Below are 57,671 nucleotides of genomic sequence, written 5' to 3'. Positions count from 1 at the left end.
CCCGTAGTTCCCATTGAACTCACAAAATGGGTAATCTTTCCGCCTGTTTGTTTCCAAATTTCAGGACCTGTAGTCAGATAATGAGCTTCTACATTGTCTGGATTACCAAACTGATTGAGCACATATCCTTTGCCTTCTGCTTGCATTTGCATGGCAAGGTCACGCGCACCTTCCATACCTTGTTGCTGCGTCACTTCTATTAATTCTGCGCCATAAGCCAACATTGCGTCTTTACGCTCTTGACTCATATTATTTGGCATAATCAATTTCATTTTATAGCCACGCATCGCTGCAACCATAGCGAGCGCAATGCCTGTATTACCACTGGTTGCTTCAATCAAGGTATCGCCCGGCTGAATTTGACCACGCTTTTCGGCTTGAATAATCATGTTATACGCTGGACGATCTTTCACTGAACCAGCAGGATTATTGCCTTCTAATTTTGCTAATACCGTTGCGCTTGTATGACTTGCTAAACGCTGTAAACGCACCAGTGGGCTTTTACCAACATAATAGTCGAGTAAAAATTCGTCTGCTAGAAAATCAGTTTGCGTATTCGTCATGATCGACACCGATATTAAGGTGGCGTCTATTGTATGAAAAAAACGGAAATACTGCACCTTTTCAATATGCTTTTTATTGGCTGCTAAATGCCTCGCTGTTATTAAAGCGTGCTAAGATGTTTTGCAGAATGATAAATCTGACCGCACTATGTCCAATTTCAATAAAACTTTATCGAAACGATTACGGCTCAATCATGCTTACGGACAACTGATTGCACTTATTTTAGTGCCGATTGCTATTTTGACCAGCGTGGGGACACTTTGGGTTTTATCTGAAACAACAAATGCAGCAAAACAACAGCAACGTTCTGATGCTTCAGCAATTTTAGCGCGCTATCACCAAACGGCAATTGATTTACTCCGACTCGTGCAAGAACGCCCGGATCAATATGATCGTGCGCAAAACATTCTGCAAAAAATGTTTGATGAAAAGAATCTGCAACGTGCGGTTTTAATCGACAACAAAGGTCAAACTTATCTCAGTGTTGGTTATCAAAATAACCGCTTCTGGCCAAGCTTTCCAAACAACAGTAATTTCTTTGGGCCAATCAAACACAATCACAACAGTATCTATGGCTCAAAACTAGATATTGGCAATCCAAACTCTGTTTGGCTCATGATCGAGTTAGATAACCAGCCGCTTGAGCTGGCACGCTATAAAATTTTACTTTCTTTAGTTGTGACAGGCTTAATCACACTTCTTATTTTATTGTTTTGTTTAAATGTATTCTCACGTCGCTGGTTAGCACCGCTCTACGAAATTCGTATGCAAATGCAACGCCTTAATGCTGATACTTTAGATCAACACATTGTCGTTAACAGCACAGGTGAGTTACGGCTATTGCAAAGAGATATTGCCAATGTCGTGAAGCGTCTGCACTTTAGTTTTTTAGAATTAAAAGAACATACAGAACAAACGGAAGAAGATTTACGCCGTACTTTAGATACTTTAGAAGTCCAGAACATCACTTATCGTCAAGCACGCGACCAAGCGATTTCATCAAACCAATCAAAATCAGTATTTTTGGCCAATATCAGCCATGAACTAAGAACACCACTAAATAGTATTGATGGCTTTATTCACTTATTACTACGTCAACAAAATTTAAGTAATGAGCAAAATCTCTATCTACAAACGATTCGTAAATCTTCTGCTCACCTATTGGCATTGATCAATGATGTATTGGATTTCTCCAAAATTGATGCTGGGAAATTAGAACTCGAAACCGCACCTTTTGATCTTGAGGAAGCCATCTTTGATGTGATGGATATGCTCTCTCCTCTAGCAGCGCAGAAGCATATCAACATGGCATTCTACTATGCTGAAAATATCCCTCAGCATGTGATTGGCGATGCGTTACGTTTTAAACAAATTCTCACCAACCTTATTTCTAATGCCATCAAATTTACGCCAGATGGTGAAATCATTGTTCGTGTCCGTATGGAAGATGATGACATTGGCCAATGTTTACTACATTTCAGCGTACAGGATAGTGGTATCGGTCTAAGTGGCACAGACCGCAAACGTTTATTTGAATCTTTCTCTCAAGGTGATGCTTCCGTCACTCGTCAATTCGGTGGAACAGGACTCGGCTTAGCTATTTCTAAGCAACTTGTACACTTAATGCATGGTCAGATTGGCTTTGAAGATAACCAAGATCGTGCGCCAACGGATAAAGGTTCAACTTTCTGGTTCACAGCCCTATTTAAAGTTGAAGAAGAGCATGACTTTGTAGAGCATCCACATTTTGATCATTTGCAAGTGGTGTCTTATTTGGCTCACCCTGCAACTGCAAGCGTGCTACGCTCGTATTTAGAAAATTATCATGTTTCACATATCGAAACGCAGTCGATATTGGATTTATTTAGTCGATTAAATCATCTAAATCAACAAGAAAGCACTTGGCTGATCGTCGACCATAGTGGTGATACTGAAGCATTACTCAAAGAAATCCGCCAACGTTATAGTGGCAATTTAGCAGTTTATGGCTATCAAATGAGTCTTGAGCCAAACATGCTGAATGAATACCGCGCCCGCCCACTGTATCAACCATTAAGCCGTCGTGAATTGGTGCAGTTGTTGGGCAATCAACCCATCTTCGAACAAGAGCCAGAAGACTTTAATGGTCAAGGGTTACACATCCTTGCAGTAGATGATCATCTGCCAAACCTGATCGTACTCGAAGCGTTATTAGGTGAATTGAATGTCACGACGACCAAAGCGCTGAGCGGTCAAAAAGCGATTGATATTATTCAAGAGCGTATCGAACAAAATCTTCCGCCATTTGACTTAGTCTTTATGGATATTCAAATGCCAGTTATGTCTGGGATTGATACCACCCGTGCAATACGTTCATTAGAGTCGACTTTAGATACAGGCATGCAACTGCCAATTATTGCGCTTACAGCCCATGCGCTTGCTGATGAGAAACAAAAACTATTAAAAGTAGGCATGAATGATTATGTGACGAAACCAATCCAAATGGAGCAGATCATTCAAATTCTTACCCATTGGACTAAAAATAATTTTATCGCTCAACCCATCGCCACAGAGCAAAAACACCCAATCGAATCAATTGATCCACAAATTCTAAATTGGCAGCAAAGTGTCCAACTTGCAGCAAATAAAGAAGACCTTGCCCAAGATTTATTGCGAATGTTAGTCGACAGTTTTGAGGGTGAACTCACTGAAATGCAACAGCTGATCGAACTTGAAGACTTCCCTCAATTAGAGCATGTACTACATCGCTTATATGGTGCTACTCGTTATGTCGGAACACCGACATTGCAACGTGTTGCGGGTGAATTTGAGCAATTTGTTTCAACCTTACGTAAAGAACGCCGTAAAGCAGATGAGATATTCATTAATGAAACCAATCATCGTTTTAATGAGTTGAATTTTGCGATTGAACAAGTCAGACAGGCAGCAAATCTCGTTCTATATGCTAATGAAAATTAATGTGACTGATGTGTCATGTTTCGCGATTAGGACTCGTGCTATGCTGCCTCATCGAACACAATAAGAGTAAGGCAGATGGCACTTTTACGCGTTGAAAAGAACAATGGAATCGCAACAGTCTCTTTAAATCGTCCAAATAAACGTAATGCAATGAGCTTTGCATTACTGAAAGAATTGGTTGCGACTGCAAAGAAAATTGAAAAAGATCGTTCAATTCGCTGTGTCATTTTAACGGGTGAAGCAAATGTCTTTAGTGCTGGCATCGACCTTTCTGATTTAAACAATCCAAAAAATACAGCATTTGCCGCATGGGAACTGATCAAACCAGGACAAAGCCTATTCCAAAAAGCATTCTTGATTTGGCAAAATCTGCCGATTCCAGTGATTGCGGCAATCGAAGGCTATTGCTTTGGTGCGGGTATGCAACTCGCACTTGCTGCTGACATTCGGATTGCAACACCGAATACTCAGATGTCGATTATGGAAAGCCGTTGGGGCTTAGTGCCAGATATGGGCTTAACTCGTTCATTGAAAGGCCTTATTGGTGTTGACTTAGCCAAAGAACTTACGCTCACTGCACGTATCTTTGATGCTGAATACGCTAAAGAAATTGGTCTGGTGACGCATTTGGATAATGATCCATTAGCAAAAGCAAATACGATTGCTCAAGAAATGCTTCAACGCTCTCCAGATGCAATTATGGCAGCGAAACGTGTACTTGATGCAATGGAACACCAACCAGAGAAAGCTTTACGCTTAGAAAAGCTGTGGCAACTTAAACTGCTGTTAGGTAAAAATAGCGGACTTGCACGCAAAAAGGATAAAAACCCTGAAGTGCAATTTCTCCCACGCCAATACAAATAAACAAAAAATCCATTCCTATAAAAATAGGAATGGATTACCTATATTCAACAGCTCACTTTTCCAAGCTAACCCTTAATTCAGTAAAGGTTGACTAGCAATAGCGCATCAACTCTGCGAGACTTCTTTAGGACAAGAACAAAGCATAGGCAAACAGCATGAAAATCGACCAAAAAACCCCTATCGCCTTCTTAGGAATGGGCTTAATGGGCACAAGGATGACCAGTCGTCTTTTAAAGGCTGGCTATACTGTTGCTGTATGGAATCGTAGCCAACATGCTTGCGACCCGCTCATTCGAGAAGGTGCACTCGCACTCGAACTTGATGAAATCGCAAAATATCCCGTAATCTTGACTTGTCTTGCCGATGATAAAGCCGTGCAAAGTGTTTTTGCCCAAATTGAATCCTACTTACAACCCAATCAAATCATTGTAGATTTTTCCAGCCTCTCCGTAGCGGCGACGCTCGAACTTGCCCGAGCAAGTCAAGAGCAACAAGTCACATGGATTGACTCCCCTGTTTCAGGTGGAACACTCGGTGCAGAACAAGGCACTTTGGTGATCTTTGCGGGTGGAAATGCTGAGGCAATTCAACGTCTCAATCCTATTTACGATGTACTTTCCCAACGTGTCACTCGTATGGGTGAATCTGGAACTGGCCAAGCCACCAAAATTTGTAATCAGTTAATCGTGGCAGCAAATAGCACCTTGATTGCCGAAGCCGTTGCACTTGCCGATCAAGCTGGTGTCGATACCACATTACTTGCACCAGCACTTGCAGGCGGCTTCGCTGACTCAAAACCCTTTCAAATTCTTGCACCACGCATGGCAACTCATACCTTTGAACCCGTGCAATGGAAAGTACAAACCCTCTCTAAAGATTTAAATAATGCTGTTCAACTTGCAGAAGGCTTTAACTTAAACATTCCTGTTGCACAAAAAGCTCTACAACAGTTACAAGCCCACCAAGAAAATGGCTTTGCTGAGAATGATTTAGCTACTATCATTCAATATATAGAACAATAATTTATGAAATCAGGGAGTTTGAAAATGAGCCAACTTGCCATCAACTTATCCATGATTTTTACTGAAGTACCGTTAATTGAACGTTTTGCTTTAGCCCACGCACATGGATTCCAACACGTAGAAATACAGTTCCCCTATGAACTTGATATTTCGGATATACGCACTCAACTCGAACAATATAATTTATCACTTGGTTTGATCAACGTACCAGCAGGCGACCTCATGCAAGGTGGAAATGGACTAGCGGGTGTACCCGGAAGAGAGCTCGAGTTTCATCATGCCTTAGAGCTTGCAATCGAATACGCAAATGCACTCAATGTACCTCGTGTAAACATCCTCGCAGGCAAACAGCCCTTGGATGCTGATTTACTGCCTTGCCTAAACACGCTTTCAAATAACCTTAAACTTGCTTGCCATATGCTCACAGAACAAGGTATTGAACCTGTTATTGAAATGATCAATGGCACAGATATGCCCCGCTTTTTGGTACAAAATATTGCACAAGCTCAAGAAATGCTTGAGGCTGTTAATCATCCAAAACTGAAAATGCAATACGATTGCTACCATATGGCAATGATGGGTGAAGATGTTCTGACAGGTTTGCAAGAAAATTTGCATCAAATTGGGCATATTCAATTTGCAGATTGCCCAAATCGTAATGAGCCAGATACTGGAAATATCCCATACAAGCAGATCTTTGACTGGTTATTGCAAAGTGACTACCAAGGTCTAATCGCAGCTGAATACAGACCAAAAACTCAATCAGATCAATCTTTTGCATGGAAAAATAAGTATTTTTCAAATGATGTGAATACATAAACTGTTACTGCTGAAATTTGAATTCCATAGAGAAAAACGGTATATTTGACAATGAGCAATTGTCAGGAAAATATACCCTCTATGAATTTAGAACCATCGCCCAGCGCTTCTAATTCTCACGACCTAAAAATCAAAACATCCAACAAAGATGTACATGCTTGCTTAAAAGTTGTACATGAAGCCCTTACTGATGTAAAAGCCAAAGATATTTTAGAACTTGATGTAAGTTCTATTAGCAATGTTGCCGATGCGATTGTAATCGCAAGCGGTACTTCAACTCGTCATGTCAAAGCACTTGCTGACAATGTTGCTGATGAAGCACGTAAAGCAGGCTTCCGCCCACTCGGTGTCGAAGGTGAACGTGATGCTGAGTGGATCTTAATCGATCTAGGTTATGTCGTTGTACATGTAATGTTGCCTACTGCGCGTAAGTTTTATGACTTAGAAAGCTTATGGCGTGCACCAGAATCTGTAGCTTAAAAATTAGCTCAAAAAAAGCGACCGAATCGGTCGCTTTTTTATGCCTACAAAAACTGTTTTACATCTACCTCAGGATAGCGTTGCTTGATATCATTTTTAATCAGCGCATAGAGCTGATCAGCTTTGATCGGACCATAAAAGTCACAATAGATTGCATAAAGTACGGTAATCATCGGTGCATAATTTTGTGGTGAGAACTGTTGCAAAGACTCTCTCTCAGAACCAACGACATACCAATACTCCGCAAGCGATCGATGCTTCTTCATTTTGAGCTGTATTTCTTCAACAAACTCTAGATAATCATTTCGAGCAACAGATTTTAAAATCGCCATGACAAAATCATAGAATGCCTGAAATGAGTCAACGACCTCCTCCCCTTGCTTTGGAACAGCAACGCTTTTGTCATTTTTAACTTTTAAGCGTTGCTGTTTTTCTACTACAGATATTTCATGCAATACTTGTCGTAACATATCTTTGCGCTGTAGACGCATCTCATCATTGGTGCAAATCTCACTCAGAAAACGATTTAAAACAAAAGAAGGTTGATTACCATATTCACTTTCCCAATATTGCAAAACACGTTGTAAAACGGTATCAGGCATAAACTGAGCCAAGCCTTTCTCTACTGCTAATTTCTTTTGTTCAATGGTTAATTCAGCCATAACAAACGCCTCTTAGTGACGATGAGTAATATTGTCAGTTTCAAAAGTTAAATCGCGCTGGAACTCTGGATAAGACAGCTCTGCATGCTCGGTATAGTCTAAACCGCGTTGTTCATGCTGTTGTGACACTCGAAGTCCACCGAGAACTTTATCCAGTACTTTGAACATGATAAATGCAACTCCAAAACCCCAAATAAATGCCGCACCAACACCCAGTGCTTGTACACCGATTACATTCAAATTAAATGGGTTACTTTCCAAGAAAATCCCCGCAGCAATGGTTCCCCATGCACCACAAACACCATGAACGGCGACAGCATCCACCACATCATCCAGCTGCATTTTTTCCAAAAGTTGCGGAACAAACGTAATCAATAAACCCGCAAAAGCCCCTGTAATCACTGCATACAATGGAGACATGGTTGCGCATCCAGCCGTGATCGCAACCAATCCAGCTAATGATGCATTAATGGTATAACGAATCAGTACGGCTTTAGATTGAATTAATGCAAGAATCATATAAGTCGCAGCAGCAGCACAGGCAGCCAGATGTGTATTCAAAGCAATTCGCCCAATACTGACACTTGCAGAAACAGTCGAAGCTGCATTAAAACCAAACCAAGCAAACCATAAAATAAATCCACCAAGCGCAACTAAAGGTAAGTTATGCCCCGCTAAAAAGTGGCTTTGTCCCTTACGTCCAAATCTTCCTAGGCGTGGCCCTAAGATAATAATTCCAGCCAATGCCACCCAACCACCGATAGAATGAACAACCGTTGAACCTGCAAAATCAATAAAACCGAGTGCTTTTAACCAACCATCACCACCAAACAAGCCACCCCAAGCCCAACTACCGAATATTGGATAAATCACACCACTCACAATAATTGCACTTACCACATAAGCCATGAAATGAATGCGTTCAGCCATCGCACCACTCGCAATCGTTGTCGCTGTAGCCGCAAACATCATTTGGAAAAACAGAAGATTCCAATGCCAATCATCTAAGGCATCAGGCATAAAATGACTTAAACCCACCCAACCCGTTTGATTAAGCCCAAACATCAAACCAAAACCAAACAGCCAAAAAACCAATCCACCGATACACATATCCATATAGTTTTTCATGAGTACATTTACGGTGTTTTTACTACGTACAGACCCACTTTCAATCAGAGCAAATCCAGCTTGCATAAAAAAGACTAGTATCCCCCCAACAACCACCCAAACACTGTCTAATGAAATGCGAATTTCCTGAATATTTTGCACAGGTTCTGCTGAAGCCTGTGATGAGAGAAATAATAAAAATGGCAAAATTAAAATTATACTTTTCATAGAATTCCCCTAAAAAGATCAAGCAATTCAATGCAAAGAGAATGCCAAGATCAAAACAACTTCTTCTCAAAAATTCATTGATTTATTTTTATTCATCATAAAAAAAGCAGTGAAAGCACATGTTGATTATTAAAGGATTTTATCTAACTTATTTAACCATCTATCCGCTTGCAATAAATTTTGACATGACAAATTGTCAAAATTAACGCACTATAGAACCGTTTTGGAACTCGACGAATAAAAAGTATCTCAGGAGAAAAAAATGAAAGTGCTAATTACAGGTGCAAACACGGGTATTGGGTTTGCCACCGCTGAGCAATTAGTGAAACAAGGACAGCATGTCATCCTCGCTTGTCGCAATACAGAAAAAGCGAAAGCAGCACAAAATCGTCTTCTTGCATTAGGACAAGGTAAAGTTGATACTGTTCAACTCGACCTCAATAGTCTCGATGCAACAGCCCAAGCAGCAGATAAAATCGCTGACCGATATGGTAGCTTAGATGTTTTGATTAATAATGCAGGACTCTTCGCCAAGACCAAACAGTTTACCCAAGATGGCTTTGAACAACAGTTTGGCGTGAACTATCTTGGGCATTTTTTGCTTACACACAAATTGATTCCTACTTTAGAACAAGCGCCAAAAGCTCGAATTGTACACCTAGCATCAATTGCGCACTGGGCTGGTTCAATTAAACCTAATAAGTTTCGCGCAGAAGGTTTTTACAATCCGCTGTTTTATTATGGTCAATCTAAACTTGCTAACCTACTATTCAGCAACGCACTTGCGGAACGGTTAACCAATAGCACAATCACCAATAATGCGCTGCATCCTGGTGGTGTTGCGTCAGATATTTATCGTGAATTACCAAAGCCTGTTTATGAAATCATGAAATTAGGTTTAGTCCCAACCTCTGTTCCAGCAAAGCTCATTACAGAAATGGCGATTGGTGATTCTTGGGCAAACCGAAATGGTGAATATGTGAGTGCTCATATGCCTGACTGGAAATCATCTCATGCTAAAAATCGACAGCTCGCTCAAGATCTTTATGAAGAATCAATGAACCTAGTAGAAAAATATCTTTAAATTATCTGCAATAAAAAAGCCACCCAAGGGTGGCTTCATCAATCCTGATAGGAGGTCAGATTAGTGACTAGAACGATTGGGTTTATTATAGAGTTTTAATCATTAAGTCTGTATTTTTCAATTACTTTATTTTCCAACTCACGAGTTACATTACTTGTAGTTCTATAAACATCTTCATGTTCCATAAAATGCAGATTCCAAAAACCTAGCTCCTTACCATCCTTATCATATTCTTTTTGAGATTCAGGAGGTAGTAAATCAAAATTAGTAATTCGATAAAAATACAGATTTCCATTTTTGTCAAAATGATTGGTTCTACCGCCCTTTAGATCATATTCATCTATACTTCTAGCCATCAGTACAAATTGATTATTGATTAAAATATAATGATCCACCAGAAAACCAGCAATGCTACTCTTGATTTTTCGCTTTGAGTAATGCTCAGTGTAAGCCACTAAATTAAATTTTTCTCCAGAATAAATAGAAGTCGTAGCAACTCCATTTAAACGATTAATTATGGTTATTTCTTCATAGATAAAATTATTATCTTTATCTAAGCAGGTAATTTTAGAAGATACCCAAATAGATCGCTCCATACCAACATCTAAATCGTTCAATATAATTTTTCTTATCGGATAGTCTTCATGTGCTTCTTGAATTGTTACTTCGATCATGATGTAAAAATATGCATTAGAGCATTATTATCAGTATTTTTAGTCTATAAGATGTTTTCATTTTTTCAAGTAGCATGAATTTCTCTTAGTCACAAAATCAATTCTCTTTATTCGCGGGATAGATTCAACGTTACGACAACACACAATACCTTTAATAAAAAAGCCACCCAAGGGTGGCTTCTTCAATCCTGATAGGAGGTCAGATTAGTGACCACCACCATTGATTGCTTTAGTCATGTCTTCAACAACTTTCTTCGCATCACCGAAGATCATCATAGTTTTTTCATTGTAGAACAAGTCATTGTCTAAGCCAGCATAACCTGTTGCCATAGAACGTTTGATCACCATGATTGTACGAGCTTTATGGGCTTCAAGAATCGGCATACCATAGATTGGTGAGCTTGGATCATCTTTTGCCGCTGGGTTAACAACGTCATTCGCACCGATTACAAGTACTACATCAGTTGCAGGGAAATCAGAGTTGATCTCATCCATTTCCAAGATGTCTTCATACGCAACATCAGCTTCAGCAAGTAATACGTTCATGTGACCAGGCATACGACCTGCAACTGGGTGAATCGCGAAGCGTACTTTTACACCTTGCTCTTTCAAGATTTCACATAATTCTTTAACCGCATTCTGTGCACGACCTTGCGCCATACCATAACCTGGTACGATCACAACGCTGTCTGCATTTGACATCAAGAAGCCTGCGTCATCTGCTGAACCAGAACGATGATTACGTTGAACTTGAGCACCCTTGTCTGCTGTTGCAACTGCCGCACCACCCATCGCACCACCAAACAATACGTTGATGATTGACCGGTTCATTGCCTTACACATGATGTAAGAAAGAATTGCACCCGAAGAGCCTACTAGTGAACCCGCAACGATCAACATATTGTTTTCAAGTGTGAAACCAATACCTGCCGCAGCCCAACCAGAGAATGAGTTAAGAAGCGATACCACAACTGGCATATCACCACCACCTACTGGTGCAATCCAAACCCAACCGAATGCAAGTGCAAGCGCTGTCATCGCCCAGAATGCAGTCATGTTACCTGTCGTGAAGAAGTAGAAACCACATGCAAGCATTGCGATGAAAATCGTTGCTTGAACAGGTTTAACCCATGCACCAGAAATCGTTTTTGCCCATTTTTTCGCAGCAAGTTTACCGTAAGCAAATACAGATGCTGTAAAGGTAATCGCACCAACAAAACAGCCAACAAACAATTCAAATAAATGAACCGCACTCATGTGAGCATGTTGAACACCAGCAGTACTTAAGGCAGCTTCATTTTGCTCAAACAATACTGTTAATTGGTTGTTATGCAGAATTGCAGCAATCGCAATCAATACCGCAGCCAAACCAACTAATGAGTGCATCAACGCAACTGTTTCAGGCATTTGCGTCATTGGAACTGTTCTCGCACGAGCGATACCAACAATACCACCCAACACCATCGCACCAACGATCATCCAAACAACAGGATGTTCTGCTACGAAGAAAGTCGTGATTACCGCAATAGTCATTGCGATCATACCGTAACGGTTACCTTGAATCGCAGTCTTAGGACCTGACAAACCACGCAACGTTAAGATAAAGAGGACTGCACCAACAAGGTAGAACCAATCCGCATAGTCTCGAATAAATTCCATCAATTAGCCCTCTTTTTTCTTTTGCTTCGGCTTGAACATTTCAAGCATACGAGCAGTTACAGCAAAGCCACCAAAAATATTGATACTTGCCAAGAACACAGCAACTGCACCCAAAATGCTTACAACGTTTACGCTTTGGAAAGCAACGTTTGCATCAACACCAATCGCAGGCATACCTACAGTTTGAATCATTGCTCCAACGATAATGATTGAAGACAATGCATTCGTAACCGCCATTAATGGCGTATGCAATGCAGGTGTTACACCCCAAACAACGTAATAACCTACGAAGATGGCAAGGACGAAAATTGTAATCGTTTCAACCATGAGAACTCTCCTTAACCGCGCTTGAGCAGTACTTGACCGCCATGAGTCACGAGTAACGCTTTTTGGATTTCATCTTCTTGATTGAGTACAAAACCTTTTTCTTTGTCGAATAATGTCTCAACAAAGTTAAATACGTTACGTGCGTACAATGCAGATGCTTCAGTTGCAACTGTGCCTGGAATGTTTGGAATACCCAAAATCTTCACGCCATTTTCAGTTGTAACGGTCTCGCCTTCTTTAGAGCCTTCAACGTTACCGCCAGTTTCAACTGCCATATCTAAAATGACAGAACCTGGTTTCATCTTGGCAACAGTTTCAGCTTTGATTAAACGTGGCGCATTACGACCTGGAATCAATGCAGTAGTGATCACGATATCTGCATTTGATACCGCTTTATCTACAATCGCAGCTTGATCCTTAATGTATTGCTCACCCGGCTGCCAACCATATCCACTTTTCGCAGCTTCGGCAGCTCGTTGTTTTTCTTCGTCTGACATTGGTACGTCTAACCATTTACCACCTAAAGACTCAACTTGTTCTTTAGCAGTTGGACGTAAGTCAGTTGCTTCTACAACTGCGCCTAAACGTTTTGCAGTCGCAATCGCTTGAAGACCAGCAACACCAACACCCATGATCACAACACGTGCAGGTTTTACAGTACCCGCAGCTGTCATTAACATTGGGAACATACGTTGATATTCAGCCGCAGCAAGCAATACAGATTTATAACCTGCCAAGTTTGCTTGAGATGAAAGTACGTCCATGTTTTGTGCGCGTGAAAGCGTACGAGGAAGTAATTCCAAAGCAAAAGCATTCACTTGCTGAGCAGCGAATTGGTCTAATTCTGAATTGCGGTAAGGGTCAAACATTGCTACTACAGTAGTATTCGCCGCAAGTTTTTGAATTTCTTCGCCTTTAGGAGCGCGTACTTTCAAAATAATTTGGCTACCTGTATATGCATCGTCCGTAATGGTTGCGCCAACTTGTTCATAAGCACTGTCAATATACGCAGCTTTAACACCAGCACCACGTTCAATGACAACGCTATGACCTGCGTTAATCAACTTTTTAACTGTCTCTGGTGTAGCAGCTACGCGGCTTTCACCTGCGACAGTTTCGGTTGGGATTCCGATCTGCATGAGCGTTCCTCAAGCTAGTTGTTCTTAAGTAAACATCGCGACTCGCAATGTTTCCCCCAGGAGTATTCTTTGTAGAAATTTGGATTCTAATGGAACTTTTTTAAAATTCCACCCAATATTTATTTAATAAATACCTATATTTTGAACTGATGATTCACTTTTCTTATTCAAACTTGTATGATCCGCAGGTTTGCCTTTTGATCAGCAAAACCAATTCATTCATATTGTCTTAATATGAAATTCTGATCATTCTCGATATCGATCCATGCATCGTTCTACTCTTTTCTTTCCAGTAAGAAAGATCCAAGTGACATTTATTAAATAAACCTTTATTTCATCTGTATTGAAGATACTTTCAAACCAAATCCATCTATTTGTCTTTAGCTGATCGTTTGCATCGCAACAGATTCAAGGGCTGATTTCGCATCATAATCATGCAGTTGTTAGGAGGGATTGGCTTATTTGAACTTTTATTGGTCTTTTCGGCGACATAAAGCTGAGTAATTCTTATTAATAAATCGAGCTACTATTTAAGGTAGAGTTATCTTTACCCATACTTTCAGTCGAATCCAAATAAAAGTAAAAAAGAAATGTAAAAACTTAAAATGGCATTTTTTCAAGTGATATTTGTATGATTTCGTCCAACAAAACCAAGATAAATGCACAATATTGGTGCGTATTTTTTATTCTCTATTCAACTTCTTATTTCTTTTGATTGAGCATAAATAAAATTTCTTGAAAATGTGCTCCCATTGCCTCCTCTGCTAAACAGTCATCAGGATTTCTTAGTGGACATTGATCCAAAGAAAGACAGCCACATCCAATACATTGATCGAGCTGCTGGCGAAGTTGTAACAACATCATAATCTGTTGATCAAGTTGTCCCTGCCATTGCTGTGACATCTGCTGCCAGTCTTTTTTCGTCGCGACCTGCTGTTTAGGTAAGGAACTAAACGTGGTTTTTATCTGCTGTAAACTAATACCAACCTGTTGTGCTGCTTTCACAATTGCAATTCGTCTCAGCATCGCTCGTTGATAACGACGCTGATTGCCAGCTGTTCGTATTCCCCAAATCAATTGTTTTTCTTCATAAAAACGAATTGTCGGCACACTGACGCCGCTACGTTTTGCAAGTTCGCCAATCGTCAGCCAAGCCTGAGGATGTTCTTTTTTCAAAATATGCTTGACCTCTAGTTAACTTGAGCTTTGATACTAACATAACTCAGATTTCAAAATGATGTAGAGCTATGAATCAAGCATTTAAAATCACAAATCCAAGTGAACTCTATGATCCACGTAGCAACGGTTATAGTCATATTGCAGTTGTACACCCCAATCAGCGCATCATTCATATTGCAGGTCAAGGCGGTGAAAATAAAAATGGTGTTCTTTCTGAAAATTTTGACCAACAGGTACAACAAGTCTTTTATAATATTCAACATGCGCTCAGCTCAGTTCAAGCACAATATACAGATATTGCCATTTTACGTATTTTAATTGTTGATCATAATCCTGAAAAACATCAGATATTGATTCAAGTCATGCAAACATTGTGGAAACATCATGCCTTCCCTGTTTGCACGCTCATTCCTGTCTCACGTTTGGCCTTAGATGGCATGCTGATTGAAATCGAAGCAACCGCATACACCGCATAAACCAACTACAGAGAAAATTTATGTCTGCTCTTGAAGATATTAGTCAAAATAAAGCCTTACTTTGGTTTATGGCGGCAGCATGTGGTTTGTGTGCAGGTGCCAACTACTATAGCCAGCCTTTGATTCATTCGATTCAGCAATACTTTTCTGTGACTGAAGGTCAAGCGGCGCTCACAGTTACTTTTGCACAAGTCTCCTATGCACTCGGACTACTATTTATCGTGCCGATGGGTGATGTGGTGAATAAAACCAAATTTATTCCATTGCTTATGGCTTTGTGCGCAGTCGGTCTATTCATCAGTGCATTCTCTGTGAATCTTCCAATGCTGTGGGTTGGTACAATTATGGCAGGATTATTTTCTGTTGCAGCACAGGTGCTCATCCCGCTTGCAACCATGACCGTGCAACCTGAAAAAACAGGTGAAGTGGTTGGCTTTCTCATGAGTGGCTTACTGGTCGGTATTTTACTTTCTACAAGTCTGGCAGGACTGTTCTCGAATTTATTTCACTGGAAAGTCATTTATGTGGTGAGTGGAATACTCATGTTGATTTTGGCCTATGCACTGAAAAGTCGCCTTCCTTATGTAATGCGTATGAAGCTGAACTATGGTCAAGTGTTTGTTTCTATGGCTCAACTATTGAAACAAGAAAAGCGCCTAGTGTTACGCGCACTTGCAGGTGGATTCGCTTTTGCAGCAGTCAGCATCTTATATTCTACGATTGCGTTATTACTCAGCTCAGCACATCACCTACCTGATTTGTTGATTGGTATGGTGACTTTAGTCGGTATTTTTGGTGCGCTTTCAACTCAATATATTGGTAAATATGCAGATCAAGGTTATACCAAACATTTAACGTGGATCGGTTGCGCATTATTTATTTTGAGTTGGATCTTTTTCTACTACGGTCAAACATTCCTTATCAGTTATATTCTTGGTTTTACACTAATTCAGTTAGCGTTAGCACTGGTGCATACCAGTAACCAAAGTATTATTTTCCGTTTACGTCCTGATGCCAAATCACGTATCAATGCCATTTATATGACAGCCTATTTCACAGGTGGTGCATGCGGTTCTGCTTTAGGTATTTTTGCTTGGAATAACGGCGGTTGGAGCATGACATGCTTAGCGGGGATTAGCCTCGTGTTTGCTTGTATGTTATTTAGCTTTTTAGATAGTTATTTCACTGTGCCGAAAGCCATCACCGAGTAAATAAAAAGCCAAGTCCTGAGACTTGGCTTTTTGACTTAAAGTTCTAAGTTTTTGGGTTGAATAGCATCTATATCTTCTCTGGCTGCAATAAACTCAGGTCTAGGCTTAATGCCGCCTAAAGGTTGTTGCAATTGATTGTCAATACTATTGTAGACAAAGAAAATATTGCTCCGAGAGAATGGCGTAATATTGCTATTTGAACCATGCATAAGGTTGCAATCGAAGAACACAACACTTCCAGCTAATCCTGTGCAAGAGTGAATACCCCCCATATCAGCCAGATACTCTAATAAACTGCCATCTGGCACACCATATTCTTGCTTCTTCAAAGACTTTTTATAGTGCTCATCAGGTGTTTCACCTTGGCAAGAAATATAATGCTTGTGCGATCCTGGGATCACCAATAACGGCCCATTATGTTCGCTATTATCTGTCAATAAAATCGAACAACTCAACGCACGCATTCTCGGCATACCATCTTCACTATGCCAAGTTTCAAAGTCAGAATGCCAAAAGAACTCTTTGCCGTGCAGACCCGGCTTATAGTTGATACGAGACTGATGCACATAAACTTCGCTACCAAGCAATGATCGTGCAACATTCAGTACACGTTCATCTGAAACTAAGTTTTTAAATACGTCATTCAAACGATGTACGTTAAAGATTGAACGTACTTCTTGGCTTTCTCTTTCGATAATCGCTTCTGGACGTTGCTGCACCGCAAAATCTTGCCGCATTTGATGCAATTCATCGAGCAAATATTTCACTTCTTCTGCACTAAACAAGTGATCTATCTGTAAGAAACCATTTTTGGCATAGTCTTGCTTTTGCTGCTCGGATACACCTTGTGTGATGCTTTCTTCATAAACCACAGGATCAACACGCGCCACAATTGCAGCCGAATCATTTCGTCGAGTTAGATAAGGATTACTCATTTGCATGATTAAGCCTCCTCCTCCACTTGTTTCATCATTTGTTCAGGTGTTGCATAAACACCATCTTTGTCGTGAACTTCTGTTCCAACCAATGCAGGATTAAAGGTACACACCAACACTAAATCCGTTTTTGCACGTAAATAGTGATTGTCATTTTTGTTCAAGGCATACAATGTTCCCGGTGTAATTTTGTAGACGTCACCAGAAGGAATCAGTTCAACTTCACCCTCACCTTGTACGCAATACACCGCTTCCAAATGATTTTTGTACCAAATATGGGTTTGTGTACCCGCAAAAATCGTTGTTTCATGCATTGAAAAGCCCATACCATCTTCTTGTAACAATAGACGGCGGCTTGCCCAAGTTTCTGTTTGCACATCACGCTCAGTATTTAAGATATCTTGTAGTTGACGTACGATCATGAAACAGCTCCTTGTAATTTATTCATAGATTTGCTTTGAGTACTCAAAGTTTTAGCGTGAGCATCATCTTGCACAACTTGCTCAATCGCCTGAGTTAGCAGGTCGATCCCTTTTTCTAAGGTCTCATTCTCAATGGTCAATGGTGGAAGCAATTTCACCACTTCGCCACGACTACCTGAGGTTTCAATCACTAAGCCTAGATTGAACGCTTGTGTTGTCACCTCATCAGCCAAATCAGGATTTTTAAAGGCAACACCTTGCATCAACCCACGACCACGATGTGTCAGTTCAGCTTCAGGAAATTTTTGCACGATGTGTCTTAGGCGGCTGCTCACCAACTCAGACTTTTGCGCCAATTCTGTTTGGAATTTTCGATCTGCCCAAAATTTTTGAATGGCTGTGGTTGCAGTGACAAATGCTAGATTATTACCGCGGAAAGTTCCGTTATGTTGTCCCGATTTCCAAATATCTAAAGACGGCTTAAACAGCACCAATGACATCGGCAGACCAAAACCTGACAATGATTTAGATAAAGTCACAATATCAGGGTAAATCTCAGCTTTTTCAAAGCTAAAGAAACTTCCAGAACGACCACATCCTGCTTGAATATCATCCACAATTAATAATATTTTGTGCTGCTTACACAAGGTCGAAAGTTTTTTAAGCCATTGCATACTTGCTGTATTTAGACCACCTTCACCTTGCACGCATTCCACAATAATCGCCGCAGGTAGATCCACACCACTACTTCGATCCGCGAGCAGTTTATCAAGCATCGCAATGGTATCAACGTCATCACCAAAATAGCCTGCATAAGCAGCATGATGAACATTGCCTAACTCAACACCAGCTGCTTCACGGAACTTTTGATTTCCTGTAAGTGAAAGTGCACCTAAGCTGACACCATGAAAGCCATTGGTGAAAGCAATAATATTGTGTCGCTTAGTCACGTTACGTGCGAGTTTGATCGCAGCTTCAACAGCATTAGTCCCTGTTGGACCAGTAAATTGCAACTTATAATCCAAAGCTCTTGGCTTTAAGATGTATTGCTCAAAAGTCTCAATAAACGCTTTCTTTGCAGACGTCGCCATATCCAAACCATGCACAATCCCATCTTGCATCAGATAGTCAATCGCAGCTTGCTTTAAGACTGGATTGTTATGTCCATAGTTTAATGTGCCTGCACCCGCCAAAAAGTCGATGTAGTGCTTATTTTTCTCGTCCACTAAAACTGCATTTTTTGCAGTTTTAAATACTGTAGGAAAAGAATGGATATAGCCGCGTACTTCAGACTCTAATCGGCTGAAAATATTCATGAATCACTCCGAGTGAATGTAAAACAACAAGATCAACGCTTTAAAGGTTGATCAATTCCAATCCCAACGCCCTAATGTGTAGAGATCTTCAGGTTCATGTTGTGTTTCAAAAGGTTCTGGTTCTAAGGGTTGCAACGCCTGTTTTGATAAAAATGGACTGACTTTGCAATCAACATCAAAACGGGAAGCGAAACTGCGGAAAAGATTTTGAGAGGCTTTGTTACTTGGTGAAATTGTTGTTTTTAATCGTTTTAATTGGCGGGGTTCTAGGCATTGTTCTCTAACATTATCAAGGAGTAAGGAGCCTATGCCTTTTCCTTGTACCGTGGGCGAGACCGCAATCTGCCACAAGAAGTAAGTATCTGGCTCTTCAGGGCAAATATATCCCGTGACAGCACCACAAATTTGTCCCTTATGATCATAAGCAACAAAACAAGTGTCCGTATGATGCTCAGCAAGTAATGCATAAGCGTAGAGTGAATTTAAATCCAAAGATGGGCAAGATTGAATCAAGGCATGAACTTCTCGCACATCTTGTGGTTGAAAGTTGCGCACATTGTATTGATTCAATTGATGAATAATTGATTGTTTGGTCGAACGTATCGACTGTCTTGATAAAGCTTCCACGCTATCTCCTTTTGTATTTCCATACTCGGCATACTCAAGTTAAGTGTGGTATCAGAAAAGCTTTTGGGCTGTTAGAAATTAATCACATCTTTATCTGTATTATCTTGCTTTTTACTGGCTTTAATTTGGAACTTTTGCCTCTAATAACTGGGCAAACTGCTCTAACGAAATAACGAGACTTTGGCGCTCATCATTGGTTAATGCTTGTAAAGCCAGTGAAAAACCTTCTGGTAATGCAGATGGTGATTGATCGAGTAATTGCTCACCTTTTGAAGTCAGGCTGACACGTACATGTCGACGGTCTTGTGTATCCCTCATACGCAATACCAACCCTTTTTCTTCTAGGCGATCAACAATCCCAACAACCGTACTTGGACTAACAAAAATTGCTTTCCCTATCGCAGACATACTGCAAGGACCAATTTTTGCAATCGTCATCAGAGCAACTAATTGTGGTGTGGTGATATGGTGAAGTTGAGACAATCGTTTGGAATAAAGCTCCACACATTGTTCTATCCGCCGAACACTTTGCAAAACACGTACAGCATCATCCATCTCAATCACGCACAAAAAAAGCTAAACACACTATTTTAGTACGTTGTACATGATGTTGTCTGTATTTTAATGGAAAATTACCACGCTATTTATCGCTCTGAATATCTAAGCCAAATACTTTTCTTCCTGATCCCATGAGTGAAAATCATTATAGGGAGCGAATATTTTTTCTTCAAATTGATTGAGATGAAATAGTTTGAGTTGAAACTATTATTGTATAAAATAATTAAATTTAATCATAAAAATCAATAGTATATAATTTATGTAATTTTATGTAATGGATCGAAATGCAAATTTGAGCAAATATTAATCTATTCAATATTCATGCCAGTATTGAAATTTTTGCTAAATTCTAGCATTCCAGTATAATTCAGCTCCTGCTTTTTTAATCTGTTTTCAGAATTTTCTGATTTATCGCAGTCACTTGAATTGATGTATGAGAAATGTTCTTAGAACTCATATATTCAGCACATAAAGTTGATGGGTAATATACAGATCTGACTCTCCTCTCTTATTGATTCTATTGGTGTTCAAATGTCTGATATTCAAAATAATGTAGTCAAAGAAATACATCCTAGAATATCCGTTGCACCGATGATGGATTGGACAACAAAATAAAATTTAACAAAAATTATCAACAACTTAATAAATAAAAAAAACTCCTAGGTGTAAATAAGGTGTAAAAAATGATAATTAACATCTTATAAGAAATTCTTATAGCGCTCCCTTATTATTTACATCTAATGTTAAGATACAATCATACTATTCCATCATTATCATCTTTTAATGGGCAAATTTAGCTCCTCTCAAATGTTCGACTGTAGTAGATGAAATATATGAACGCTGATTTCCAACAACAAAATGAAATTTTACCTCGTGGTGCTATTTACACACGTTCAGAAGTTGTAAGTTTCATATTAGATTTAGTTGGCTACACAGATGATCGTGCTTTATACCAAATGAGCGTATTAGAACCATCTTTTGGCGATGGAGACTTTCTTAAAATTGTAGTAAAGCGACTTGTTAAATCTTGGAAAAAATCAAAAAAAACTAATAAGTTAGATTTCAATGAACTTATTAATTCAATTCGTGCAATAGAAATTGATAAGAATACTTTCGAATCCACTCGTTTTAAGTTAATAGAGCAACTAAAGAGTGAAAGTTTTACGGCTAACCAAGCGATTCAATTAGTTGATAGTTGGCTAATAAATGAAGATTTTCTTTTAACACCAATAAATCAATCATTCGACTTTGTTGTTGGAAATCCTCCTTATGTTCGTCAAGAATTGATTAAAAATGATTTATTAGCTAAATATCGCTCTATATACAAAACAATTTATGATCGTGCTGATATTTATGTTCCTTTTATAGAACGTTCACTATCTCTTCTTTCTAATTCAGGAGAACTGGGCTTTATCTGTGCAGATCGCTGGATGAAAAATAAATATGGATCTCAACTTAGAAAGTTCATATCTGATAATTATCATTTAAAAATTTACATAGATATGATGGATACAGATGCCTTCCATACAGAAGTGATAGCCTATCCAGCAATCACTATTATTAAGAAAGGTTCTGGAAAATTTACACGTATAGCTCATCAACCAGAGATTTCAGAAAAAGTATTAGCAGAACTATCTCGCTTACTATTATCTGAAAATCTTTTACGAGATTGTACGTTCGTCAAAGAGTTAGCCGGTATTGTAAATGGGCATGAACCATGGCTATTAGAATCAAAAGATCAAACAGCTCTTATACGCCGTATTGAAAATGAATTTCCACTATTAGAGGATGCTGAGTGTAAGGTAGGCATTGGAGTAGCTACTGGTGCTGATAAAATCTTTATTAGTAAGGATGACGAGATAGATATAGAATCAGATAGAAAAATTCCTTTAGCTACCACAAAGGACATTATTTCTGGTGAAATGCGTTGGCAGAAACAGGTCGTAATCAATCCATTTGAAGAATCTGGAGAGTTAGTCGATCTTGATAAATATCCTAAACTAAAAAAATATTTAGAATCTAATAAAGAAATCATTAGTGCTCGCCATTGCGCTAAGAAGAACCCATTAAATTGGTATCGTACAATTGATCGTATAACCCCCTCATTATTATCAAAGAAAAAATTATTAATTCCTGATATAAAAGGACAAGCTCACATAGTTTATGAAGATGGAAATTTTTATCCACATCATAATCTATACTTTGTGACCTCTCAGAATTGGGATTTACATGCATTACAAGCCGTACTAATGTCCTCGGTTACACGATTATTTATCGGTATGTATTCAACAAAAATGAAAGGTGGTTTCCTTAGATTTCAAGCTCAATACCTGAGAAGAATACGTTTACCACTTTGGGAAAATGTATGTGAAACCTTACGCACTGAACTCATTCACGCTGCGAAAAATAGGGATCTTTCCGCATGCAATCAAGCGACTTTTAAACTTTATAAATTGAGCACTGAAGAACGCTCTATATTAGGGGAGGATGAAAATTAAATGACTCTAAATTTAGTAAATTATGAAAAAAAAGCTGAGGATGCTGTCAAATTATTTTGGGGAAACCGTGCAGCCGCAAAGCTAAAACAAATTAATACTGGTAAAGCTGATCAAGGAGAACGTGCTGGTGTTACAGCAGGAAAAAATATGGATGGATTCTTAGAACTAATCCTTGAGGTAATTCAACAAAATGGCCTAGGACATGCTGAAATCTATCAAAATAAGGCAATGCTAACGTTACCTGGATATTTTCGCCCTACGAAATTATGGGATCTATTAGTTCTTTATAAAGGAGAACTAATTGCTGCTATTGAATTAAAAAGCCAAGTTGGTCCATCCTTTGGTAATAATTTTAATAATCGTACTGAAGAAGCACTAGGTACAGCACACGATTTATGGACAGCTTATAGAGAGGGTGCATTTGGAAAACAATCTAGACCATTCGTTGGATGGTTAATGATGGTAGAAGATGCTCCTGAATCGCGCAGACCAGTTAAAGATAGATCTCCCCATTTCCCCATTTTTGAGGAATTTAAAAATGCCTCTTACCTCCAACGTTACGATGTTCTATGCCAACGTTTAGTACAAGAACAACTTTATACAAATGCCACAATTTTAGCTTCAGAAAGATCCGCAGATGTTGATGGAAAATATTCTGAATTATCAAGTTTGACAGGCTTAAAAACATTTATAACTTCATTAGCTGGTCATATCGCAACTGCTGCTGCACGATTAAATTGAGAAAAAAATGAATTTACTTAATATTAAGAATTCTGAATACCATATAGGATCTGAATGGAGAAGATGGGATCTTCATATTCATACACCTGAAAGCCAACTAGGTTCTTCATTTATTGGAACCACATGGGAACAATATCTAGATGCTTTAGAAACTAAGACTAAAGAGTTCGATATAGCAGTCATTGGAATAACTGACTATATGACAATTGATGGCTACAAAAAAATCTATGAAGCTCTTAACGATACAACCGCCCCTAGATTAAGTTCAGTAAAATTTGTTTTACCAAATATTGAGTTTCGTGCACAGCCATCAACAAGTGATGGGAAAGCGTTAAACATCCACTTACTGATAAATCCAGGAGATTCAGACCACATTAATAAAATAGAACGTGCTCTTACAAATTTAAAAGTTACCTATAACTCGACACAATATGGTTGCTATAAAGACGACTTAATCTCTTTCGCAAAAGCTCAAAATCCTAGTATTCAGGAACAATTAGCTTATAAGTTTGGGATAGAACAATTCAAGCCCTCTTATACTGACATTCTGAATTGGATTGATAATGATGCATGGCTTAAAAAAATTCCTTAATAGGTATTGCAAATGGAAAAGATGGAATCAGTGGTTTACCAGCGGATGGGTTCTCTTCTGTTAGAGATGAATTAATAAGACAATCTCATTTCATATTTTCTGGGAATCCTAATGATAGAAAATATTATTTAGGTCAAAAAAATGGTACTAATTCTCAAGAAATTATAAGAATGTATAAAAGCTTAAAACCATGTTTACATGGTTCTGATGCACACACAAAAGATGATCTATTTAGACCTGATCATGATAGATTCTGTTGGATTAAAGCAGACCCCACTTTTGAAGGACTCAAACAAGTACTATGGGAGCCTGATTCAAGAGTAAAAATAAGTAATATACGACCTCAACCCTCTAATTTAAGTAAAATAATTACCAAAATTAAAATTGATAATCACAACGGTTGGTTCTCTCAAGAAATATTAAACCTCAATTCTGGTCTCATTTCTGTGATAGGCGAAAAAGGAGCTGGAAAAACAGCAATTGCTGATCTTATTGCGTTTGCTGGCGGTGTTCCATTAGATACTAAATCGCAAGCTTCGTTTATTAATAAAGGTAAACGTCATTTATCTGATGTAAAAATCGAGCTTACTTGGGGGAATGGTGAAGTATCGACTGGTATACTTCCCAATAATGCACCATCACTTCCTAAACCTTTAGTCCGTTATTTATCTCAAGATTTTGTAGAAAGACTTTGTTCTAATGATCATCAAGGGAATGAATTACAAAAAGCAATTGAAGAGGTGGTTTTCAACCATCTAGATGAAGATCTAAAAGAAGATTACTCCTCATTCGAAGAGCTTCGCTCTGCAAGAGAAGCAGCATCACAATCTAGACAGAATGAATTCCGTGGTCGAATTGTTGCATTAAATAGAGAAATTGAACGATTACATTTTACTGTTATCCAAAAAACTGAAAAGCAGTTAACGTTAGAATCAATTAAAAAGCAAATTATCGATTTCAAATCTCAATTACCAGCATTAACTCAAACTGCAGATGAGGCAATATTAAAGTTATTAGAAAAGGAACAACTCAATTTAAAAGAGCAAGAATTATGTTTATCTAAACTGAATCGCTCAAAACGATATATTGATGAACTTTTAAAAACCTATAAAAACTTAAAAGAAAAGACAGATCATCAAATTGACCAATTAATAGCAGGTGCACAAGAACATGAAATTATCCGAAATCTAGACTTCAAGAATCTAAAGCCTTCCTGGAATCCAAATATTGAATTTATTCTAGAACAAAACTCTATAAGAATTAATGAAGAAATTCAGAAAATTAAAGGCAATGAAAGTAGCCACAACCCCACTGGAAGTACCCTCTTTGACATTCAAAAACGTATCATAGATTACCAACAAAAGTTGAGTAACGATGAAATAAATCGTAGAAGATTACTAGATCTTCAAAAACAAATTAATGATATCGAGCAAACTGAGAAAAGGTTAGAAAAAGAGATACAAGACATAGATCAGAAAATTTTACCTTCAATAACTGAGCACACTGTTGAAAGACAGCGTATTTATTTGAAATATTTTGAAGCTTTGGCTGAAGATCTCAATGGCTTAAAAGAGCTATATGCGCCTATGCAAAAACAATTAGCATCGTTTGGCACAGATATGACATTCGAACTTTCAGCTGGCTATAAAATCAATCGTCAAGAATGGGTTGATAAAATAGTTAAATTTTTCGATGGTAGAAAGCCCTATGCCTTAGTAAAAAAAGAAGAAATTGAATCTTTCATTGTTGAAAAAATTATTCCAGCCTGGGAAAGCAATGATAAAAATCAAATATCTCAAGTCCTTTCTGATTTTAATCAGAAAGTTTCACCTTTTGATTTCATGCAGAATTGTGCAGCTCCTAGCCTAAAGTTAAGTGAACTATTTGATTGGATGTTCTCTACTGATCATATTAGTACAACATATCGAATTAAGTATGCTGGATCATATCTTGAACACCTTTCTCCAGGTACAAGAGGAATAGCATTATTAGTCTTATACTTATTAATGGACGAAGATGATAGACGCCCTTTGATTATTGACCAGCCAGAAGGAAATTTAGATAACTCATCTGTATATTCTCAATTAGTTCCATATATTAGAAAGGCAAAAGAAAATCGACAGATTATTATTGTTACTCATAATCCAAACTTAGTAGTAGGCACAGATGCAGAACAAATTATTATTGCATCATCCTCCCGATCACCTAGTCAGGTTTATCCTCGTATCTCATACTATTCTGGATCTCTTGAACATAATGAATCTGATGAGACTAGCAAAGGTATTAGACAAACAGTATGTATTCTACTCGAAGGTGGAGATAAAGCGTTTAAGGATAGAGAAGGTAGATATTCCATTCTTCAGCCCATATAAGTTGAATTAGAATTAATATAAGTGAGCTATTCATTATAGCTCACTTATATTTTATAATGTAAAAACTAGATCTATTTATAAAATATTTATTAAATTAGCTACTTAAAACTTTCTAGATTAAAGTTATCTTATACTTCAGCACACAGCAATAGAGAATTCAGATTTATGGAACTACAAGTTCATGATGTTTGTATCCACATGGATGACAAATGGGATAATATTAAGATTTACTATATAATAAAAAAAACACAAAGTGAAATTATCCTCTGTACAAATTTACTTACAGAAGAAAACCAGAGAACAATACCACTTGATGACTTTGATAAACTAAGAATATTTCCATTCTCATTTTTAAGTAATAGTAGACATACTAACTTAAGTATATATATGCAACGAGTTGGTAATTTAATTTGTGCTTTTTTAAATAAGTCTAAATCCTTAACGCTAAAAAAATTAACTGATCTACTTAATAAGTCTAAATTTTCCCTAAATGTATTAAAGAGCGAATGGATAATTCGCTGTCTGACGGCAGCAAAAATGATTATTGCCACTCCTAATAATGAAATAGTTTCTTTTAAAATTTCATCAGCATTTCTTGCTATTGAAAATCAAAGAAATTTCTCTGCTTCTATTGCAACAGAATTAGAAACACTTAGTCAGAGAATTAGGTTTATTAATCAACATGGCCCTACTGTAGGAACCTATCGAGAAACTCTTCTTAAAAACACTCTTAAAAAGCATTTACCTGAACGTTATCATGTTGCAACAGGTTTTATTCATGGCGTAGAAAAACAAATAGATATATTAATTTATGATAGAATAGATTATGCACCCATTTTTCGTGAAGCAGATCTAGTAATTATCCCCCCAGAATCAGTTCGCGCAGTCATCGAGGTTAAAACAAAAATCACACTTAACAACCTTCGGTCAGCCCTAGAATTATTGAGCCTAGCTTCTTATGTAGATGATAAAAAACCTCCATTTTTCAAAGGAATATTTGCTTTTGAAAGTTCATTACGAGAAGAATCATTATATCATAAGGTTGCTGATTTTTATTCAGATCTTAATACTATGTCACAAGGTGGGCCAGGAAAACTTATTTGTTTCCCGTTCGAGCATTTAAGTTGTATTTGCGTTCATAATCAAGCTTTTGCTTATATTAGATATGATAGAAATCGAGATAATAGATTAGTTCCTTTCCTATACTCTAAGCGTAGCGCAACTGGACTTTCCAGCCAAACTAGTTTTTTTATACAAAATCTTTTAGCTCATTTAAAATTTGGCGGAGTAAAGAAAAGAAAAATCAACTACTTAAACAAGATGCTTGGTGAGGATTCAATTGATACAAGAATAAAAGATCTGCGTGAAGAGGATGATAGCTGGGGAGCATACTTTACATTTGATAATGGATATCAAGAAGAGGGTGACGATGTAATCGAAGAAATGGAAAAATTAATTCTTTCTTCTCAAGAATGGATAGATCAAGAAGAGAACTTCTAGATTAAATAACTTCAGTCTCTAATAAATAGACTTTCATTAAAAAAATAAGATTTACCTGATATTTATTAGAAGACTGATAGTGATAAAAACTAAATACCACCTAAAATTACTGTAAAATTTATAATCATTTATGAATCTCAAATTATTAAAAAACATTTTTAATTTTAGGGCAATATGAATATCCAACCAAGTTTACTCAGCTTCATTTTTGCAGGTTCCAGCAAATGGCGACTCAACTATACATTTCCTGAGCTGGTACTTGAACTGGATACCAGAACCATAAAGCTCAATACTGAACAGGTACTGGAAACGCATATCCAGAAAGGCTGGATATGGTCATCATTGACACTCAAAACCGTTGATCAAAACTTTCAGTTCAAGGGCATGTTCAACACACAGGCTGAACAGTTTCAAACTGAAATCCGCAATGATGCAGAATTCCTGAGAAATAAAAGAAACGCTGAAAAGATCAAGGAAACCTTAAAACCGTTCTTACGGGAATATCACAATTTTATCCAGCAAAATATTTACCTATCTCATCACCTCAGCAAGCTGTTTAGGTCAGATTTATCACAAAGGTCAAAAGCCCCTGTTGAACAGTTTAACAGCCTTATTCAAAGGGATATCTCTTTTGCATTTGAGCCGCCCCTACAAAACCTGTTTGAGCGATTGCAACAGTTTATTGAATTGCCAGTTGAGGCAAACTATGCCATCGATGCAAAGAATAAGCGTTTTGTTGAAAGTGAGTTAAAGGTATTTAAGCAGTTCTTTGATCAGGTGGAAAGTACGCCCCTCACCGATGAACAGCGCATTTCCTCCATCATCTTCGAGGACCGTAACCTGTTGGTTGCTGCGGCTGGTTCAGGGAAAACCTCCACAATTGTTGGAAAGGTAGGCTATGCCCTGTTAACTGGACTCTACAAACCTGAAGAGATTCTGGTTCTCGCATTCAATAAAAATGCAGGCGAGGAACTCAGTGAACGTATTAACTTTCGATTAAAAGACATTCTCGCCCAGTTTAATACCCGTGTTGAGGCACTTAATTTCCACAAGTTCGGCGTTAAGGTGATTGGTAAGGCAACTGGAAAAAGTCCATCAGTTTCCAATGATGCAGGAAAACCCCAATCCCTCCTGAATCGGATTATTCAACAACTGATTGAAACAGATCCAGACTTTCAGGCAAAATATCTTTTATTTAAAACGGCCTACCTAAGACCACCCTTGTCTCCCTTTGCATTTAAAACTCAAAGTGAATGGGAAAAGGCACACAGACGATCATTTGACAGGTTCAAGGATGGCTTTGAAACCTATCAGGGCGAAATCGTTAAGTCACATGGTGAAAAAGCCATAGCAAACTGGTTGTACAGTCAGGGGGTTCCCTACCAGTACGAAAGAAACTACGAGCATGACACAGCGAATGAACATCACCGCCAATACAGGCCTGACTTTTACCTGCCTGAAATAAACCTGTATCTGGAACACTACGCTGTAGACCAGCACGGCAAGCCACCTGCACACTTTGGACAAAAGTATCTGGATGACATGAAATGGAAATTAGGAATCCATCAACAATATAAAACTGATTTAATCACTACCACCTTTCATGAATTTATTACAGGTTCCATTTTTAGGAAACTGGAACAGGAGCTTAAATCAAGGGGACAAGTATTCAGGCCACGTACTCTTGCCGAGATCAACTCCAAGGCACAGTCTATCTATGAATATGATGCCAATGAACTTTATGTCAGTTTTTTAAGTCACTACAAATCCAATCAGGCCAACATTGCGAGCCTATTGGCCAGACCCTCACTCAACCTGCGGGAGAGTCTTTTTTTACAGTTATTTTCCAAGGTTTACCAACAGTACGACCAGTTATTGAAAAACAGCAAGGAACATGACTTTGATGACCTGCTAATCGAGTCTGCCCAGTTAATCAATGAAAATAGATATAAGAGCCCATTCAAGCTCATTATCGTGGATGAGTTTCAGGACACTTCACAGGCCAGAGCCAGACTCATCCTTTCCCTACTGAATCAGGTGCCCGAAACAAAACTTTTTTGTGTTGGGGACGACTGGCAAGCCATATACCGATTTGCAGGTTCAGACATCAGTATTTTTACCCAATTTGAAAAGGTCTTTGGCTATACCAAACAGACACAGCTTACCCAGACATTCCGTTCCAATCAGGGTATTGCCAATGTCGCCAGTGGCTTCATCCAAAAAAATAAGTCCCAGCTTCAAAAAGTGGTCAATGCCGTTGATAAAACCAGCAGCAAAGTAGTTGAGATAAACTTTCTAACAAAGACTCAGGAAATTTATGAATATCTGTTTAAAACCATTATGGAAATCAATAATGCCAATACGAGTTTAGGTAAAAAGAAATCAATTTATATTTTGGGTCGCTACAAACATCACAAACCAAATCTGGACAGCATTTTGCCCTTTCTTAGAAATTGCAGCATTGAGTTCAAAACCATCCACTCATCCAAAGGCCTACAAGCAGACTATGTGATTATTTTAGGCTTAAATACTGGCAGTAGTGCATTCCCTTCTGAAAAAGAAGATGACCCTCTTATCAACTTAGTCTTGCCACAACCAGAAACACATGCCTATGCTGAAGAACGCCGTCTGTTCTATGTTGCATTGACTCGTGCAAAAGAGAAAGTTTTTCTTATTGGTGAACGTAATTCAGTATTCCTAGAGGAAATTATCAAAGACTCAAGCATCAAGGAATTTATTCATATACCTAAAGATGAAAATACGTCCATTAACCATGATATTCCAGAAAAATGGCGATGTCCGAGATGTAATCAGGGACGTATGTGGAAAAGAACAGGACCATACGGTGACTTTATGGCTTGTAGCCGTTATTCAGAATGCGGATATACTAAAAGCTTAAAGAAGTAGTTTTGATAAAAGACTCCTCATTTAAACGAAAGAGTCTTTTTTAAATTTATGCTGCTGACAGAAACATTCCATTGGCCGCGCTTGCACCTGAAATCAAAAGCTTGCCAGCAAACATTCCACCACCTCCAGCAGACATAGCACCACCACCAACTGCGGCAAGGGAGGCATTTGTCAAGGCTGCACCATGTAATGAGCTAATTGCAATACCTGTACTCGCTTTACCTAGAAATCCCCATGCACCAAGTACGGAGGCAAAGGCAGGTGCAAGAATGTATCCAGTCACAGAACAAACTACTGTTGTAGCGACAACCTTGATAGACTTCCGATATTTGGTATAAACGGATTGACAGAAAAGTTTAAAGCGATTGAAAAGATTTTTAAAAAAGTTCATATTTTGTTCCTAGTTACTCATTAATAATTAAAAGCTTACTGTTATTATTGGTTAGCTTTTCTTTAGGCAATGAAAATTATGCCTAATACATCACTATTTAAGGTTTTCATTTTTCTTTTTCAAGCCTAAAACTATAATTTTTGAGAATCTTCCTCTACATAAGGGTTTTTATAAATGAAAAAAATAAGACCAACTTAATAAAAAACTCTCTATCTTTAAGAGACAGAGAGTAATTATTCAATTCAAAGCCTGAACCGACTGCTGTAACCCTTTCTGAATGTCCTCAACATGGCTCAAGTCATGGGTTTGTTGAGGCTGTTCTGATCTTGATTCATCAATGTAAAACTCCTCAACAATATCCAAGCCCTCTTCATCTCCAACTTCAAAACTGGCATTCCCATAACCCTGCCTCGCGACATGATCTAAAGCCTCCTGATAAAACCCTGATGTTTTACTTTGCTCATCGATTTGCTTAGCTGAAGTAATGGCTTCTTGCAAATTAACTCCATCACGTAAAGTTAAATCCACGTAATAGATTGGAGTACGATAGCTCTGTGTCGTGCTTTTCCCACGTAAAGTCAGTTGCAATGGCAGACATGACAGTAGATCGCCCGATGCAGCATGGTAATAGCGTAGTCGTGCTGCCAAAGTACGGATGCTGTTAAAGCCTGTGGTTCTAAAAATGAATGTACCTAACTCATCCGATTCATCCAGATTGACGTAAAGCCTGCCATAAGGTTTGCACTGTCCACCTTGAGCCAAAGGACATAAATCAGGTGATGGACATAGATGTTGTTGAATTCCGTTCTGTCCAAGACGCTGGCAGGTTTCGCCATTTCCTGTGCAGATAGGTCGACCAGTTTGTCGGTCAAATAAGGTGTACTCAGCTCGTAGATTCAGTTCAGGATCATTAAAGATCATCCGTACTGGAATAGTTCTGAGTTTCTGGTTTTGTGCCTTGGCACGCAATTGTTCATCGAATGGGTGTTTCACCCAACCATCCTTATTCTGGATCTGGCTGGTAATGGTAAATTGATCATCCTTTTCAGGAATACGCTTTCCATTTTTCTCGACGATTTTGCCAATACTGATACGCCCTAATACGGGTGGCGTGATTGCTAAACCTTTAATCATTTTGTTTTCCTCTACGGTAATTTTTGACGATTGCCCCTTTGATATGTGAAAGAAGCAAACATTTTTAAAATGCATAAATTCAGCGCGGAACAGTCCATTTGGTCACCAGTAAGTACTTCACGGTACTTACTGGTGACGGGGGCTGTTTTGCGCTTTTTTGATGAAATGGGATTTGGGGAAGTGATGCGGAAGCTTAATAGGAATTGCTTAGGCTAATTCGATTGGATTAATCAGCATCTGTATAAATCTGGAATCTACGTGTGCCCTGTTTGTTTTGTGGGAACTGTTGTAGAAACTCGGGATGCTGTTGCAGTAAGGCTTTACTGTCTAAGCTAACTGAATCTTTTGATTTCTTCCACGTAACTGAACCCGCCTTAAATATGGCTCGTTCTGAGTCCTGCATCTTGATTTGGATTTGATGCTTCAACTGATCAAAACTGCTCTGATGTTGTTCCAGCAAATGACGTTGTTGCAGTAATTGCTCAAAGCACTGATTGGCTGTGATATCCTCAGATAGATCAGTAGTGCTCAGTGGTATATGAACAGGATATAAAAGCTGTAAGGCTTTGGCTGCTGACTCAGATGCATCGACATCAGGTGGTATATCCTTTTCTACACATTCCCAGAAGTAACGCTCTGCATCTACAATGTATTTAATCACCGTTTCACTGCGCGTGACCTTAAAGATTCGGGTTTCATGTCCACAGATCAAGGCACAGATATGCGCTGCCTGTTTGCCTGTGACTGCCAATTGATGCTGTACCTGGCAAAGGACATACAGCGGCACACCATCTCGCCATAGTTTTGAACCATACTCACCTACTGTTTTACATTCTAAGATCTGAACTTCTTCATGACCCACCACGGTATAGTCCAAGTTAGTTAGCATAAAGTGTTTGTCTTCGTCAGGATGCTGTAGCACGGCATTAACCCGTCGGACTTTGTGATTGGTATGCATGCTGTAGTATTGGGCCACTAGAGGTTCCAGCTGCTTACCCCAATATAAAGGTGCATGGCCAGCACTTTCATCTTCAATATTTTGCTGCATACGACCTGTCTTGATCATCCATAATTCCAGCATCGACATATAGGGATTGAGGCCACATGCCGTTGCTGCATCACTGCTACCAATGCCCTGCTTTCGGACTTCCAACCATTGTTGGTAATTCAGCTTTTTAGTGTTGGCAAGACGTTTGGCTGCGGGTAGTTGACTGGTTTTCTTTGGTGTTTTCTTGGTTCGTGTGCCCACCTCAACCTTATGTTCAGTTTCAATCTTGATAGGATAAGGCTGTAAAGGTGGATGATTTAGGGTGTTCTGAATTTGGGTATGACTATTCATAGAGAATATTCCTGTATCGGTAAAATCGTAAAAGCTGAATTTCGGGCATAAAAAAAGCCACATCTGAGGATGTGGCCAAAAGGGTATTGCTTTGCTTGCTACGGTTATTACCGTAGTTTTAGATTAGGACGTTAAGCTTAATTCAAACTGAATAGATGCCTTGATTTAAGCCACCATTCTTAATGCCTGTTCAAGTCCTCGTTGTTTAATGACTGCTCCCATACCAAACCATGCAGAGTCCAGGCGATGATCTCTACTCATAGCACGACGTTCATGGTCACAGAATTCGGTGATTGAGCATAATAATCCATACGCCGTATCTTTGGCTGAACTCAGCTCTGCCCCACGCCCATGTCCGTTAAACATGGTCATCACCTTAGACATGGCACGTCCATTCGGTTCAGTTTTATTGTCTGATCGAGATGGGTTGGCTTGATTCGGCATAGCAGCATTCCGATAGAACTGAATGATACTTTCATCCTGTTCCGTAATGCTCATGTTGGTATTGTTAAACACTGCATCAAAATAAGCAGCTGCTTCTTGCTGCGTCACTTTACGTTGACTCAGTTGCTTCATTTCATACATGTGCTCATCCCATGCACGGACTGAAATACCAAGTTGCTGTTTCACTTTATCCGCATCAAAACGAGTACTGTGCGGAACCTTGACCACCCCCGTATTCCCTTGCTGTCCACGTAAAGCGATTGCCAAAGTGTTATTGCACACCACTCGAATGGATGTGAACTGAGCTGTGGTTGCCAAGGTTCCATCACAGGCTGTTGCCAATAAAATGTAGCCATTGCTAATATCCTTTCCTTTTAAAGCTGAGGTCTGTCCAGTCTTCGCCAATGCCCAGAACTTTTTACCACCTTTAAGTACCCCCGCGGTCTCCAATTCAAAACCTGATTGTTCAGTTAAGTCTCGATAGAACTCCAGAATTTCCATCGGTTGAACTTCCTGAAAGCGTTGACTGACCACTGATAGAGGTACATGGGTATCCGAACGGTAAAGTACACGCTGCTCCTCGAAAGGCATGATGATGCTTTGTCCCCGATGGTTCTGTGCCATGTAACTCACATCCGAAGATTCAATCCGCCAGTCCATCCCTGCCTGCTGTGCCCACACCTCTAACGGTTGATTTGGTGTCAGTTGATTACCCAAGCCATGCCAAGGGGTTTTTCCTGTGAATGCCATTGTTTCAACTAAATGTGCCATAAGATATGTCCTTCAATTCTGCTGATAATTGTGTATTGCTCAGTATTTATGTGTGCTGATATTTGACCGAGTTTGATCTGCTAACACCAGAATCACCCCACCCAAGGCTGCACCTGCTACACCACCTAGCATCGGTGAAAAGCCCATCGACTTGGCAAGGTTCATACCCAATATCGCCAAAGTTGTAGGAGCACTTGCAAGGCTGAGTTGCGGTGTTTGAGATTCTCTAAAGCGAGGGCTATACGGTTCTTCTTCTGTATCCAAATACGACATGGACGTTCTCCAAGGGTTTAGAAATGAGTATTTAAAACGCTGAGACAAAGAACCTAAGTTCAATGCTTGGCGTTACTTCATTTCAGTAATATGTATTTGAAATAATTTGGAATCATATGCCTGTTCATTTTTTACTGAGTTGTACAAAACATCTGGACAAATCGAATTGACCTATGAAATCGTTATGATTATGATGGGCTTGCTGACCCACATGGTCAGTCGGTTTTAGCAGACCGTTTACCCAAAGCACACTAAAAAGTTTATCTTTTTGGTGGGCGACCCTGCGTCTCCCCCTCTGCGGCGGAACGGGAGGGGGACACCTTCGGGTGTGCTGATCTTTTTGGGTATCAGTCTGCTAACCCCTTTTCGTTTCGCCACCATTATTTAGCAGTGATGTGGTGAAACTTCTTTATACCCAAAGGAGTCAATCATGACTGTTTTTTATATTTCTAAATATTCTTCGCCCTTTCCTTCTTATCATGGCCCATCGCCACATAAGACGGGTCATTTGACAAACTAAAGCGATCTGCATAACAGCATCACTGTCGCTGATCAGGCATTTACTTTTCTAATTTTTCAATGAGATTCAGATCATTGAGGTACTACTATGCCTGAAATGTAGCATTGCTGCCTGTCTGCACGTTCTAAAAATCAATAAACAACAATAATCAGGATTTAATTTTAATGAACAACCGAATCAAAGCATTTTTAAAATACAGTGCTGTCGCAGCCTGCTTATCCATTACCTCACTTTGTCATGCTGATATGAATAAAGTCATGGCCTTCATTAATGAACCCTCCTCTGCACCTACAGTTAAACGCTGCGAAGGCAATGTAAATTGCAATGCTTTTGTGGCAATTAGCAGAGAATGGCAAATTATTCCTAAAGATGATCGATTACGTTATTACATCTATAGCGGTGATCTGAATGCCCTTATTCGAGAAGGTAAGGATTTAAAAGAACAGAAGTTAATTGATATTGATGACTTTGCTTATCAGGTCTTTGATTATCATGCCGAGAATATTAATGACAGATGGTTGTACATCAAAGGTATAGCTGTTCTGAAGTACGTCCAACGTACCCAGTTTGGTTCTCAGTAACCAATTAATCTTTGTGTCATCCATTCTCGAATTAAAAGGAAATTCTGTCATGAAACAGATCATCATTACGGGTGTCATTTTAGCGACTCTAACAGCATGTCATAAGACACCTGAATCTTCTTCGCCAGATTTTACGAGCGAATCAACCAATACTCCGACCCAAGATGATTCCAAGCAGCAATTGAAAGAGCAGGAAGCCGAAGCTGCTGCCATTGCCCATGATCGTTATGATCCAGATAGTATTTATACAGATGCTGATAATACTGATATTCCCCCACCTCAACTTAAGCGCGAACTGTTGCCAAGTGAAGCAGTAGAAGTTAAGTTCCGCCCCGTTGGTTCTCCTCCAAACTTTATTGTGGTCACACAAACCATTTATGACACTACTCGTTTGAAAGTGGTCTCTGAAGTGAACGATGTCATTGATAAGGTGGAAATGGATAATCCGAACTGTAAGGTCGTTGGTGTGGAACCATATACAACTAAATTTCCGAGTGTTTCCTATTACGGGGCTGTATTTAAGCTTGTTTTAAAAGGCTGTACTGCTGAAGAAATCAAAGAAGTTTATCTGTATACCACACATGGCAAGCTTACTTATCAAGCCCTTGCCGAAGAATGATTGCTTTATAACAAACACAAGCCATTCAAACCCTATCCTCTGTTTATGCTCATCCCATTATTGAATCAGCGCAAAATATTCAAGGTCCTAAATGGGTAAGAACAGAGGAGCATTTCTAGGAGTCAGGAGTCAAGTATGTCTAGCACTAAACTCATGCTCCCTTTTATGTTTTCGATCAATATGCTTACTGCCTGTAGTCGCGCTGTTAGGTTGGGCGCATCTGCGAAGTTAGTATCACATTGGCTAATGATACATATGCTGATCCACTATTTGAACGTACAACTTCTTGACCTCACATAAAGCAGTGGAACTGTGATGAGCGACTTAGACACAGTTTCAATATTACGGTTGCCTTTGCGATATTGCTAATCACCAAGACAGCCATAATCCAACTCTTTACGAAAAAACTTCACCACTCAACCTTGTGTGACGTTCACGCTAGCCAACATTACTCACTATCTAGCTCTCGTAAATCTGCGCAGAGATTGGTCAAAACCTCAAAAGCTTCGATGGAGGTTTCACAGCTATTTCGATACGTCAAACCCCACTCCTCCTCATAAAGTTCAAATTGATGCTTATCTAGAATACCAATCAATTCTTCCGTACACGCCTTAAAGTTAGGAGTGTTAAAATCCAATAAATACTTATTGTCATACGCAACAGTTACCACATATTCTTTTTCCTTATAAGTCCAAGATTCAAGACATGCACATGAGTAATGTGAAGTACTTTTAACGTCATAGTATTCAAAGGATTTAAATGGTGAAAACTGTTCATCACTCTGCTTATACTTTAAATAAAAAACTCTAGAATTCAGTTCACTATGGTAGTGATTTCGATATAACTCCCCAAGTAAAAGGATAGTATTTCCATCTTCATAAATAAACCCTTGCCGACAATACTCAAATAACGCCTTATATTTAATAAAGTGTGTTTTCCAAACAGCCAATTCAGGATTCTTCAAAGCTTCACTGCATATAGACTGTAATGAGTCAACAATATCATTAGCATCAAAATTTGGATCATCAAAAACAGCTTTTACATAACTTTGCCTTTTTTCCCACTGGTCATTAGCTGTCATTGATATTCGTAGCAACCGCTTCCAGCTATGATCACGATCAACGTTATTTCTAGTGCCTCGTGTACTCAGCAAATTTTTCCACCTAGAATCACTGCCACTGGTAAAATACACGCCTTTGCTTAAAACAGCCCTCTCCCAAAGATAGTCATAATCGGCAGAACTCACAGCAATTAAATTAAATAGTTTGCACCCTTTTTCGGTATAGTTTTGGAATTCTGAAAAATACACTGCATCTTCTGCGAATGTCCAATCACAGTTTTTATTCTTCCGATAAAAATCCAATATGCCTGAGAAGTTAAGTGCAAAACCAATTTGACCTTTAAAAAAAGAATGCTTTTCCATAGCCCAAATCAGTCTTTTCCATTCATCTGACTTCGCCATCAAGTGAGCTTTGATTCGCTCTTCAAGAACTTGTGCAGGCTGAAATCCTGCAACATCATTATTTTTTTTAAGAATTTCTAATATAGATTCATCGTGCTGACTCAATGCATGAATTGAAATAAGTGCTCTCAGATAGATATCAGCGCTATTAATGATCGTATTTTCGGTGAGGTTGTAGATGACACGTGACCAATCCACCAACCCTGCTAAATCTTTACCACTAGCCAAATAACTGTAAAAAGCAAAAAAACGCAATTTCTCTGGATAGCTAGTATTATCAGCTATGACTTTCTTAAAAGTATCTTCTTCATCGTAATAATCAGAATCATCTAGATAAATTTTTATTCTTTCACCCGCTAGATCCTTATTGTAGAGAAGATCCATCATATTTATCAGATAATCCACTAATTCGGCACTAAAACAATTTAAATCCTCATACTTAAAAAAAGACAAAGCCTTAAGCTTACCGCCCGAACCTAACAACCCACCCAACCGTTTTGTTTGAGTCTCTGAATTTTGTTTTTCAATAAGACAATAATTTGCAATGATCAAACGTATAAAGTTCATCAACTTATCATCAAATGAAATTTCGCTTAACGCTTCATTATGATATCCCCAAAACATATCCGCCCAATCTGTATCTATCTTGTGCACAAAATACTGATAGGCATCTACAGGCTGATGGACTTTCCCCCCAAAACTCAATGTATAAACTGATACATCACTTTGAAATGACTTAATATATTGCTCAAATTTTGCCTTAAAATTTTCAAAATCTGTTAGAGGTTTTCCGCGTGCATTCATCTTGATATATAAATCATCAGATAAATTAAACTCTTTTAGATCCAAAAATAAAAAGGTAATGATAGGTTTTTCTTCATCAATCAATCGTTCAAATAAATCAGGACGACCAGCAAACTTGGCATGTATGGAATCCAGCATATTAAGCATCGACTGAATGGTAGGATCATTTAACCATGACAAATGAAACCATCCACGATTCTGAATCGTCTTTGACAACGATTTTTCACTTTCTATATCAAGCAAGCACTGCATATCAAAATAATTACCAATCAGTGCATCACAGAACTCACTTGAACTAGCACGTGTTTCATATCTGAAGAGTGACTTGCCATTTTTATAAAGAGCTTTTCTCAAAAACTCAGCTTGATCAGCAATGTGTGCCAAATACCAATGCAGTAAAAATAATGTTGTTAAGCGTTGCTGTCCATCTAAAGGTACAAATCGAAATGAATCACCTACTTGAATCAGACTACCGTAGACAAAGTCCAAATCTCTATTGGGATTACCTTGAACCAAGTACTGCTTTAAAGCGTCTAAAAAGGATGCTCTAACAGCATATTTAGATGCTCTACCTTGTGCATAATCACGCTGAATAATTGGAATTTCTACAGTATATTTTTTTTCACTAAATAGTTTAAAAAAGCTTAAGCGCTCACCGGAGTTTGGCAATATATTTATATTATTCATGCTTTTCTCTCCTGATCGGTATCTGACAAATATTCTTTTAATAACTGTTTGAGTGCTTCCAAATAATCCTCTGCATCAGACTTCTGCCAATACCTGACTTCTCCTAGTTTCTTACTATAAAACTTAAGAAAAACATTTTTAGTGCAAATAGGTATAAAAATACCATTTTTGTCATTATGGATGATTCGTTTCCGCTTAATCGGAAACATTGCATTTTTATAACTTCGGTTCGTTGTTGCATCTAACAATGCCAAGTTGCCTATTCCATTTGTCCAATCCTCTCCTCGCTCCCCTTGAGACTCTTTAAATTTTTCCGCTACTTTGTTATACAACTCGTCAAAAAACACACTATCTATATTTTCAGATGCAAGGACTTGGCAGAGGTCAGCAATGATGCTGCGCTCATCTTCTGGATACCCCTCCAAGCAAACATTTTGATGATTTCTCGTATTGGTAAAATATTCCAGAATATCCTCCGACCAATCTAACCTAGACTTTCCTTCTATTTTTTTATCTGTTTGAGAGCGTATGTGTTCAATATCCCAATTTTCCGATTTATAGCGATCAAAAGGAAAACGTATATCAGTGTCTTTTGTTGAGAGTAGAGTCTCAATATTTGAAAGCAGTAATACCTTGCGTATAATCGCATCCCCATACGTAAGTTCTTCTAGGCTCTTCACGACTTTTCCTTTTGCTTCCTTTTTTTCTTCTTTGATCTCTTTTTTTATTTCTTCTTTCAAGTATTTTTTGAATTCTATTTTCGTTAGGTTGTTTTGTTCAGACTGAGTTTTAAATTTACTGACTCGCGGTTCACTTTTATTAGACTCACGTCTTGATGGTTCGCAGGCAATCAAGAAACCAATTAAGTGATATAACTCGCGATCTCGATACCACTCATCAAACGTGAGAAAATAATCCTTCACTGATTTCCATAGTCTATCAATTACCAACACGCGATCTTCGTCATTACTGGCTTTAAATACCTCATTAAATTGATGGAATGTAAAAAAATCTTCTGCCCCTAAAGGTTTTTTTTGCATGAGGTCAAATATATATTCTATCCGTGTATCGTACTTTGCCCCAATGTCCTCGTTATAAATAAAAGACCAAAATGAAGACTCTTGCAAACATTGCTCAATCTGATCCCATTCTGTAGCAATTTGAATTTGCTTTAAGCTGGCTTTTTCCTGCTCAAAATTACTACTTTGTAAAAACAAGGCTTTTACCAGTTCCGAATTGGTTAGTGGGATTTTTCCAATATTGATCCGAGAAAATACATCAATTGCATAATCATTGTCTTTGCATTCATCACTTAAGTCATACCAAATAACCTGTACTGAATGTTGTTCATTTGGCTTTGCCAATAACGTGGCTAAAAATTTATTATGATCAGTATAATCTAGCTCTTTAAACCAGTGCTGCACTGCTTCATGTGCCTCTGCGATATGATGGAAGTCTTTATTTTTCCTTCCTTCGTATTCATCAATATTTTCCAGAAAATCTTTACTACTCTTCCGTGTCTCATACTCAAGTGAAAAGATCGATTTTTTATAAGCCTCTTTTAACTCACGACGCAAATGTTTTTTTTCTAAATAGTGCAAAATAATATAGAGGGTTGTCAGGCGTTGCTGACCATCCACAACCTCCCACTGATCATCATCTTTTTTTAATACGACGATAGGCTGTAAACAGTAGAATGATGGTTTGCCACCATTTTTTTGACTAAACTCCCAAATATCATCTAAGAGTTCTTTGACTTGAAGTTTAGTCCAACGATATCCACGTTGATACGCTGGTATATAAAATTTCTCACCTAACAGCTCATGAATTGTTTTTAAGACCAATTTGTTGGTATTACTTTCCATTTTTTCAGCACCCATACATTCCCCAATTTTATATACCATGTCATCAATTACTGCATCATGCTTTATTTTATCAATGTTTTATCCTATTCACACTGCAAGAATCATTTAAAATGATTTGAGATTATCGATTAAGAATTACCAATTTCAGATTTCATGCTGCACTACTGCAAATAGCTAAGCTAATGATTTAAGTTTAAGCTTTTTTAATCATTTATTTAAAATCTCTTACCCTCCATAAGATGCGTAATACTGTAATACATTACACATCTTATGTTTCCACCTAATATCTCTTTAAGCGCCATAACTTAGCTTTTAAAAGCCCTCCTACGCTTATTAATCTTATACTGCCCTCTGCCAAAGCTACGCATATCCTTAATTCTTGCGCGAAGATGTTGGTTATCTTTTTCTGGATTCACTAAATACATTGCAGCCTCAATCGCATTCTGTATTTGTTCAGGTCTACTCCTATGAATCATACCAATACCCAACTTGCCCTTCCGTAGAAGTTGCTCCTTGTACTCAGGGGAGTTAGAGATAAAGTAATAACCTTGGTTAGCCGTAATCTCACTCCAACATTGCCCAACCTGTATAGCCATACCAAAATCTTTTTGGTGTTTATGGCCATCGTAGATAAGTAAGACATGACAGTGATAACCCTTAGTTGCTCCTTGTTCTAAAGCCCATGCATAACCTTGTAGACCTTTAAAACAAGTATCTTGGTTTTGCACTCGATTTATAAAAGTGCGTAGATAGACATTAAATTGCTCAATATCTACAGTATGCTGATGTTTTAGCTCAACACTCAAATCTATACGAATAAATAATAGTTTGGAGTAATGTTGAGTTAGTTGTTGTAGATACTCGCGAAGACTACGCTGATTACGTTTTTCTTGAGCCTTTAATTGGATGATCTCAAGTGCAATATTTAACTTCCCGTAATGTAGTAACTCTAATAAACGAGACATTTGCATAGGAGTAAGATGCCTTACAACAGAGATATCTTCACCATTCAACATTTCATCAATAGCTTTCGTCAAAGAATGAAAGGTTTCAACACTTTGAGCATATCGTAAGTGGGATTTATAGATTGCCTTAAATCGAGGAATAAGCTGCATTAAACCATCTTTAAAATCTTGCTCACTGTATCTCTCATATGACACAGAGATAATAAAGCTTTCTATATCAACCAATATTTTAGACTCATTAAGAGTAGGATTAGATGCATCCATATGTGTTTCCTAGTTTATATTGAAGACATATAACTAGGAAATTATTCAAGTTTCACAGAATATACTTATGTTATGTAATAAGTTGAGTAGATACAAGTAATTATGAATGGATATAGATTGAGTAATAATTATTAATATAATAAGGATATATTCATTATATTAATAACCCACTTATCCTTATAAATACAAACACCTATTTACTAATATTTAAATTACTAAATCGCCCTTAATACCATTGAAACTTAAGATAGCTATGAAAGCTAAACTTGCGTTAGTTTTTTTAATCAGTGATAACAAGTATTACCATTACCCCATGCTTCAACTCTTCAACTCTTCAACTCTTCAAATCTCAAAATAAACCATTGATATTAATTAAATTAATAAACATATAACCACATGTATTTCGCTAATTATTCTTCAATATAGAAAATATTCCACACTAGTATTTCATATATTTATCCAATATAATTCTACTAGTCGTTCTACATGTAGATATAAACAATGAGCAGATTACAAGGCAAAGATGCCCAAAACATAGTCAAAGACAAACGTGGTTTTACAGATCGTGAGATAAATTGGTTTTGGTACCATAATCAACATTTCAGACATAACCCATATGTTCAATACAGTTCAATGCTAGAAAAAAGACAAATCGTTCATGCATATTTTGATCTTGAAAAAGATGGTGAGTATTTTTTAAAAAGTTCATTAATAAATAAAGATAAATTTCTAGTTAATGAAAGTTACTTTAGTTGGATCGACAAACACGATGACAGATTATTAATATTCATCATAAACACAATAATAAAAATGAATTTAACAACACCCCCTATTGTCAAAACAATAAACAACTATGAATATTTTTTAAATTTAATTGACAATTTAAATATAAATAAAGATCTAAAAATATCACAACTAATTGAAGCAAGATCAACTTGGTCAAGTCATAAAAGCAAATCAAAAGATACAGAATGGATTAAATATAACGACAGCAAACAAATTGAATGGGCCTGGGAGTATATTAAAAAAGGAGGTTATCAACCTTTCTTTCCAACACCTCCAATTAGTGAGTACCAAAAATACTTGTATACACTTTCCACCATCGATTTAATTGGACATATAAACAATACTGAAGCTAAAGAATTATTCTTAATTAAAATGAAAAAAACATGGTCACAAAAGAAATATAGAGATGAAGGAAAAATCAAAAAACCTTATCATATTCCTTTAACCAAAGTTCGACATGAGGAGTTAAAAAAAATGTCTGAATTATTTGAAAAATCTATACCTGATGTTTTAGATTTCATAATTGATAAAACATATAATGAATGCATGAGGGATAATGAAGATAAGTTAAAAGAATATTAATGATTCAACTTATTAATTTCTTTCATCTCGAAATTTAAAAGTATCTCAGTTAATAAGTCAGGTCTCTTTCTTAATAAATTTTTTATCACTTCAGGCTGATAGGCTGTATTAAATGGAAGTTTCTTCTTCAGCAAAATTGACGGGTCATCCATCAGCAAGGCGTTTTGAAGCTCTCGGCATGTAACTCTTAGTTGTCTAATTTTATTGATATAGGTCTGCTTTCGAGTTGCAGTTATTATTAAGCCTGAACCTAGTTTATAACTTGGTGGATTTACTTTAAATTGTTTGAACTCTTGTTGAAGCTCTTCTAGAGTTCTCATTTTTTCTTCTAATTGGGTTGTTATCCACTCCTTATCAAATTGCTTAAGTACAGAGTCTAATTCAGGCAAGATACTCTCTACAGCAGCATTCAAATTATTCCACTTTCCTTGGGTTTGAGCTTTATTCAGCATAAAATCAAAAATCACTTGATGCTTTTTATATAAATTCTTTTGATACCGTTTATTTGCTCCACGCGCTCCTCTTATTCTAATATTAATTTTATTACTAAAGAGAACATCTACATCCATTTCAGCATACAGATTAATTATTTCTTTGTACGCTTTTTTTATTTCTTTATCTGAGAGCTCATCAAATTGTTCTATCAGCTCGAAGATGAGACTTAAAACCTCTAAAAAGTCATGGCTTGAATAAGTTTTATTATATCTTTTAACAATAATAGACTGCTCCATGAGCTCAACAATTTGTTGTAACTCCTCCTCCTTAAAACTCCTCTGAATCTCTTGCAAATAAGCTAGATTTAAATCATCCCTATCGGGTGCTTCGACATCGTGCTCATATCCAGCTTTCGTACAGTAGTTAAGAAATCCTTGGCACACTTCAAACAAAAAAGTATATAACTCATCTATATCAACATAGGCCATACTACCACCAAATGTATATTTTGTTATTTATCAACATCTAATCATATCACTATAGTTAAGTTATTAATTACTTAACTTAAATTATATAACTCTTAAATTAAAATTATTACGATAAAAATATCAATAATTAGCAAATGTAGGAAAACTTATTTATGGGAGCTTTAAAGCTTAGTACATCAGATTACTTATTTATTAGATATCGATCTATGACGATTGAACTAATGACAATTGTCTCAGACTACTACCCACATCTGAGTAAGGCAGAAGCCTTGAGAAAAGCAAACAACTGTGAGTTTCCTTTCTCAGTGTTTAAAATAGATAAAAGCAAGCGTGCGCCTTTTCTGGTGCACGTCAAAGATCTTGCGGATGTTTTAGATAAACAATATTCAGACGCCTCAAAAGACTTTGCTACGTTTCATCAATGAGGCGTAGCACCTCTTCCAACTGCATAACGTTTCTTCTAGCCTTTACGGAAACATAACGCTGCAAACTGCTCCAAGAATCATGCAAGCTTACTTTTTGAATTTCAGGAATTGTAAAGCTTTGTTCTGCAAGTCTAGTACACCCTTCATGTCTTAAATCATGAAAACGCAAATCCTCAATTCCAAGCATCTTGCATGCCTCTCGAAACTCTTTACCTAAACTCTTCGCATTCAGAGGTAAGAGTAGATTCTCATTATGACCTAATTTAAGCATTCTGCTACGGACTTCATGATTCATTAAGCGTTCGATAATCATTTTGCACGGTTCTAAAACATCAAAGGTTTTATGATTTCCCTTCGAACCATTAGGATTTTTCAGGTCATGAACTTTCCAGGACGAATGATGTTGGTCGTAATCATCTAAGCTTAAACGGGTTAATTCTGCTTCACGTCTACAAGAAAAGATCGCAAACCAGATCACTAAATGCATCGGGTACTTCGTCCCATATCTATTAAGCTTCCAACGTTCTAAAAAATACTTTGTTAAAGCAATCAACTCTGCATTCGTTGGTAATCTATCTCGTTTCTTACTCGGAGAGATTTGACGTGTTTTTCTCAGTTGGGCTGTAGCCTTATCAAAACTATTTAAATCAATATCTATGTCCCACATTACAGCAGCATGAGCCAAGACACCACGAATATGAAGAAGTTCATGTTGCTGAGTACTTGTTGCAATTGGATCTAAATCTAGGTGAGCAATCCCAGCTTTTCTTAATGCAACATGATCGGCCAAATGTACTGATTTTATTTTTGTGATAATATTGCGCGCTATCGGAAACTTCTTAATTAAGTTTAGAGAATAGCGTTTCGTCCTTCCGTACTCGCTCCCAACTTCTTCCAAATATTTATCAATGGCATCAGCCAAGGTTAGGTCTATTAGTTTTTCTTTGCCTAACAAAATATCTGGATTTTCTTGAATCTCAACTTCTCTTTTCTTAAGCCAGTTTTCCGCCACTTTCTTTGAATGGAAAGTTTTGCTTTCAGAAAAGGCTGGATATCCCTTTCGATTGATTCGGATCGCTGCACGGTAACTCACACTGCCATCTGCACCTTTTCTAGCTGTAACTGAACCCATAATTTACACCACAAACTATTTTTCGCATTATGGTGTAAAATTTGGTGTAAATGCAAACAGCAAAACTCATATTCACAGGTGTTACCATGCGTTTACGCAGATTCAAATACTAGACATAAAGGTATGATTTTAAATGAGTATTAACAAAAACCTTGAAACAACTGGTAATCCAAGAATCAGTGTAGCACCGATGATGGATTGGACAACCAAAGATTATCGTTTTTTTGCACGCCTATTTAATCCAAATATCGTGCTATATACCGAAATGGTGACCACAGGTGCAATTATCTATGGTGGCGCAAATCGACATTTAGATTTCAATAAACAAGAACATCCTATTGTGTTACAGCTTGGTGGTTCTAACCCACAAGAGTTAGCAACTTGTACCAAAATGGCGCAAGACTGGGGCTATGATGAAGTCAATTTAAATGTAGGTTGCCCAAGTGACCGTGTTCAGAATAATAAGATTGGTGCTTGTTTAATGGCTGAACCCAATTTAGTGGCGGACTGTATTTACAGCATGCAAAAAGCAGTTTCAATTCCAGTCACGGTAAAACATCGTATCGGTATCGATGGCATGCAGTCTTATGAAGAAATGTTGCATTTCGTAGATACTGTTGCAGCAACAGGTTGTACTCATTTCATCGTACATGCCCGTATTGCGATCTTGCAGGGATTATCTCCAAAAGAAAACAGAGAAGTTCCCCCGCTACGTTATGAAGACGTATACCGACTCAAACAAGAGCGTCCGAATTTGATCATCGAAATCAATGGGGGGATCAAAAGCTTTGACGAAACTCAACAGCATTTACAACATGTTGATGGCGTTATGATTGGACGTGAAGCCTATCACAATCCATATTTATTGGCTGAGTTAGGTCAACTTTGGAATTTGGAAGCACCGAATCGTTTTGAAATCATGCAACAAATGATGCCGTATATTCATCAACGTGTGGCCGAAGGTGCACCACTTTCAATTATTACACGCCATATTCTGGGCTTATTTCAAAACTTGCCAGGCGCACGTAAATGGCGTCAAGCATTAAGTGGTGGAAATGCCAAAACCATTCAAGACATCGAAACTGCAATGAGTAATATTCAGGCGGCAATGCAACGTACAGAAGACTATCTTCGAGAGCATCAAGCTGATTAAATCCCCATCAAATCTAAAGTGCCAACCTCATCACAGCGTGAAATATGATTTTACAAATCTTTAAATGCTGTGTTGCTGGCACTTAACCTCCTAATTATTAGAATATTATTCATCTGATTCTAGGTGTTCTATAACGGTGCAAACCGCATATCGTTATATTATTACATTAACTTTAAGATTTTTTCAGATTTATCGCTTACCATCTGTTTCGCCATAAATATGGTGCTCATTTGGTTTTAAAGATGCGATAGAGATTATAGATGATTTACGATGTACCCTCAGTTGATCACAGCATGGTTCACACACCAACCCACATGATTGTGACCGCCCAAGACTCACCGAAACAACCATCAATCAATGTAAATAAGTTTTCTAAAAAACTGGTACATCGAGCATCGTATCGTAGTTCATCTCAATGTGCGAAGTATGTGCGTATTGCTTTACAAGCTGCTGGCGCAAAAATCACACAACATCCAATCGCAGCAGCGGATTGGGGTAAAACGCTACAAGAAATCGGCTACCAAAAAATCAAACCTGCTTTTGATAATCCTCAAGTTGGTGATATTTATATTATCAATCGTACTCAAAAACATCGTTACGGTCATATCGCAGGATTTACTGGATCACAGTGGGTTTCAGACTTTATGCAAACTAGTTATGACGTATATAAAGACAAAAATGTCACTTATACCTACTATCGTTTAGATCAATCCATTTAAGAAACCCAAAAATATATTGAGCATAGGTTTATAGCGCCAGTCCACACTGGCGTTTTTTTTGCATGAAAAATAACTAACTTATGTGCAAATCAATAGGGTCTGTTGACATTTCACCTTGCGAGCTTTCAGCTCTCATTGCGACAGAGGACATTTTTTAGACGATACAAGGCATGTTTTGCGAAACTTAGTCATTCTAAGTGAGTAAGACGTAACGCAGTAGCGGTAAAAAATGTCCCTGTCCCGTAGGGTTATGGCTAAAACTTCCCTAAACTGCGTTATGAAACTTGACAAGGGGGTCGCCATTGCCTGCGTTTCACGCCTTGTTTATGTCGTTTTAGCCTATAACGCAATGCATGGCTGAAATATCAACAGACCCTAATATGAAAAAAACGATCTTAAGCTTTATTACTTTAGCAATAACGACTTCTACAATTGCGACGCCTTATACCGAAACTACTTCAGTATTTAAACAAGTTCCATCGAAACGAATATATCAACCTGACTATCTCATTAAAAAAATAGACCAATCACAGGTGACCATTCACATTCAAAGAAAGAAATATTTGAATGGGATCATCGACTGCCCATCCTTAATTTACTTTGATAAAAAGAAAGTTATTTCTCTACATTCATTTGAAGAAACGACCTTATTTCTAAATCCAGATCGTTACTATATTAAATATGCGATTAATAATAGCGGTTGTATCAATCTTGAGTTTTATCAAAACGTGCAGCCTGAAATAGATATCATGACCCAAGAGCGACTTATGCTCGGAGAGCATGTTTATGAGTTTTCTATAGGCGAAGAAACTAAACCTAAGTAAGCGCTTTTTTAGTATCAAGCTTTTTAAGGACTTCTGCTACGGCGACCATCGCAAAACTAGAAGTAACCACGACAGCCGACCCATACCCCCCACAACGTAGTCCTGCACTTGGGCAAACATCTACACTTGAAAATGGATTATCAATGGAATAAACACAGGTAATTCCAAATTTCTCTTTCGGTTTTTTACAAATACCTTTCGAGCGAAGTTGTGCTCTCAGCTTCGCAAGCATTGGATCTTGTTCAGTTTTAGATAAATCCGCAACACGAATTTTCAAAGGATCAAGCTTACCGCCAGCTCCACCTGATACGATCAATGGAATCTTGTTAAAGCGACAATGCAGCATCAATGCAAGCTTGGCTTTAACATCGTCAATACAGTCTAAAATGATATCAGGCACAACATTCAGTATGTCTTTTACGTTGTCAGGTGTTAGATAATCATCAATCACATTGATTTTAATTCTTGGGTTAATCTGACGGCAACGCTCAGCCATCACCTCAATTTTTTCTTGTCCAAGCGTCGAAGTCATTGCAGGTAATTGGCGATTAATATTCGATGCAGCAACAACATCCATATCAACCAAGGTCAACTCCCCGATTCCTGTCCGAGCAAGCGATTCAACCGCCCAACTGCCCACACCACCAATTCCAATCACCATGACATGACTTTTCTCATAGTGCGCAAATGAGTCTTCTCCATAAATCTTGGCTACACCCGCAAAACGGCGGTCATATTCATCATTTTGGAGATCAGTCATCACAGGAAATTCTATAGCTTGAGTCAAACCACTATTTTAACGTGTTTATCATCATTTGGGCTATAACGATGATGCATTCGCTTGGCTGTGCTGTTGCTTTTTACTCAATACAATCAAAAAGACTAACACAATGAATGTAAGTGATAACGCGAGTAAATTGGCATTGCTCCAACCGAGACTGGTTAAAATCGGCGCAGGTAAAAATGCGCCTAATGTTGCAAATAAAGCAATTATTGTCTCATTCAACCCTTGTACACGATGTTTCTGTTGCTCATCTAAACCAGCGAGCAAAGTTGAAGCCCCTGAGTATGCAAAATTCCATCCGATACCGAGTACGATTAAAGCAACATTAATATAGATTCCCGCTTGCCCTAACATTGGAATAAAAGATGACAACATCAATAAGCCAAAACCAATATAAATCATCGTATTGATCCCAAAACGTTGAATCAGCTTAGAGACGAAAAAAGAAGGAATAAACATCGCTAAAACATGCAACTGAATCGAAATTGAAGCGTAATGAAACGAATGATGTTCTTTTAAATGTAAAGATGACATGATCATCATGACATTCATAATGTAAAAGGCAAATGCGCCACTCATGATCGCGATCACAATCCTATTGAATGGTAGTTTTGCTCGTTGAACAGATGCTATTACGCTTTGTTGGGCGTGTGGTTGTTTCTGTTTGTTATTCCAAAAATAAAGTATCGGCGACAACACCACTGCTAATATACTGAAAATTAAATAGATAAAGGTGAAATCTGGCAAGCCACTCACCTGTTGAAACTGAATTGCTAAAACTGGTGCAATCAATGCAGCGACTACCCCACCTGAGATCACCATTGCAGTCGCCTTAGGAATTAATTCAGGTGACAGACGATCTGAGGCAGCAAAACGATAAAAGTTAGCGGTAGAAATAAATAAACCTAAGCAAAAATGGCTCAGACAAAGCAAATAAAATTGTTCCGTTGTTAGCGCAAAATAACCCAAGACTCCCGCACCAAATAAACACAAGACACCGAGCTGAAATACTAAATGACGACCTAATTTTTTCATCAAAAAAGAAAAGATAAAGGTTGTTAATAAAATGGCTAAAAACTGTAAACCATAAGGAATCGTTGCTAGAGCTTGTGTCGGGGCAAGTTTAAGTCCAACAATCGCTGAAACAGTCACGGAAAGTACCGCTGCAATCAAGTTAAATGCTTGAGCAACGAGTAAAAAATACACATATTTAGGTAACTGATTCAAAATGATCATCCCATTTCATTAAGCATCAATACATTAATCTGAAAATAAATCAATTGATATAAAAAAAGATGAAAGCCGAACTTTCATCTTTTAGAAAACAATACATTACCGATTTTAAGCAGCAATTAAATTCCGCAAGACATAATGTAAAATACCGCCTGCTTTGAAGTATTCGACTTCGTTTAAAGTATCGATTCGGCAAAGCACTTTAAACTCAGCTTGGCTACCATCTTCCCGAACGACACTGACATTTAGAGTTTGATGCGGTTGAATATCATCAGAAAGACCATGTATAGAAAGTGTCTCACGTCCCGTTAAGTTTAAAGACTGACGCGTTTGACCATCAACAAATTGTAATGGAAGTACCCCCATTCCAACCAAATTAGAGCGATGGATTCGTTCAAAACTTTCAGCAATCACGGCTTTGATCCCAAGTAGATTGGTACCTTTTGCAGCCCAGTCACGAGATGAACCCGTACCATACTCTTTACCCGCGATAATCACTAAAGGTGTATTTTCTTGCTGATAACGCATAGATGCATCATAAATGGCAAGCTTTTCACCACTTGGAATGTGAATGGTATTGCCACCTTCTTCTCCGCCCAACATTTCATTTTTAATTCGAATGTTGGCAAAAGTACCACGCATCATCACCTCATGATTTCCTCGGCGAGAACCATAAGAGTTAAAGTCTTTCGGTGTTACGCCTTGATCTTGCAAATAGCGCCCAGCTGGACTGTCTTTTTTAATATTCCCTGCGGGAGAAATATGGTCTGTTGTTACGGAATCACCCAACACCGCGAGAATACGAGCCTGATCAATATTAGTAATCGCTTTTGGTGGTTGATTAATTTCCTCAAAAAATGGTGGATGACGAATATAAGTTGAGTCACTTTGCCATGCATAAGTCTGACTTTTCGGGATCTGAATCGCTTGCCATATGGCATCGCCATCAAATACCGCAGCATATTCCTTATGGAACATTGAGGTATTCACTTGTTGTAACACTTGATCGATTTCAGCCTGTGTCGGCCAAATATCTTTCAGGTAAATATCCTGTCCATCTTTGCCTTGTCCAAGTGGTTCAGAGGTCAGATCCGTTCGAATGTTTCCAGCCAATCCATAAGCAACCACCAAAGGCGGTGAAGCAAGCCAGTTGGTTTTCACTAATGGATGAACACGACCTTCAAAATTACGATTTCCAGACAATACCGATGCGACATTTAAATCATGACATTGAATGGCTTCTTCAATTGGGTCAGGTAAAGGCCCAGAGTTACCAATACAGGTGGTACATCCATAACCCACGAGGTTATATCCCAATTGATCTAAATATGGGGTCAATCCTGCAGCTGCAAGATAATCTGTGACAACCTTAGAACCGGGTGCAAGTGAGCTTTTTACCCAAGGTTTCCGTTGTAAACCTTTTTCAATCGCTTTTTTCGCCAGTAACCCTGCCGCTAGCATCACACTTGGATTTGAGGTATTGGTACATGAGGTAATCGCCGAAATCACCACATCGCCATGATTTAATGGATAAGATTTTCCATCAATCATACAAGATGGGCTTTCATGTGGCAGATTGGCTTTTTCAGCAGCAACGGCTGTTCCACCACCGCCCTCATTTTCCAACTGCTCTTTTTGCTCTTTAGCAGGTTTAAGTGCAAGCTCCATTAATGAACTAAAGGTCTTTGGAACATCGGAAAGTAAAACCCGATCCTGAGGACGTTTTGGCCCCGCTAAACTTGCTTGTACCGTACCCATATCTAGGCTCAACGTATCGGTAAAAATCGGTTCATCACCAAGATTTCGCCACAAGCCTTGCTCTTTACTATACGCCTCAACTAAGTCAATACGTTCTTGTTCACGACCCGTTAATGCAAGATAACCAAGGGTTACTTCATCAATCGGAAAAAAGCCACACGTTGCGCCATATTCAGGTGCCATATTGGCAATCGTGGCACGGTCAGCCAGCGGTAGATCAGCCAAGCCATCGCCATAGAATTCAACAAATTTACCCACCACGCCTTTTTGGCGCAGCATTTGAGTAATGGTCAAAACCAAATCTGTCGCAGTAATGCCCTCTTTTAATTTTCCTGTTAATTTGAAGCCAATTACTTCGGGAATTAACATCGATACTGGCTGTCCCAGCATCGCCGCTTCAGCTTCAATCCCACCTACGCCCCAACCTAGTACGCCAAGACCATTGATCATTGTGGTATGAGAATCTGTCCCCACCAAGGTATCTGGAAAGGCAAAGCTTTCACCATCATCGTCCCCAAGCCATACTGCTTGAGCCAAATACTCTAAATTGACTTGGTGACAAATCCCCGTTCCCGGCGGTACGACACTAAAATTATTAAATGCAGATTGTCCCCAACGTAGGAATTGATAACGCTCGCCATTACGTTGCATTTCAATCTCGACATTTTCGGCAAATGCATTTTCATTGGCAAAGTGATCCACCATCACTGAATGGTCAATCACCAAGTCCACAGGCGATAATGGATTAATCAGATTCGGATCACCGCCCGCTTGCGCCATTGCTGCACGCATCGCAGCTAGATCAACAACTGCTGGCACACCTGTAAAATCCTGCATCAGTACACGAGCGGGACGATATTGAATTTCTTGGTCTGAAGTACGCTGTTTCTGCCAATCAACCAGTGCTTGAATATGTTCTACTTTTACACTTTTTTGATCTTCAAAACGGAGTAAATTTTCTAGCAAAACCTTTAATGACTTAGGGAGTTGATCGATATTACCTAAGCTTTGAGCGGCTCGAGATAAACTGTAGATTTGATAAGACTTTGAGCCGACAGTAAGTGTTTTTAATGCATTGAAACTATTGATTTTGCTATATCTGGCCATAAGGTTGCCCTCCCAGTATTGGCGCGTTTGTTTATTATGAATGTCTTATTTAATGTAACCTTGTTTAGAAAAGCATGTGTTCCCTTTTAGTATCTTATTTTTATCGCGATTATTTTCTTATTATCTTAAAAATCTAATTTCAACGCGCTTAATGAATTTTGCCATAATTGTTCAGCCAACGCGTCAATCGGATGATCGAGTGTTTGCGCGAGTGCTTCCAATACATAGGGTAAATTAACTGGTGTATTGCGTGTTTTTTCTTCTGTTGAGGTTTGACAGCATAACGGCGTCATATCGGGACAATCGGTTTCAATGACCAAGTTTTCATGACCAATCGCTTGAACAACTTGATGTAATTTCTTGGCATTTGGATTAGTGATTTGTCCCGTCACGCCGATTTTAAACCCTAGTTTTACCAGTGCTTTGGCTTCTTCTACACCACCACTAAAGGCATGGGCAATGCCACCCAACTTAAATTTCTGAGCTTTTAAAATAGCAATCGTTTCAGCATGGGCTTTGCGAATATGCAATAAAACAGGTTTCTGATACTGAGTTGCTAACTCAAGTTGAGCATTAAAATAGTCTTGCTGTTTGGCAAATACATTCAACTGTTTATGTTGCTTCAAGAATGTATCTAAGCCAATTTCACCCACGGCAACGCAATCATACTGCTGCAAGACTTGCTCAAGTCGTTGCAAATGCTCACTCTGATGTTGCTCGATATAAAATGGATGTAAACCTGGTGCAAGATAAGATTGAGGAACAGCATCCCAAGCTTGAAGCTGTTGATGTGTTTGGATCAAATCATCAAAACGAGACGCCAAGAAACCAATTAAAACCAATGACTCCACACCTGCACGTTTGGCTTGTACTGCCAACTGCTGCCGATCATGATCAAAATCGGCAACATCAAAATGGGTATGGGTATCAAAGAGTTTCATCATTGTTACGTCTCATTTCACCCTTGTGATCGCTAAATCACACTTAAAAGCTTAAGTTTCTGTACTTGCAGCAGGTGTCGATGCAGCTGGCACTTCAACCTGAGGTAAATATTCAGGTTTTAACACCCCTTTTAACTGATCAAAAGGAATCACTAGACGAGGTAAACCTACTACATAAGGGCCAATTTCATATTCGCCATACTGTAAAATAAGCCCCTGCTCGCCTAATAAGAAATTATCTGTCACTTGGAATGGCCAAGCTTCCTCATATTCTTTCGGATCATTGGCAAGTTTAGAATCAACAATCCAAACTTTAAATGCGTCATGTGCCAATTTATCCAAAGTCGCTTTCTGTTTTGGCAACAATAAATCGTTTAGCTGAATCTGTTTTTGATTCTTCAAATCAAAATTATAGTAGTGTTGAGCTGTCGAACCATGTGCGCCGCCTAAATAGCTACTGCTGTTGAGTACAACAGTCGCCAATGACCCTTTTGACTGTAAAATTTTTGGCTTGATCATTAAACTAATTTGATGACTGCTGCTCAGTGCTTTGAGTTCTTCATCAATTTTAATAAATGCATTGGCATACATCTGTGTTTGCGCATCAAGATTCGGCTTTTGCTCTGTACTTTGTACAGTCGATGATGCTTTATCCGCCGCATCAACAACTTCTAACATATGACTGAGTTGATTTAAAACTTGCTGATCAATCAGTTGATCAATAAACGAGAAATTACTCTGTAAGCGTTCAACTGTAAAATCAGGACACGCATTACCACTGCACTCAGGTAAAGTGACTTGTACTTTTACGGTTTCACCACGCAAAGTCGGCTCAACTTGCTGTTGTTCAACAACTGGCTCTTGCTGTTTATCCTGTGTCTCTTTAGGATCAGATTTCGGTTGGCAGGCAGCGAGCAGAACTGCACACGCAAGAACGCTAAATTTATACAATGTTTTCATCTGAAACCCATTACCGTTGTTTTTCCACAAGATTTTGAAATGCTATCGAACTCAACTCAAAATCACCATAAGCGCATGCAATTTCTATACGTATCTAACGAATATTAAAACATTTGCTGATAAATTTCTGGTTGCAGCATCTGTTTAGTTTGTTCAGTTGTCAGGTAAATATCAAGCTGCGGCGCATCTTTGCTAATTTCATTGGCACGATAATGTAAACCAATCCCCTCACCATCAAAGAACCAATCTGCTTGCCCCCAATATAGCTTTTTCGGAACTTGTTTTTTCACCTCTAATGACTGTTTCTCCACCCATTTTTGATAATGCGCTTGAACAATATCATTCAATACCAACTGCTTATTTTTCTGAATCACATCCAACACACTAATACTCTTTTGCTGCTTACGATCCGCAACAAAGAAATAATAGCGATCTTTCACTGCAATATCTTCTTGCTTAGAGTTTACGCCGATTTGGAGCAACACATATTGATTGCGTTGTGAAGCCATACGGGTGCTTACATGCAATTCATAGGCCTTATTTTGAGAATATTTATCTTTCCATTCATCTGACTTTTTCACATAGGCATTAATTGCTTGCTGTAGGCTTAGATTCAGATTTTGGTCAATTTGCTGTTGAATGACCATGGACTGGTTTTTCGCAATCCAACTATCCAACCATTTATCTTGTGTTTTAATGGTCTGAATATCGATATCAATACAGTTTTTCTTTTCACAAAAAGGCAGCGCATAATCTGCTTTGGCTTCTTTAATATTCAAATACGGTAAGACTTCTGCTTTCTCACTTGGCTCAGCCTGCTGTTCAGCTGATGAAGTATCCATCTCATTTTTCTTCTGATGATCACATGCTGTTAAACCGAGTATGGCAACCATTAAGCTCAGACTTAGCAATGGTTTTAAATTCTTCATGTCATCATCCTTTATTTTTAGACTGCTCAATGAAAAACAGCCTCTAAATTAGAAGCTGTTTTCGATTATTCTTAGTGTTCTCGCGTATTGCGGAACTCAATATCTGGCCAACGTTCTTGCATTAATTGCAAGTTTACACGGCTCGGCGCGAGATAGGTTAAGTGACCGCCACCATCTACTGATAATTGATCATGAGCTTTTTTCTTGAATTCATTCAAGATTTTTTCATCATCACAATGAATCCAGCGTACCGTATGTACACTTACAGGCTCATAAATACAATCTACTTTATATTCTTCTTTTAGACGGTAGGCAACCACATCAAACTGTAACACACCCACTGCACCAACGATCAGATCATTACTGATTTGAGGC

At 38.3% G+C, this 57,671-nt stretch carries 51 protein-coding genes (2 of these 51 cut by a window edge); 21 read left to right on the top strand and 30 right to left on the bottom strand.

Annotated features, from left to right (window positions below; translation table 11 throughout):
• A protein-coding gene (gene cysM / locus ACT4_RS02390; RefSeq protein ID WP_004881753.1) for a cysteine synthase CysM crosses the window boundary here: on the bottom strand, positions 1–563 show its 5' portion. 361 nt of this gene lie to the left of the window's left edge; the window shows 563 of its 924 coding nt (coding positions 1–563); the start codon lies at positions 561–563; the stop codon falls past the left edge of the window.
• 148 nt (positions 564–711) lie between these two features.
• On the opposite strand from cysM, the gene ACT4_RS02385 reads away from it, so the two are divergent.
• The 5 genes from ACT4_RS02385 (at position 712) to rsfS (ending at position 6,707) form a co-directional block, all read left to right on the top strand.
• Positions 712–3,522 carry an ATP-binding protein gene (locus ACT4_RS02385; protein WP_007479502.1) on the top strand — a complete coding sequence of 937 codons (2,811 nt, stop codon included), beginning with the start codon at positions 712–714 and terminating at the stop codon, positions 3,520–3,522.
• Positions 3,523–3,597: 75 nt separating this feature from the next.
• Entirely contained in the window at positions 3,598–4,386 is a 789-nt protein-coding gene (locus ACT4_RS02380; protein ID WP_007479501.1) for a crotonase/enoyl-CoA hydratase family protein, read from the top strand.
• A gap of 155 nt (positions 4,387–4,541) precedes the next feature.
• Positions 4,542–5,408 (top strand): NAD(P)-dependent oxidoreductase, encoded by an 867-nt coding sequence (locus tag ACT4_RS02375; protein ID WP_007479499.1) that lies wholly within the window; start codon positions 4,542–4,544, stop codon positions 5,406–5,408.
• 24 nt (positions 5,409–5,432) lie between these two features.
• On the top strand, positions 5,433–6,227 hold the full coding sequence (locus tag ACT4_RS02370; RefSeq protein ID WP_004881744.1) for a hydroxypyruvate isomerase family protein: 795 nt from the start codon (positions 5,433–5,435) through the stop codon (positions 6,225–6,227).
• Positions 6,228–6,308: 81 nt separating this feature from the next.
• Entirely contained in the window at positions 6,309–6,707 is a 399-nt protein-coding gene (rsfS, locus tag ACT4_RS02365) for a ribosome silencing factor (RefSeq protein ID WP_004881741.1), read from the top strand.
• A 44-nt stretch (positions 6,708–6,751) separates the two neighbouring features.
• Here the strand turns inward: rsfS and ACT4_RS02360 are convergent, their stop codons facing one another.
• Together ACT4_RS02360 and ACT4_RS02355 are read right to left on the bottom strand one after the other, a co-directional pair.
• Positions 6,752–7,369, bottom strand: coding sequence for a hypothetical protein (locus ACT4_RS02360; protein ID WP_007479496.1), 618 nt, complete (start codon positions 7,367–7,369; stop codon positions 6,752–6,754).
• A gap of 12 nt (positions 7,370–7,381) precedes the next feature.
• Positions 7,382–8,704: an ammonium transporter gene (locus ACT4_RS02355; RefSeq protein ID WP_007479495.1), complete on the bottom strand. Its 1,323-nt coding sequence runs from the start codon at positions 8,702–8,704 to the stop codon at positions 7,382–7,384.
• 262 nt (positions 8,705–8,966) lie between these two features.
• On the opposite strand from ACT4_RS02355, the gene ACT4_RS02350 reads away from it, so the two are divergent.
• Positions 8,967–9,788 carry an SDR family NAD(P)-dependent oxidoreductase gene (locus ACT4_RS02350; RefSeq protein ID WP_007479493.1) on the top strand — a complete coding sequence of 274 codons (822 nt, stop codon included), beginning with the start codon at positions 8,967–8,969 and terminating at the stop codon, positions 9,786–9,788.
• Positions 9,789–9,883: 95 nt separating this feature from the next.
• Here the strand turns inward: ACT4_RS02350 and ACT4_RS02345 are convergent, their stop codons facing one another.
• The 5 genes from ACT4_RS02345 to soxR form a co-directional block, all read right to left on the bottom strand.
• Positions 9,884–10,462 carry a hypothetical protein gene (locus ACT4_RS02345; protein ID WP_007479491.1) on the bottom strand — a complete coding sequence of 193 codons (579 nt, stop codon included), beginning with the start codon at positions 10,460–10,462 and terminating at the stop codon, positions 9,884–9,886.
• A 204-nt stretch (positions 10,463–10,666) separates the two neighbouring features.
• Positions 10,667–12,121: an NAD(P)(+) transhydrogenase (Re/Si-specific) subunit beta gene (locus ACT4_RS02340; RefSeq protein WP_007479490.1), complete on the bottom strand. Its 1,455-nt coding sequence runs from the start codon at positions 12,119–12,121 to the stop codon at positions 10,667–10,669.
• Between the two features lie 3 nt (positions 12,122–12,124).
• A complete protein-coding gene (locus tag ACT4_RS02335; RefSeq protein WP_004881735.1) occupies positions 12,125–12,448 on the bottom strand; it encodes a proton-translocating transhydrogenase family protein in 324 nt (107 codons plus the stop codon).
• Between the two features lie 11 nt (positions 12,449–12,459).
• Positions 12,460–13,587 carry a Re/Si-specific NAD(P)(+) transhydrogenase subunit alpha gene (locus tag ACT4_RS02330; protein WP_004881734.1) on the bottom strand — a complete coding sequence of 376 codons (1,128 nt, stop codon included), beginning with the start codon at positions 13,585–13,587 and terminating at the stop codon, positions 12,460–12,462.
• 702 nt (positions 13,588–14,289) lie between these two features.
• Positions 14,290–14,763, bottom strand: coding sequence for a redox-sensitive transcriptional activator SoxR (gene soxR / locus ACT4_RS02325; protein WP_007479487.1), 474 nt, complete (start codon positions 14,761–14,763; stop codon positions 14,290–14,292).
• A 71-nt stretch (positions 14,764–14,834) separates the two neighbouring features.
• Here soxR and ACT4_RS02320 point away from each other — a divergent pair, with 71 nt between their 5' ends.
• Complete coding sequence (locus ACT4_RS02320; protein WP_007479485.1) at positions 14,835–15,242, top strand: RidA family protein; 408 nt, start codon at positions 14,835–14,837, stop codon at positions 15,240–15,242.
• Between the two features lie 20 nt (positions 15,243–15,262).
• A complete protein-coding gene (locus tag ACT4_RS02315; protein WP_007479484.1) occupies positions 15,263–16,453 on the top strand; it encodes an MFS transporter in 1,191 nt (396 codons plus the stop codon).
• A gap of 35 nt (positions 16,454–16,488) precedes the next feature.
• Here ACT4_RS02315 and thpD read toward each other — a convergent pair whose 3' ends face one another.
• From thpD to ACT4_RS02290, 5 genes are all read right to left on the bottom strand, one after another.
• On the bottom strand, positions 16,489–17,394 hold the full coding sequence (thpD, locus tag ACT4_RS02310; protein ID WP_007479482.1) for an ectoine hydroxylase: 906 nt from the start codon (positions 17,392–17,394) through the stop codon (positions 16,489–16,491).
• Positions 17,395–17,396: 2 nt separating this feature from the next.
• Positions 17,397–17,810, bottom strand: a complete 414-nt coding sequence (locus tag ACT4_RS02305) for an ectoine synthase (RefSeq protein ID WP_007479481.1) — start codon at positions 17,808–17,810, stop codon at positions 17,397–17,399.
• Positions 17,807–19,126: a diaminobutyrate--2-oxoglutarate transaminase gene (ectB, locus tag ACT4_RS02300; protein WP_007479479.1), complete on the bottom strand. Its 1,320-nt coding sequence runs from the start codon at positions 19,124–19,126 to the stop codon at positions 17,807–17,809. Before ectB ends, ACT4_RS02305 begins: the two co-directional genes overlap by 4 nt.
• A gap of 51 nt (positions 19,127–19,177) precedes the next feature.
• Complete coding sequence (gene ectA, locus ACT4_RS02295) at positions 19,178–19,753, bottom strand: diaminobutyrate acetyltransferase (protein WP_004881727.1); 576 nt, start codon at positions 19,751–19,753, stop codon at positions 19,178–19,180.
• Positions 19,754–19,873: 120 nt separating this feature from the next.
• Complete coding sequence (locus ACT4_RS02290) at positions 19,874–20,308, bottom strand: MarR family winged helix-turn-helix transcriptional regulator (RefSeq protein ID WP_004881726.1); 435 nt, start codon at positions 20,306–20,308, stop codon at positions 19,874–19,876.
• 836 nt (positions 20,309–21,144) lie between these two features.
• On the opposite strand from ACT4_RS02290, the gene ACT4_RS02285 reads away from it, so the two are divergent.
• The 6 genes from ACT4_RS02285 (at position 21,145) to ACT4_RS02265 (ending at position 30,921) form a co-directional block, all read left to right on the top strand.
• Positions 21,145–22,809, top strand: a complete 1,665-nt coding sequence (locus ACT4_RS02285; RefSeq protein ID WP_007479476.1) for an Eco57I restriction-modification methylase domain-containing protein — start codon at positions 21,145–21,147, stop codon at positions 22,807–22,809.
• The gene (locus ACT4_RS02280; RefSeq protein WP_007479473.1) at positions 22,810–23,550 is read left to right on the top strand and encodes a PaeR7I family type II restriction endonuclease; all 741 of its coding nucleotides are present in this window, start codon (positions 22,810–22,812) and stop codon (positions 23,548–23,550) included.
• Between the two features lie 7 nt (positions 23,551–23,557).
• A complete protein-coding gene (locus ACT4_RS17380) occupies positions 23,558–24,142 on the top strand; it encodes a hypothetical protein (protein WP_007479472.1) in 585 nt (194 codons plus the stop codon).
• Complete coding sequence (locus ACT4_RS02275) at positions 24,142–26,514, top strand: TrlF family AAA-like ATPase (protein ID WP_374750059.1); 2,373 nt, start codon at positions 24,142–24,144, stop codon at positions 26,512–26,514. Before ACT4_RS17380 ends, ACT4_RS02275 begins: the two co-directional genes overlap by 1 nt.
• A 165-nt stretch (positions 26,515–26,679) precedes the next feature.
• Complete coding sequence (locus ACT4_RS02270; RefSeq protein WP_007479469.1) at positions 26,680–28,014, top strand: DUF6602 domain-containing protein; 1,335 nt, start codon at positions 26,680–26,682, stop codon at positions 28,012–28,014.
• A gap of 174 nt (positions 28,015–28,188) precedes the next feature.
• Positions 28,189–30,921: a UvrD-helicase domain-containing protein gene (locus ACT4_RS02265; protein ID WP_034604486.1), complete on the top strand. Its 2,733-nt coding sequence runs from the start codon at positions 28,189–28,191 to the stop codon at positions 30,919–30,921.
• A 46-nt stretch (positions 30,922–30,967) separates the two neighbouring features.
• Here the strand turns inward: ACT4_RS02265 and ACT4_RS02260 are convergent, their stop codons facing one another.
• From ACT4_RS02260 to ACT4_RS02240, 5 genes are all read right to left on the bottom strand, one after another.
• Positions 30,968–31,204, bottom strand: coding sequence for a hypothetical protein (locus tag ACT4_RS02260; RefSeq protein ID WP_227509639.1), 237 nt, complete (start codon positions 31,202–31,204; stop codon positions 30,968–30,970).
• A gap of 345 nt (positions 31,205–31,549) precedes the next feature.
• Positions 31,550–32,446 (bottom strand): hypothetical protein, encoded by an 897-nt coding sequence (locus ACT4_RS02255; protein WP_007479463.1) that lies wholly within the window; start codon positions 32,444–32,446, stop codon positions 31,550–31,552.
• Positions 32,447–32,672: 226 nt separating this feature from the next.
• Positions 32,673–33,785 carry a YqaJ viral recombinase family protein gene (locus tag ACT4_RS02250; protein ID WP_007479461.1) on the bottom strand — a complete coding sequence of 371 codons (1,113 nt, stop codon included), beginning with the start codon at positions 33,783–33,785 and terminating at the stop codon, positions 32,673–32,675.
• A 165-nt stretch (positions 33,786–33,950) separates the two neighbouring features.
• Positions 33,951–35,000 (bottom strand): DUF932 domain-containing protein, encoded by a 1,050-nt coding sequence (locus ACT4_RS02245; protein WP_007479459.1) that lies wholly within the window; start codon positions 34,998–35,000, stop codon positions 33,951–33,953.
• A 39-nt stretch (positions 35,001–35,039) separates the two neighbouring features.
• Positions 35,040–35,273 carry a hypothetical protein gene (locus ACT4_RS02240; protein WP_007479458.1) on the bottom strand — a complete coding sequence of 78 codons (234 nt, stop codon included), beginning with the start codon at positions 35,271–35,273 and terminating at the stop codon, positions 35,040–35,042.
• A 684-nt stretch (positions 35,274–35,957) separates the two neighbouring features.
• Between ACT4_RS02240 and ACT4_RS02235 the strand changes: the two genes are divergently transcribed.
• Positions 35,958–36,374: a hypothetical protein gene (locus ACT4_RS02235; protein ID WP_007479457.1), complete on the top strand. Its 417-nt coding sequence runs from the start codon at positions 35,958–35,960 to the stop codon at positions 36,372–36,374.
• A 49-nt stretch (positions 36,375–36,423) separates the two neighbouring features.
• Positions 36,424–36,993 carry a hypothetical protein gene (locus ACT4_RS02230; protein WP_007479454.1) on the top strand — a complete coding sequence of 190 codons (570 nt, stop codon included), beginning with the start codon at positions 36,424–36,426 and terminating at the stop codon, positions 36,991–36,993.
• Between the two features lie 448 nt (positions 36,994–37,441).
• Here the strand turns inward: ACT4_RS02230 and ACT4_RS02225 are convergent, their stop codons facing one another.
• The 3 genes from ACT4_RS02225 to ACT4_RS02215 form a co-directional block, all read right to left on the bottom strand.
• Complete coding sequence (locus ACT4_RS02225; protein WP_005051561.1) at positions 37,442–39,946, bottom strand: DUF262 domain-containing protein; 2,505 nt, start codon at positions 39,944–39,946, stop codon at positions 37,442–37,444.
• Complete coding sequence (locus ACT4_RS02220; RefSeq protein ID WP_007479452.1) at positions 39,943–41,826, bottom strand: DUF262 domain-containing protein; 1,884 nt, start codon at positions 41,824–41,826, stop codon at positions 39,943–39,945. The genes ACT4_RS02225 and ACT4_RS02220 overlap by 4 nt, the downstream gene beginning before the upstream one ends.
• Before the next feature lie 290 nt (positions 41,827–42,116).
• The gene (locus tag ACT4_RS02215; protein WP_005051555.1) at positions 42,117–43,040 is read right to left on the bottom strand and encodes an inovirus-type Gp2 protein; all 924 of its coding nucleotides are present in this window, start codon (positions 43,038–43,040) and stop codon (positions 42,117–42,119) included.
• 501 nt (positions 43,041–43,541) lie between these two features.
• Here ACT4_RS02215 and ACT4_RS02210 point away from each other — a divergent pair.
• The gene (locus ACT4_RS02210) at positions 43,542–44,408 is read left to right on the top strand and encodes a hypothetical protein (RefSeq protein ID WP_007479450.1); all 867 of its coding nucleotides are present in this window, start codon (positions 43,542–43,544) and stop codon (positions 44,406–44,408) included.
• Here ACT4_RS02210 and ACT4_RS02205 read toward each other — a convergent pair.
• Positions 44,405–45,331 (bottom strand): hypothetical protein, encoded by a 927-nt coding sequence (locus ACT4_RS02205; RefSeq protein WP_005051550.1) that lies wholly within the window; start codon positions 45,329–45,331, stop codon positions 44,405–44,407. The two genes, ACT4_RS02210 and ACT4_RS02205, sit on opposite strands and share 4 nt — an antisense overlap.
• 152 nt (positions 45,332–45,483) lie before the next feature.
• Between ACT4_RS02205 and ACT4_RS02200 the strand changes: the two genes are divergently transcribed.
• Positions 45,484–45,756 (top strand): pyocin activator PrtN family protein, encoded by a 273-nt coding sequence (locus tag ACT4_RS02200; RefSeq protein WP_005051547.1) that lies wholly within the window; start codon positions 45,484–45,486, stop codon positions 45,754–45,756.
• Here the strand turns inward: ACT4_RS02200 and ACT4_RS02195 are convergent.
• Complete coding sequence (locus ACT4_RS02195; protein WP_007479442.1) at positions 45,740–46,888, bottom strand: tyrosine-type recombinase/integrase; 1,149 nt, start codon at positions 46,886–46,888, stop codon at positions 45,740–45,742. The genes ACT4_RS02200 and ACT4_RS02195 overlap by 17 nt on opposite strands.
• A gap of 133 nt (positions 46,889–47,021) precedes the next feature.
• Here ACT4_RS02195 and dusA point away from each other — a divergent pair, with 133 nt between their 5' ends.
• From dusA to ACT4_RS02180, 3 genes are all read left to right on the top strand, one after another.
• A complete protein-coding gene (dusA, locus tag ACT4_RS02190) occupies positions 47,022–48,041 on the top strand; it encodes a tRNA dihydrouridine(20/20a) synthase DusA (RefSeq protein ID WP_007479441.1) in 1,020 nt (339 codons plus the stop codon).
• Positions 48,042–48,301: 260 nt separating this feature from the next.
• Positions 48,302–48,760 carry a CHAP domain-containing protein gene (locus tag ACT4_RS02185; RefSeq protein ID WP_004881724.1) on the top strand — a complete coding sequence of 153 codons (459 nt, stop codon included), beginning with the start codon at positions 48,302–48,304 and terminating at the stop codon, positions 48,758–48,760.
• 380 nt (positions 48,761–49,140) lie between these two features.
• A complete protein-coding gene (locus ACT4_RS02180) occupies positions 49,141–49,584 on the top strand; it encodes a hypothetical protein (protein WP_034604480.1) in 444 nt (147 codons plus the stop codon).
• On the opposite strand, the gene ACT4_RS02175 is transcribed toward ACT4_RS02180, so the two are convergent.
• The 7 genes from ACT4_RS02175 to ACT4_RS02145 form a co-directional block, all read right to left on the bottom strand.
• Positions 49,577–50,344: a ThiF family adenylyltransferase gene (locus ACT4_RS02175; protein WP_007479436.1), complete on the bottom strand. Its 768-nt coding sequence runs from the start codon at positions 50,342–50,344 to the stop codon at positions 49,577–49,579. The two genes, ACT4_RS02180 and ACT4_RS02175, sit on opposite strands and share 8 nt — an antisense overlap.
• 60 nt (positions 50,345–50,404) lie before the next feature.
• A complete protein-coding gene (locus tag ACT4_RS02170) occupies positions 50,405–51,604 on the bottom strand; it encodes an MFS transporter (protein ID WP_007479434.1) in 1,200 nt (399 codons plus the stop codon).
• A 105-nt stretch (positions 51,605–51,709) separates the two neighbouring features.
• A complete protein-coding gene (gene acnA / locus ACT4_RS02165) occupies positions 51,710–54,466 on the bottom strand; it encodes an aconitate hydratase AcnA (protein ID WP_007479433.1) in 2,757 nt (918 codons plus the stop codon).
• 125 nt (positions 54,467–54,591) lie between these two features.
• Positions 54,592–55,407, bottom strand: a complete 816-nt coding sequence (locus ACT4_RS02160; RefSeq protein ID WP_165593493.1) for a TatD family hydrolase — start codon at positions 55,405–55,407, stop codon at positions 54,592–54,594.
• Between the two features lie 51 nt (positions 55,408–55,458).
• The gene (locus tag ACT4_RS02155; protein ID WP_007479430.1) at positions 55,459–56,367 is read right to left on the bottom strand and encodes an RsiV family protein; all 909 of its coding nucleotides are present in this window, start codon (positions 56,365–56,367) and stop codon (positions 55,459–55,461) included.
• A 104-nt stretch (positions 56,368–56,471) separates the two neighbouring features.
• Positions 56,472–57,296, bottom strand: coding sequence for a hypothetical protein (locus ACT4_RS02150; protein WP_007479428.1), 825 nt, complete (start codon positions 57,294–57,296; stop codon positions 56,472–56,474).
• Positions 57,297–57,367: 71 nt separating this feature from the next.
• Positions 57,368–57,671, bottom strand: the end of a protein-coding gene (locus ACT4_RS02145) for a peptide chain release factor 3 (protein ID WP_007479426.1). Its footprint extends 1,289 nt past the window's final position; only the last 304 of its 1,593 coding nucleotides appear in the window; its start codon lies beyond the right edge, outside the window; the stop codon is at positions 57,368–57,370.

This window comes from Acinetobacter sp. NBRC 100985 (assembly GCF_000241225.1).
Taxonomy (GTDB): domain Bacteria; phylum Pseudomonadota; class Gammaproteobacteria; order Pseudomonadales; family Moraxellaceae; genus Acinetobacter; species Acinetobacter venetianus.
The sequence above is the reverse complement of the archived record's forward strand: the minus strand, read 5'-3'. Positions and strand labels throughout refer to the sequence as shown.

Coding starts and splice junctions, on each gene's coding strand:
- rsfS (WP_004881741.1), top strand. CDS start 6,309: ATGAATTTAGAACCATCGCCCAGCGCTTCTAATTCTCACGACCTAAAA.
- ACT4_RS02340 (WP_007479490.1), bottom strand. CDS start 12,121: ATGGAATTTATTCGAGACTATGCGGATTGGTTCTACCTTGTTGGTGCA.
- ACT4_RS02200 (WP_005051547.1), top strand. CDS start 45,484: ATGGGAGCTTTAAAGCTTAGTACATCAGATTACTTATTTATTAGATAT.
- ACT4_RS02265 (WP_034604486.1), top strand. CDS start 28,189: ATGAATATCCAACCAAGTTTACTCAGCTTCATTTTTGCAGGTTCCAGC.
- ACT4_RS02255 (WP_007479463.1), bottom strand. CDS start 32,446: ATGATTAAAGGTTTAGCAATCACGCCACCCGTATTAGGGCGTATCAGT.
- ACT4_RS02170 (WP_007479434.1), bottom strand. CDS start 51,604: ATGATCATTTTGAATCAGTTACCTAAATATGTGTATTTTTTACTCGTT.
- ACT4_RS02240 (WP_007479458.1), bottom strand. CDS start 35,273: ATGTCGTATTTGGATACAGAAGAAGAACCGTATAGCCCTCGCTTTAGA.
- ACT4_RS02375 (WP_007479499.1), top strand. CDS start 4,542: ATGAAAATCGACCAAAAAACCCCTATCGCCTTCTTAGGAATGGGCTTA.
- ACT4_RS02220 (WP_007479452.1), bottom strand. CDS start 41,826: ATGGGTGCTGAAAAAATGGAAAGTAATACCAACAAATTGGTCTTAAAA.
- ectB (WP_007479479.1), bottom strand. CDS start 19,126: ATGAATATTTTCAGCCGATTAGAGTCTGAAGTACGCGGCTATATCCAT.
- thpD (WP_007479482.1), bottom strand. CDS start 17,394: ATGCAAATGAGTAATCCTTATCTAACTCGACGAAATGATTCGGCTGCA.
- ACT4_RS02245 (WP_007479459.1), bottom strand. CDS start 35,000: ATGGCACATTTAGTTGAAACAATGGCATTCACAGGAAAAACCCCTTGG.
- ACT4_RS02350 (WP_007479493.1), top strand. CDS start 8,967: ATGAAAGTGCTAATTACAGGTGCAAACACGGGTATTGGGTTTGCCACC.
- ACT4_RS02150 (WP_007479428.1), bottom strand. CDS start 57,296: ATGAAGAATTTAAAACCATTGCTAAGTCTGAGCTTAATGGTTGCCATA.
- ACT4_RS02360 (WP_007479496.1), bottom strand. CDS start 7,369: ATGGCTGAATTAACCATTGAACAAAAGAAATTAGCAGTAGAGAAAGGC.
- ACT4_RS02155 (WP_007479430.1), bottom strand. CDS start 56,367: ATGAAAACATTGTATAAATTTAGCGTTCTTGCGTGTGCAGTTCTGCTC.
- ACT4_RS02330 (WP_004881734.1), bottom strand. CDS start 13,587: ATGCAGATCGGAATCCCAACCGAAACTGTCGCAGGTGAAAGCCGCGTA.
- ACT4_RS02335 (WP_004881735.1), bottom strand. CDS start 12,448: ATGGTTGAAACGATTACAATTTTCGTCCTTGCCATCTTCGTAGGTTAT.
- dusA (WP_007479441.1), top strand. CDS start 47,022: ATGAGTATTAACAAAAACCTTGAAACAACTGGTAATCCAAGAATCAGT.
- ACT4_RS02380 (WP_007479501.1), top strand. CDS start 3,598: ATGGCACTTTTACGCGTTGAAAAGAACAATGGAATCGCAACAGTCTCT.
- ACT4_RS02280 (WP_007479473.1), top strand. CDS start 22,810: ATGACTCTAAATTTAGTAAATTATGAAAAAAAAGCTGAGGATGCTGTC.
- ACT4_RS02205 (WP_005051550.1), bottom strand. CDS start 45,331: ATGGCCTATGTTGATATAGATGAGTTATATACTTTTTTGTTTGAAGTG.
- ACT4_RS02355 (WP_007479495.1), bottom strand. CDS start 8,704: ATGAAAAGTATAATTTTAATTTTGCCATTTTTATTATTTCTCTCATCA.
- ACT4_RS02305 (WP_007479481.1), bottom strand. CDS start 17,810: ATGATCGTACGTCAACTACAAGATATCTTAAATACTGAGCGTGATGTG.
- ACT4_RS02385 (WP_007479502.1), top strand. CDS start 712: ATGTCCAATTTCAATAAAACTTTATCGAAACGATTACGGCTCAATCAT.
- ACT4_RS02345 (WP_007479491.1), bottom strand. CDS start 10,462: ATGATCGAAGTAACAATTCAAGAAGCACATGAAGACTATCCGATAAGA.
- ACT4_RS17380 (WP_007479472.1), top strand. CDS start 23,558: ATGAATTTACTTAATATTAAGAATTCTGAATACCATATAGGATCTGAA.
- ACT4_RS02225 (WP_005051561.1), bottom strand. CDS start 39,946: ATGAATAATATAAATATATTGCCAAACTCCGGTGAGCGCTTAAGCTTT.
- ACT4_RS02175 (WP_007479436.1), bottom strand. CDS start 50,344: ATGACTGATCTCCAAAATGATGAATATGACCGCCGTTTTGCGGGTGTA.
- ACT4_RS02270 (WP_007479469.1), top strand. CDS start 26,680: ATGGAACTACAAGTTCATGATGTTTGTATCCACATGGATGACAAATGG.
- ACT4_RS02370 (WP_004881744.1), top strand. CDS start 5,433: ATGAGCCAACTTGCCATCAACTTATCCATGATTTTTACTGAAGTACCG.
- ACT4_RS02180 (WP_034604480.1), top strand. CDS start 49,141: ATGAAAAAAACGATCTTAAGCTTTATTACTTTAGCAATAACGACTTCT.
- ACT4_RS02315 (WP_007479484.1), top strand. CDS start 15,263: ATGTCTGCTCTTGAAGATATTAGTCAAAATAAAGCCTTACTTTGGTTT.
- ACT4_RS02210 (WP_007479450.1), top strand. CDS start 43,542: ATGAGCAGATTACAAGGCAAAGATGCCCAAAACATAGTCAAAGACAAA.
- ACT4_RS02185 (WP_004881724.1), top strand. CDS start 48,302: ATGATTTACGATGTACCCTCAGTTGATCACAGCATGGTTCACACACCA.
- ACT4_RS02290 (WP_004881726.1), bottom strand. CDS start 20,308: ATGGATGATGCTGTACGTGTTTTGCAAAGTGTTCGGCGGATAGAACAA.
- ACT4_RS02230 (WP_007479454.1), top strand. CDS start 36,424: ATGAAACAGATCATCATTACGGGTGTCATTTTAGCGACTCTAACAGCA.
- ACT4_RS02160 (WP_165593493.1), bottom strand. CDS start 55,407: ATGAAACTCTTTGATACCCATACCCATTTTGATGTTGCCGATTTTGAT.
- ACT4_RS02285 (WP_007479476.1), top strand. CDS start 21,145: ATGAACGCTGATTTCCAACAACAAAATGAAATTTTACCTCGTGGTGCT.
- ACT4_RS02195 (WP_007479442.1), bottom strand. CDS start 46,888: ATGGGTTCAGTTACAGCTAGAAAAGGTGCAGATGGCAGTGTGAGTTAC.
- ACT4_RS02215 (WP_005051555.1), bottom strand. CDS start 43,040: ATGGATGCATCTAATCCTACTCTTAATGAGTCTAAAATATTGGTTGAT.
- acnA (WP_007479433.1), bottom strand. CDS start 54,466: ATGGCCAGATATAGCAAAATCAATAGTTTCAATGCATTAAAAACACTT.
- ACT4_RS02250 (WP_007479461.1), bottom strand. CDS start 33,785: ATGAATAGTCATACCCAAATTCAGAACACCCTAAATCATCCACCTTTA.
- ACT4_RS02235 (WP_007479457.1), top strand. CDS start 35,958: ATGAACAACCGAATCAAAGCATTTTTAAAATACAGTGCTGTCGCAGCC.
- ACT4_RS02320 (WP_007479485.1), top strand. CDS start 14,835: ATGAATCAAGCATTTAAAATCACAAATCCAAGTGAACTCTATGATCCA.